The 57,671-nt window shown below is 60.3% G+C and carries 51 protein-coding genes, 2 tRNA genes and 1 riboswitch (2 of these 54 running past the window's edge); of the genes, 25 read left to right on the top strand and 28 right to left on the bottom strand.

The window, feature by feature from the left end; genetic code table 11:
* Together fumC and JZX88_RS05385 are read left to right on the top strand one after the other, a co-directional pair.
* On the top strand, nt 1–879 hold the 3' portion of the coding sequence (gene fumC, locus JZX88_RS05390) for a class II fumarate hydratase (protein WP_174029474.1). 513 nt of this gene lie to the left of the window's left edge; only the last 879 of its 1,392 coding nucleotides appear in the window; its start codon lies off the left edge, out of view; its stop codon occupies nt 877–879.
* 207 nt (nt 880–1,086) lie between these two features.
* Complete coding sequence (locus JZX88_RS05385) at nt 1,087–2,019, top strand: alpha/beta hydrolase (protein WP_206912824.1); 933 nt, start codon at nt 1,087–1,089, stop codon at nt 2,017–2,019.
* 99 nt (nt 2,020–2,118) lie between these two features.
* Here the strand turns inward: JZX88_RS05385 and JZX88_RS05380 are convergent, their stop codons facing one another.
* The 4 genes from JZX88_RS05380 to JZX88_RS05365 all read right to left on the bottom strand — a co-directional run bounded on the left by JZX88_RS05380 (nt 2,119) and on the right by JZX88_RS05365 (nt 6,351).
* On the bottom strand, nt 2,119–3,747 hold the full coding sequence (locus JZX88_RS05380; protein ID WP_181423919.1) for a CTP synthase: 1,629 nt from the start codon (nt 3,745–3,747) through the stop codon (nt 2,119–2,121).
* Between the two features lie 159 nt (nt 3,748–3,906).
* Nucleotides 3,907–4,371, bottom strand: a complete 465-nt coding sequence (gene secG, locus JZX88_RS05375) for a preprotein translocase subunit SecG (RefSeq protein WP_059760449.1) — start codon at nt 4,369–4,371, stop codon at nt 3,907–3,909.
* Nucleotides 4,372–4,486: 115 nt separating this feature from the next.
* On the bottom strand, nt 4,487–5,257 hold the full coding sequence (gene tpiA, locus JZX88_RS05370) for a triose-phosphate isomerase (protein WP_110757147.1): 771 nt from the start codon (nt 5,255–5,257) through the stop codon (nt 4,487–4,489).
* Nucleotides 5,258–5,469: 212 nt separating this feature from the next.
* Complete coding sequence (locus JZX88_RS05365) at nt 5,470–6,351, bottom strand: alpha/beta fold hydrolase (protein WP_206912822.1); 882 nt, start codon at nt 6,349–6,351, stop codon at nt 5,470–5,472.
* A 225-nt stretch (nt 6,352–6,576) separates the two neighbouring features.
* Between JZX88_RS05365 and parE the strand changes: the two genes are divergently transcribed.
* Both parE and JZX88_RS05355 read left to right on the top strand, forming a co-directional pair.
* Entirely contained in the window at nt 6,577–8,691 is a 2,115-nt protein-coding gene (parE, locus tag JZX88_RS05360; RefSeq protein WP_206912821.1) for a DNA topoisomerase IV subunit B, read from the top strand.
* A gap of 233 nt (nt 8,692–8,924) precedes the next feature.
* On the top strand, nt 8,925–9,815 hold the full coding sequence (locus JZX88_RS05355) for an NAD(P)-dependent oxidoreductase (RefSeq protein ID WP_206912820.1): 891 nt from the start codon (nt 8,925–8,927) through the stop codon (nt 9,813–9,815).
* A 10-nt stretch (nt 9,816–9,825) separates the two neighbouring features.
* On the opposite strand, the gene JZX88_RS05350 is transcribed toward JZX88_RS05355, so the two are convergent.
* Genes JZX88_RS05350 through JZX88_RS05340 form a run of 3 tightly spaced genes read right to left on the bottom strand, consistent with a single transcriptional unit; the run spans nt 9,826 to nt 11,140 of the window.
* Nucleotides 9,826–10,434: an ATP-dependent Clp protease proteolytic subunit gene (locus JZX88_RS05350; protein ID WP_065115786.1), complete on the bottom strand. Its 609-nt coding sequence runs from the start codon at nt 10,432–10,434 to the stop codon at nt 9,826–9,828.
* 41 nt (nt 10,435–10,475) lie between these two features.
* Nucleotides 10,476–10,829 carry an SRPBCC domain-containing protein gene (locus JZX88_RS05345; RefSeq protein WP_206912819.1) on the bottom strand — a complete coding sequence of 118 codons (354 nt, stop codon included), beginning with the start codon at nt 10,827–10,829 and terminating at the stop codon, nt 10,476–10,478.
* Nucleotides 10,826–11,140: a helix-turn-helix transcriptional regulator gene (locus JZX88_RS05340; protein ID WP_006697387.1), complete on the bottom strand. Its 315-nt coding sequence runs from the start codon at nt 11,138–11,140 to the stop codon at nt 10,826–10,828. The genes JZX88_RS05345 and JZX88_RS05340 overlap by 4 nt, the downstream gene beginning before the upstream one ends.
* A gap of 159 nt (nt 11,141–11,299) precedes the next feature.
* On the opposite strand from JZX88_RS05340, the gene JZX88_RS05335 reads away from it, so the two are divergent.
* Nucleotides 11,300–12,856 (top strand): phospholipase D-like domain-containing protein, encoded by a 1,557-nt coding sequence (locus JZX88_RS05335; RefSeq protein ID WP_206912818.1) that lies wholly within the window; start codon nt 11,300–11,302, stop codon nt 12,854–12,856.
* Between the two features lie 16 nt (nt 12,857–12,872).
* On the opposite strand, the gene JZX88_RS05330 is transcribed toward JZX88_RS05335, so the two are convergent.
* The 3 genes from JZX88_RS05330 to JZX88_RS05320 form a co-directional block, all read right to left on the bottom strand.
* Nucleotides 12,873–13,706: a response regulator gene (locus JZX88_RS05330; RefSeq protein WP_003524770.1), complete on the bottom strand. Its 834-nt coding sequence runs from the start codon at nt 13,704–13,706 to the stop codon at nt 12,873–12,875.
* Nucleotides 13,707–13,868: 162 nt separating this feature from the next.
* Nucleotides 13,869–16,382, bottom strand: coding sequence for an FAD-dependent oxidoreductase (locus tag JZX88_RS05325; protein WP_142779275.1), 2,514 nt, complete (start codon nt 16,380–16,382; stop codon nt 13,869–13,871).
* A 350-nt stretch (nt 16,383–16,732) separates the two neighbouring features.
* Nucleotides 16,733–19,345 carry a mechanosensitive ion channel family protein gene (locus JZX88_RS05320; RefSeq protein WP_110757139.1) on the bottom strand — a complete coding sequence of 871 codons (2,613 nt, stop codon included), beginning with the start codon at nt 19,343–19,345 and terminating at the stop codon, nt 16,733–16,735.
* Between the two features lie 147 nt (nt 19,346–19,492).
* Here JZX88_RS05320 and JZX88_RS05315 point away from each other — a divergent pair, with 147 nt between their 5' ends.
* The 5 genes from JZX88_RS05315 to JZX88_RS05295 all read left to right on the top strand — a co-directional run bounded on the left by JZX88_RS05315 (nt 19,493) and on the right by JZX88_RS05295 (nt 21,813).
* Entirely contained in the window at nt 19,493–19,747 is a 255-nt protein-coding gene (locus tag JZX88_RS05315) for a GlsB/YeaQ/YmgE family stress response membrane protein (protein WP_065115791.1), read from the top strand.
* A gap of 154 nt (nt 19,748–19,901) precedes the next feature.
* Nucleotides 19,902–19,977, top strand: a tRNA-Lys gene (locus JZX88_RS05310).
* Nucleotides 19,978–20,653: 676 nt separating this feature from the next.
* Nucleotides 20,654–20,896, top strand: coding sequence for a hypothetical protein (locus tag JZX88_RS26425; RefSeq protein WP_065115792.1), 243 nt, complete (start codon nt 20,654–20,656; stop codon nt 20,894–20,896).
* Between the two features lie 211 nt (nt 20,897–21,107).
* On the top strand, nt 21,108–21,332 hold the full coding sequence (locus JZX88_RS05300) for a hypothetical protein (protein WP_110757137.1): 225 nt from the start codon (nt 21,108–21,110) through the stop codon (nt 21,330–21,332).
* 292 nt (nt 21,333–21,624) lie between these two features.
* Nucleotides 21,625–21,813 (top strand): hypothetical protein, encoded by a 189-nt coding sequence (locus JZX88_RS05295; protein ID WP_110757135.1) that lies wholly within the window; start codon nt 21,625–21,627, stop codon nt 21,811–21,813.
* Nucleotides 21,814–21,998: 185 nt separating this feature from the next.
* Here JZX88_RS05295 and JZX88_RS05290 read toward each other — a convergent pair whose 3' ends face one another.
* A complete protein-coding gene (locus JZX88_RS05290) occupies nt 21,999–22,250 on the bottom strand; it encodes a hypothetical protein (RefSeq protein WP_206912817.1) in 252 nt (83 codons plus the stop codon).
* Between the two features lie 670 nt (nt 22,251–22,920).
* Between JZX88_RS05290 and JZX88_RS05285 the strand changes: the two genes are divergently transcribed.
* Nucleotides 22,921–23,355, top strand: a complete 435-nt coding sequence (locus JZX88_RS05285) for a PACE efflux transporter (protein ID WP_065115795.1) — start codon at nt 22,921–22,923, stop codon at nt 23,353–23,355.
* A gap of 30 nt (nt 23,356–23,385) precedes the next feature.
* Here JZX88_RS05285 and JZX88_RS05280 read toward each other — a convergent pair whose 3' ends face one another.
* From JZX88_RS05280 to JZX88_RS05260, 5 genes are all read right to left on the bottom strand, one after another.
* Entirely contained in the window at nt 23,386–24,354 is a 969-nt protein-coding gene (locus tag JZX88_RS05280; protein ID WP_206912816.1) for a dienelactone hydrolase family protein, read from the bottom strand.
* 104 nt (nt 24,355–24,458) lie between these two features.
* Nucleotides 24,459–25,052 (bottom strand): ABC-type transport auxiliary lipoprotein family protein, encoded by a 594-nt coding sequence (locus JZX88_RS05275; protein ID WP_206912815.1) that lies wholly within the window; start codon nt 25,050–25,052, stop codon nt 24,459–24,461.
* Nucleotides 25,053–25,079: 27 nt separating this feature from the next.
* Nucleotides 25,080–26,450 carry an MlaD family protein gene (locus JZX88_RS05270; protein WP_065115797.1) on the bottom strand — a complete coding sequence of 457 codons (1,371 nt, stop codon included), beginning with the start codon at nt 26,448–26,450 and terminating at the stop codon, nt 25,080–25,082.
* A gap of 7 nt (nt 26,451–26,457) precedes the next feature.
* Entirely contained in the window at nt 26,458–27,294 is an 837-nt protein-coding gene (locus tag JZX88_RS05265) for an ABC transporter ATP-binding protein (protein ID WP_110757131.1), read from the bottom strand.
* Between the two features lie 10 nt (nt 27,295–27,304).
* Nucleotides 27,305–28,465 (bottom strand): ABC transporter permease, encoded by a 1,161-nt coding sequence (locus JZX88_RS05260; protein WP_110757129.1) that lies wholly within the window; start codon nt 28,463–28,465, stop codon nt 27,305–27,307.
* 143 nt (nt 28,466–28,608) lie between these two features.
* Between JZX88_RS05260 and dgcA the strand changes: the two genes are divergently transcribed.
* Nucleotides 28,609–29,592 (top strand): N-acetyl-D-Glu racemase DgcA, encoded by a 984-nt coding sequence (gene dgcA / locus JZX88_RS05255; protein ID WP_206912813.1) that lies wholly within the window; start codon nt 28,609–28,611, stop codon nt 29,590–29,592.
* A gap of 298 nt (nt 29,593–29,890) precedes the next feature.
* Here the strand turns inward: dgcA and JZX88_RS05250 are convergent, their stop codons facing one another.
* Nucleotides 29,891–30,730 carry a UDP-2,3-diacylglucosamine diphosphatase gene (locus tag JZX88_RS05250; RefSeq protein WP_206912812.1) on the bottom strand — a complete coding sequence of 280 codons (840 nt, stop codon included), beginning with the start codon at nt 30,728–30,730 and terminating at the stop codon, nt 29,891–29,893.
* A 229-nt stretch (nt 30,731–30,959) separates the two neighbouring features.
* On the opposite strand from JZX88_RS05250, the gene JZX88_RS05245 reads away from it, so the two are divergent.
* Nucleotides 30,960–33,275, top strand: a complete 2,316-nt coding sequence (locus JZX88_RS05245) for an NADP-dependent malic enzyme (RefSeq protein ID WP_065116219.1) — start codon at nt 30,960–30,962, stop codon at nt 33,273–33,275.
* Nucleotides 33,276–33,411: 136 nt separating this feature from the next.
* The gene (locus JZX88_RS05240; protein ID WP_206912811.1) at nt 33,412–34,512 is read left to right on the top strand and encodes a DUF2865 domain-containing protein; all 1,101 of its coding nucleotides are present in this window, start codon (nt 33,412–33,414) and stop codon (nt 34,510–34,512) included.
* A gap of 248 nt (nt 34,513–34,760) precedes the next feature.
* Here JZX88_RS05240 and bluB read toward each other — a convergent pair whose 3' ends face one another.
* Both bluB and JZX88_RS05230 read right to left on the bottom strand, forming a co-directional pair.
* The gene (gene bluB / locus JZX88_RS05235) at nt 34,761–35,477 is read right to left on the bottom strand and encodes a 5,6-dimethylbenzimidazole synthase (RefSeq protein WP_206912810.1); all 717 of its coding nucleotides are present in this window, start codon (nt 35,475–35,477) and stop codon (nt 34,761–34,763) included.
* 96 nt (nt 35,478–35,573) lie between these two features.
* A riboswitch (cobalamin riboswitch) is annotated at nt 35,574–35,757 on the bottom strand.
* Between the two features lie 73 nt (nt 35,758–35,830).
* Nucleotides 35,831–36,661: a TolB family protein gene (locus tag JZX88_RS05230; RefSeq protein WP_206912809.1), complete on the bottom strand. Its 831-nt coding sequence runs from the start codon at nt 36,659–36,661 to the stop codon at nt 35,831–35,833.
* Nucleotides 36,662–36,853: 192 nt separating this feature from the next.
* Here JZX88_RS05230 and JZX88_RS05225 point away from each other — a divergent pair, with 192 nt between their 5' ends.
* Nucleotides 36,854–37,231 carry a glyoxalase superfamily protein gene (locus JZX88_RS05225; protein WP_206912808.1) on the top strand — a complete coding sequence of 126 codons (378 nt, stop codon included), beginning with the start codon at nt 36,854–36,856 and terminating at the stop codon, nt 37,229–37,231.
* A gap of 267 nt (nt 37,232–37,498) precedes the next feature.
* Here the strand turns inward: JZX88_RS05225 and JZX88_RS05220 are convergent, their stop codons facing one another.
* Nucleotides 37,499–39,178, bottom strand: coding sequence for an NAD+ synthase (locus JZX88_RS05220; RefSeq protein ID WP_206912807.1), 1,680 nt, complete (start codon nt 39,176–39,178; stop codon nt 37,499–37,501).
* 223 nt (nt 39,179–39,401) lie between these two features.
* Between JZX88_RS05220 and JZX88_RS05215 the strand changes: the two genes are divergently transcribed.
* From JZX88_RS05215 to sthA, 3 genes are all read left to right on the top strand, one after another.
* A complete protein-coding gene (locus JZX88_RS05215) occupies nt 39,402–41,342 on the top strand; it encodes an LTA synthase family protein (RefSeq protein ID WP_206912805.1) in 1,941 nt (646 codons plus the stop codon).
* Nucleotides 41,343–41,456: 114 nt separating this feature from the next.
* Nucleotides 41,457–41,990, top strand: coding sequence for a DUF1003 domain-containing protein (locus JZX88_RS05210; RefSeq protein ID WP_065116220.1), 534 nt, complete (start codon nt 41,457–41,459; stop codon nt 41,988–41,990).
* Nucleotides 41,991–42,750: 760 nt separating this feature from the next.
* Complete coding sequence (gene sthA / locus JZX88_RS05205) at nt 42,751–44,154, top strand: Si-specific NAD(P)(+) transhydrogenase (protein WP_059760458.1); 1,404 nt, start codon at nt 42,751–42,753, stop codon at nt 44,152–44,154.
* 230 nt (nt 44,155–44,384) lie between these two features.
* Here the strand turns inward: sthA and JZX88_RS05200 are convergent, their stop codons facing one another.
* From JZX88_RS05200 to JZX88_RS05185, 4 genes are all read right to left on the bottom strand, one after another.
* Entirely contained in the window at nt 44,385–45,035 is a 651-nt protein-coding gene (locus JZX88_RS05200; protein ID WP_206912804.1) for a hypothetical protein, read from the bottom strand.
* A 261-nt stretch (nt 45,036–45,296) separates the two neighbouring features.
* Nucleotides 45,297–45,824 (bottom strand): AAA family ATPase, encoded by a 528-nt coding sequence (locus JZX88_RS05195; protein WP_206912803.1) that lies wholly within the window; start codon nt 45,822–45,824, stop codon nt 45,297–45,299.
* Between the two features lie 215 nt (nt 45,825–46,039).
* Nucleotides 46,040–47,518 carry a trigger factor gene (gene tig / locus JZX88_RS05190; protein ID WP_004433050.1) on the bottom strand — a complete coding sequence of 493 codons (1,479 nt, stop codon included), beginning with the start codon at nt 47,516–47,518 and terminating at the stop codon, nt 46,040–46,042.
* Between the two features lie 239 nt (nt 47,519–47,757).
* Nucleotides 47,758–47,840, bottom strand: a tRNA-Leu gene (locus tag JZX88_RS05185).
* A gap of 662 nt (nt 47,841–48,502) precedes the next feature.
* On the opposite strand from JZX88_RS05185, the gene JZX88_RS05180 reads away from it, so the two are divergent.
* From JZX88_RS05180 to trmFO, 3 genes are all read left to right on the top strand, one after another.
* The gene (locus JZX88_RS05180) at nt 48,503–48,649 is read left to right on the top strand and encodes a DUF1127 domain-containing protein (protein ID WP_065115811.1); all 147 of its coding nucleotides are present in this window, start codon (nt 48,503–48,505) and stop codon (nt 48,647–48,649) included.
* Nucleotides 48,650–49,116: 467 nt separating this feature from the next.
* Entirely contained in the window at nt 49,117–49,260 is a 144-nt protein-coding gene (locus tag JZX88_RS05175; RefSeq protein WP_003495735.1) for a DUF1127 domain-containing protein, read from the top strand.
* A gap of 597 nt (nt 49,261–49,857) precedes the next feature.
* The gene (gene trmFO, locus JZX88_RS05170) at nt 49,858–51,315 is read left to right on the top strand and encodes a methylenetetrahydrofolate--tRNA-(uracil(54)-C(5))-methyltransferase (FADH(2)-oxidizing) TrmFO (RefSeq protein ID WP_206912802.1); all 1,458 of its coding nucleotides are present in this window, start codon (nt 49,858–49,860) and stop codon (nt 51,313–51,315) included.
* A gap of 46 nt (nt 51,316–51,361) precedes the next feature.
* On the opposite strand, the gene JZX88_RS05165 is transcribed toward trmFO, so the two are convergent.
* The 4 genes from JZX88_RS05165 to JZX88_RS05150 form a co-directional block, all read right to left on the bottom strand.
* Nucleotides 51,362–51,940: a TadE/TadG family type IV pilus assembly protein gene (locus JZX88_RS05165; RefSeq protein ID WP_206912801.1), complete on the bottom strand. Its 579-nt coding sequence runs from the start codon at nt 51,938–51,940 to the stop codon at nt 51,362–51,364.
* Entirely contained in the window at nt 51,937–52,476 is a 540-nt protein-coding gene (locus tag JZX88_RS05160; protein ID WP_142859334.1) for a TadE/TadG family type IV pilus assembly protein, read from the bottom strand. The genes JZX88_RS05165 and JZX88_RS05160 overlap by 4 nt, the downstream gene beginning before the upstream one ends.
* The gene (locus JZX88_RS05155; RefSeq protein WP_110757110.1) at nt 52,457–53,677 is read right to left on the bottom strand and encodes a TadE/TadG family type IV pilus assembly protein; all 1,221 of its coding nucleotides are present in this window, start codon (nt 53,675–53,677) and stop codon (nt 52,457–52,459) included. The genes JZX88_RS05160 and JZX88_RS05155 overlap by 20 nt, the downstream gene beginning before the upstream one ends.
* A gap of 319 nt (nt 53,678–53,996) precedes the next feature.
* Complete coding sequence (locus JZX88_RS05150; RefSeq protein ID WP_206912800.1) at nt 53,997–54,173, bottom strand: hypothetical protein; 177 nt, start codon at nt 54,171–54,173, stop codon at nt 53,997–53,999.
* 43 nt (nt 54,174–54,216) lie between these two features.
* Between JZX88_RS05150 and JZX88_RS05145 the strand changes: the two genes are divergently transcribed.
* From JZX88_RS05145 to JZX88_RS05130, 4 genes are all read left to right on the top strand, one after another.
* A complete protein-coding gene (locus JZX88_RS05145) occupies nt 54,217–55,344 on the top strand; it encodes an S-(hydroxymethyl)glutathione dehydrogenase/class III alcohol dehydrogenase (protein WP_142859331.1) in 1,128 nt (375 codons plus the stop codon).
* A gap of 283 nt (nt 55,345–55,627) precedes the next feature.
* Nucleotides 55,628–56,368: a hypothetical protein gene (locus JZX88_RS05140; protein WP_206913141.1), complete on the top strand. Its 741-nt coding sequence runs from the start codon at nt 55,628–55,630 to the stop codon at nt 56,366–56,368.
* 104 nt (nt 56,369–56,472) lie between these two features.
* Nucleotides 56,473–56,736 carry an acyl carrier protein gene (locus JZX88_RS05135; protein ID WP_020810249.1) on the top strand — a complete coding sequence of 88 codons (264 nt, stop codon included), beginning with the start codon at nt 56,473–56,475 and terminating at the stop codon, nt 56,734–56,736.
* Nucleotides 56,733–57,671: the 5' portion of an AMP-binding protein gene (locus tag JZX88_RS05130; protein ID WP_206912799.1), read on the top strand. 594 nt of this gene lie beyond the right edge of the window; the window shows 939 of its 1,533 coding nt (coding positions 1–939); its start codon is at nt 56,733–56,735; its stop codon lies off the right edge, out of view. The genes JZX88_RS05135 and JZX88_RS05130 overlap by 4 nt, the downstream gene beginning before the upstream one ends.

Here is a 57,671-nt window from a genome sequence, read left to right as displayed (position 1 = left end):
GAAGCCAAGGTCAAGCAGTTCGAAAAGATCATCAAGATCGGCCGCACCCACACGCAGGATGCAACGCCGCTGACACTCGGCCAGGAATTCTCCGGCTACGCCGCACAGGTGGCGTCTGCCATCGCCAACATTGAAACCACCCTGCCCGCGCTCTCCAAGCTCGCCCAGGGCGGCACGGCCGTCGGCACGGGCCTCAACGCCCCAATCGGCTTCGCCGAAAAGGTTGCCGAGGAAATCTCCAAGATCACCGGCCTCTCCTTCGTCACTGCGCCGAACAAGTTCGAGGCGCTCGCCTCGCACGATTCCATGGTCTTCTCGCATGGTGCGATCAATGCGGCAGCCGCAGCACTCTTCAAGATCGCCAACGACATCCGCTTCCTCGGCTCCGGCCCGCGCGCCGGCCTCGGCGAATTGTCGCTGCCGGAAAACGAACCCGGCTCGTCGATCATGCCGGGCAAGGTCAACCCGACCCAGTCGGAAGCGCTGACGCAGGTGTGCGCCCACATCTTCGGCAACAATGCGGCACTGTCCTTTGCCGGCTCGCAGGGCCACTTCGAGCTCAACGTCTATAACCCGATGATGGCCTACAACTTCCTGCAGTCGGTCCAGCTTCTGGGCGATGCGGCGGTCTCCTTCACCGACAATTGCGTCGTCGGCATCGAAGCCCGCGAAGACAACATCAAAAAGGGCGTCGAGAACTCGCTGATGCTGGTGACGGCGTTAAACAGCAAGCTCGGCTATGACATCTGCGCCAAGATCGCCAAGACCGCGCACAAGAACGGCACGACCCTGCGCGAAGAAACCGTCGGCGGCGGATACCTCACCAACGAGGAATTCGACCAGTATGTGCGCCCGGAAAACATGATCGGGCCGAAGTGAGCCAACCATATTCAACGGACATGGAAACGGGCCTTCGGGCCCGTTTTTGTTTGTTCGATTGACGCGGCGCGAGGAAGCCGTGACATGGGCGGCCCGGGCCGGAATATCGGGCTGCCCCCATATTGACCTGTTGGTTTTTTATATCGTCTTCATAAACTGCTCTTCTGGGATAATGCCGGAGCCAAATGCCCGATTGAGGATGACATCATGATCTGCCGCCGCAGCCTGCTTCTTGCCGGTGCATTCCTCGCCACGGCGATGAAAGTCCCAAATCTGCTTGCTGAGGACAATCGGCCTCGTATCGCTCTTTGGCCCGACCTGCCGCCCGGTGGCGGCGGTCCGGATGGTCCCGCGGATATCAGCGAAAAAGGCGCCGTCACCAATATCGCCATACCGAGCCTTGAGATATTTGCCCCCGGCAAGCCCAATGGGTCTGCAATGATCATTGCCGGTGGCGGCGGATATAAGCGCATCGAGGAAGGCAAGGAGTCCTATCCCGCCGCGCGCTGGCTCGCGGCCAGGGGCATTTATGCTTTTGTCCTCAGCTACCGCCTGCCGATCGAAGGATGGGCGGCCGGACCGCTGGCACCGCTTCAGGATGTGCAGCGCGCATTTCGTCTGGTACGTGCACGCGCCCCGGAATGGCAGATCGATCCGCACAGGATCGGCGCGCTTGGTTTTTCTGCAGGCGGGCACCTGATGGGGCTTGCCGCCGCCCGCTCGGCCTTCACATCTTACGAAGGCGTGGATGAGATCGACAGGCAATCAGCCCGGCCGGATGTTGCGGCTCTGATCTATCCGGTCATCACGCTTGCAGCACCCTATGACCGCACATCAACCCGCAGATCGCTGGTTGGCAGACACCCGGCAGACGAGGCAACGCGGGAATGGTCGGTGGAAAGCCATGTGAGCAAAGACTGCCCTCCGATCTTCCTCACACAGGCGGATGACGACCGGATTTCCAATCCCGCCAACAGCCGTATCATGCGGGAGGCCTGTGAAAAGGCTGGCGTGGATGTCGAGTTTCATCCGGTCGCATCCGGCGGCCACGGCTTCGGCATGGGCAAGGCCGGCACCCCAACAGAGGCATGGCCAAACTGGTATGAGGCGTGGTTGCGGAAGCAGAACTTTCTGGCATGAGGCCTCCCGGCAATCCATCGCACCGCGCGTCTTGAGACCTGTTGCCACCCCAATAAAAAAGGGCCGCAAAAGCGGCCCTCTTCGTAATCATTCAAACCGTCAAACCAGCCGGCTCTGCTCCACCGCTGCTTCGACGAAGCTCGCAAACAGCGGGTGCGGGTCGAGCGGGCGGCTCTTCAGTTCCGGGTGGTACTGAACGCCGATGAACCACGGGTGATCGGGATATTCCACGGTTTCCGGCAGGACACCATCCGGAGACATGCCCGAGAAGACCAGGCCGCATTCTTCCAGCCGGTCCTTGTAGTCCACATTCACCTCGTAGCGGTGACGGTGGCGCTCGGAAATATCCGTCGTGCCGTAGATATCGGCGATCTTCGTGTCTTTCTTCAGCGCCGCCTTGTAGGCGCCGAGACGCATCGTGCCGCCGAGATCGCCCTTGGAGGAGCGCTTCTCCAGCTCGTTGCCCTTCACCCATTCGGTCATCAGGCCAACAACCGGCTCGGACGTCGGACCAAATTCGGTCGAAGAGGCATTTTCAATGCCGGCGAGATGACGGGCCGCTTCCACGACCGCCATCTGCATGCCGAAGCAGATGCCGAAATAGGGCACGTTGCGCTCACGCGCGAACTGCGCCGCCATGATCTTGCCTTCCGAACCGCGCTCGCCAAAGCCGCCGGGCACCAGAATGCCGTTGACCTTTTCGAGATAGGGCGTCGGGTCTTCCTTTTCGAAGACCTCGGACTCGATCCATTCCAGCTTGACCTTGACGCGGTTGGCAAAACCGCCGTGATGCAGCGCCTCGATCAGCGACTTATAGGCATCCTTGAGGCCGGTATATTTGCCGACGATCGCAATCGTCACTTCGCCTTCCGGCGTGCGGATGCGGTTGCAGACCTCTTCCCAAGGCTCCAGGCGCGGCTTCGGCGCCGGCTCGATGCCGAAAGCGGCCAGCACTTCCGAATCGAGGCCTTCCTTGTGGTAGGCAATCGGAACGTCATAGATATTCGCCACATCCAGCGCCTGGATGACGGCGGACGGACGCACATTGCAGAACAGCGAAAGCTTGCGGCGTTCCGCTTCCGGAATTTCCCGGTCGGCACGCACCAGCAGAATGTCGGGGTGAATGCCGAGCGCCTGCAGTTCCTTGACGGAATGCTGGGTCGGCTTGGTCTTCAGCTCACCGGCTGCCGGAATGTAAGGCATCAGCGTCAGGTGAAGATAGATCGCCGTGCCGCGCGGCAGGTCGTTGCCGAGCTGACGGATCGCTTCCATGAACGGCATCGCCTCGATATCACCCACCGTGCCGCCGATCTCGCAGATGACGAAGTCGTAATCGTCATTACCTTCGATCACGAAATCCTTGATCTCGTTGGTGACATGCGGAATGACCTGAACCGTTGCGCCGAGATAGTCGCCGCGCCGTTCCTTGTCGATGATGTTCTTGTAAATGCGACCGGTGGTGATGTTGTCGGTCTTGGTGGCCGAACGCCCGGTAAAGCGCTCGTAGTGGCCAAGGTCGAGGTCCGTCTCGGCACCGTCGTCAGTCACGAACACTTCGCCGTGCTGTGTCGGGCTCATGGTGCCGGGATCAACGTTCAGATAGGGGTCGAGTTTGCGAAGCCGCACCCGATAACCACGGGATTGCAGCAAAGCTCCGAGTGCAGCAGCTGCGATGCCCTTACCGAGAGAGGAGACCACGCCGCCTGTGATGAATACATATCGCGCCATGGGATTCACCGGATACCTTTTTACCTCTGATTCCGCCAGCCCAAAATTCATGCTGTTGCAAATTCGCTGTTGACGAATTCACAATTCAACTGGCCGGAATGCGAACAAAAGAAAACCGGCAGGCTTTTGGCCTGCCGGAGCGTTAAATCAAAACCGGGCTTATTGACCGGTCGGAACTGCGTTCGGATCGGCGGGCTGCGCCGGGGCCGGAGCGGCCGTGCCGGATGCGGCCGGAGCCGGAGTGGTCTGCGCCGGAGCGGCAGCACCATTATTGGTCGGAACGCCATTTTCAGCCGGAGCCGGAGCGGGCGTCGAAGGCGTCGTCGCCGGGCCGAGCGTATCGAGAATGCCGTTACCCTGGCCCTGTGTGGCCGGAATACGGTTCAGAATGTCGGTCGGGCGCGATTCGTAGCGCGTCAGAAGGCCGAGGCCGAGCGAGGTCGCGAAGAACAGCGCGGCAAGGATCGCCGTGGTGCGCGTCAGCGCATTGGCCGTTCCGCGCGCGGACATGAAGCCCGAACCGCCGCCGATACCGAGGCCACCGCCTTCGGAACGCTGGATCAGGACCACGCCGACAAGCGCCAGCACGATCATGAGGTGAATAACAATCAAAACGGTCTGCATGACAATCCATTCCATGCCCCGCGCGGAGCACCATAAAGAAGGTTTTGCGGCTCTTTACATGAGGCGAAGGCTTATTCCAAGCCCCTTTCCCGCTCCACGCGCAGGAAAGCTCCGATCAAGCCGTCAGTTGCTCGTATGCCGCATAGATGGACAGGAAGTCCGAGGCTTTCAAGCTCGCGCCGCCGATCAGCGCACCATCCACGTTCTCGACGCCCATCAGTTCCAGCGCATTTGCGGGCTTTACCGAGCCGCCATAAAGGATGCGCATGGTCTTGCCGGCATCACCGAAGCGCTTGACGAGTTCGTCGCGCATGAAGGCATGGGCCTCGCGCACATCGTCCACAGTCGGCGTCAGGCCGGTGCCGATCGCCCAGACCGGCTCATAGGCGATGACGGTATTTTCGGCGGTCGCCTCATCCGGCAGGGAGCCGGCGAGCTGGCGCTTGAGGATGTCGAGCGTCTGGCCCGCCTTGCGCTCATCCGCCGTCTCGCCGATGCAGACGATGGCGATAAGGTCGGACTGATGGGCGGCAGATGCCTTGGCGCGCACCAGATGATCGGTCTCGGCATGGTCGGTGCGGCGCTCGGAATGGCCGACGATGACATGGGTGCCGAAGCAGTCGGCGATCATCTCGGCGGAAATATCGCCGGTATGGGCGCCCGATGCGTTCTGGTGGCAATCCTGCGCGCCGATCATCAGCGGGCTGTCATCGCACAGCGCCGTTGCCACGTAGAGCAATGTCGAGGGCGGGCAGATCAGCGCATCCACCTTTTCGGACAGCGCGCCCTTGACGCCCTCTGCCATGGCCTTGATCTGATCGAGCGAGGCACGGGTGCCGTTCATCTTCCAGTTTCCGGCAACAAGCGGTCGAACATTCGGCGTCATGCGTATCCCATTCCCTTTGTCTTGAGGCCGCCCTTGGCGGCACCCCTTCCCTCAGCCGTATCACGGCCCATAATCGCGACAGAAACACTGCCGGAAATCCCGGGTTATTCCTTTAACCTCAGCCGGCAGCAAATGGTACAAAAAAGCGGCCCAAAGGTTCAAAACGACGGGCAATTTCCAAAAAATTGCCGTTGCTGACCCAAATGACGGCCTCAGCGGCTCAAAATCCAGTTCAAAACCGCCCGCCAGTCAGTCATGCGCACCGGTGTGCCGTGGCTGCCGGTCTCATACCGCGTGAACCGCGCCGGCTCGCCGGCCTTCAGCAAGGAACGGAAGATCGTCGCCTGCTGGTCCGCCGAATAGACCTTGTCGGCGCTGCCATGGGTGAACCAGACCGGCTTCTTCGCCCTGGCAAAGACGCTTTTCGGAAAATCGGGATCGACCGCACCGCCGAGGATCGCCATGCCCTTGAGATTGGCGACGGCAGCCTTGTCGCGGCTGATGCCGTAGCAGATGAAACTGCCCATCGAGGCGCAGGTCAACACGACAGGCTTGCCGTCCGATTTTTTGGCCGCATCGGCAATCAGCGCTGCGATATCGGCAACGCCGTTCTCATCGAAGGAGCGCACGCTCGGCGCATAATAGGTGCCGCCATTGGCGACGGCCAGATTTTTCAGCCGGTTGAAATTGCCGCCGAAGGTGTAGTCGTTCATGCCGAGCCGCCGGTCACCGCCACGCCCATGGATGAAGATGACCGTGAAGGCCTGCCCGCTTGCCGGCCCGACGCGGCCGACATCAAGCGCCCTGCCCTCAACGGACACGGTTTCCAGCGCCTGCGCCTTTTTCGGTGTCATATCGACATATTGCCGTTTCACCCGCCGCTCCGGCACCTCATCGCGGCCGTTGATATCGCGCATTTCCTGATAGTCGATGACCTCGGACGCGCCGCCATCCCCGCTGGAAAGCACCGTCTGGGCGGAAAACAGCTCATCCTTGAAAGGGCGCAGCGGCCCGTCAGCGGCAAAGGCCGCAACCGGCATGGCCGCAACAGTCAGGCTGAAAAGAGTACAAAACGTGAAATGAGCTGTGGACATGCCTTGGCTAACCGTTCATTCGTGGCTGCGAGACTTGCCATCGCAACCTCGCCAGCGCAATCCTCCTGTTGCGAAACCCTGACACAATCGTGGCATAGGATGCGCCGCGTTTGCCAGACGGACCCACTTCAAATCGGACGGGAACCGCGTTTGGCGTTATGATTGACGCTACTGGCATAATGATTCGCATGGCGAAATTCTGACACACGACTTTGAACTTTGGACATGATGGACGATAGCAACGATCTCTTCTCCGGTCTTCCGGCGGCACGAAACAGCGAAACGGAAAGGGACGGGGATGCCGTGAAGACACCGGTGACCGCGGCGGCCAACGTGCCCGCTAACGTGAATGTGCAGCCGAAACCCGCAGCCGTTGCGGCCGTCATGCCGCCCGCCCCCGTATCACCGTCCGGTGACGGCTACGGCGCGTCCTCGATCCGCGTGCTCGAAGGGCTGGAGCCGGTGCGCATGCGCCCCGGCATGTATATTGGCGGCACCGATGAAAAGGCGCTGCACCACCTGTTCGCCGAAGTCATCGACAACTCCATGGACGAGGCCGTCGCCGGCCACGCCAATTTCATCGAAGTCCATCTCGATGCCGAAGGTTTCCTGACGGTCACCGATAACGGCCGCGGCATTCCGGTGGAAAACCACCCGCAGGTGCCCGGCAAGTCGACGCTCGAAGTCATCATGACCAAGCTGCATGCCGGCGGCAAGTTCGACGGCAAGGCCTATGAGACATCGGGCGGCCTGCACGGCGTCGGCGTTTCCGTGGTCAATGCGCTCTCCGATCTTCTTGAAGTGGAAGTGGCCCGTAACCGCAAACTTTACCGCCAGCGTTTCTCGCGCGGCCTGCCGATCGGTCCGCTGGAAGAACTGGGCGACGTGCACAACCGTCGCGGCACCCGCGTGCGTTTCCATCCCGATCCGCAAATCTTTGGCGACCACGCGAAGTTCGAACCAGCCCGCATCTTCCGCATGGCCCGGTCCAAGGCCTATCTCTTCGGCGGCGTCGAAATCCGCTGGAGCTGTGATCCCGGCATGGTGCCGGCCGATGGTGAAATCCCCGAAAAGGCGGTCTTCCATTTCCCCGGCGGCCTGAAGGACTATCTCGCCGCCACGCTCGGCAAGGAATTCACCGTCACCCGCGAGATTTTCTCGGGCCGCACGGAAAAGACCGGCGGCCACGGCGCGCTGGAATGGGCCGTCACCTGGTATGGCGGCGACACGCAGATTCATTCCTATTGCAACACCATTCCGACACCCGAAGGCGGCACGCATGAGGCCGGCCTGCGCATCGCGCTCACCAAGGGTCTGAAGAATTATGCGGATCTGACCCAGAACAAGCGCGCCAAGGACATCACCACCGATGACGTGATGATTTCGGCAGCCGGCATGCTCTCCGTCTTCATCCGCGAGCCGGAATTCGTCGGCCAGACCAAGGACAAGCTCGCCACCGTCGAAGCCCAGCGCATCGTCGAAAATGCGCTGCGCGATCCCTTTGACCATTATCTGGCCGGCAATCCGGGCGAAGCGGCCAAGTTGCTCGACTGGGTGATCGAGCGCGCCGAAGAGCGCCTGCGCCGCCGCAAGGAAAAGGAAGTCAACCGCAAGACGGCGGTGCGCAAGCTGCGCCTGCCCGGCAAGCTGGCGGATTGCGCCCAGAACACCGCCGAAAATGCGGAACTTTTCATCGTCGAAGGCGACTCGGCGGGCGGCTCGGCCAAGCAGGCGCGCAACCGCGCCAACCAGGCCATCCTGCCGCTGCGCGGTAAAATCCTCAACGTCGGCAGCGCCAGCCGCGAAAAACTCTCCGCCAACCAGCAGATCGCCGATCTCATCCAGGCGCTTGGCTGCGGCACGCGCACCAAATACCGCGAAGAGGATTTGCGGTATGAGCGCATCATCATCATGACCGATGCCGATGTCGACGGCGCCCATATCGCCTCGCTGCTCATCACCTTCTTTTATCAGGAAATGCCGGAACTCATTCGCGGCAACCATCTCTATCTCGCCGTGCCGCCGCTCTACGTCATCCGTCAGGGTGCCAAGAGCGCCTATGCCCGCGACGACGCCCACCGCGCCGAGCTGATGGAAACCGTCTTCAAGGGCAAGAAGGTCGAAATCGGCCGCTTCAAAGGCCTTGGCGAGATGATGGCCCAGCAGCTGAAGGAAACCACCATGGATCCTGAAAAGCGCACTCTGCTGCGCGTCGAGATCGACGATGTGGATTTCGAAGGCACCCGCGAGGCCGTCGACAATCTGATGGGCACCAAGGCCGATGCCCGCTTCCGTTTCATTCAGGAACGGGCGGCCTTCGCGGATAATCTGGATATCTGATCGTCCGGATGGGTTTTGGGACGGCTCGCCCAGCTGCCGTCAGATTGCGGAGAAAGTACCGAACGCTCTCTTCCCTCATGCTCGGGCCTGTCCCGAGCATCTGCAACGTCTCGATTTTACTGGACGTGATTAGATCCTTGGGACAAGCCCAAGGATGACGTCGCGTATGAGGGCAGGTTACGATCCCCCTCAATGGGCCTCGTATTAGCTATGTCGATGGGGAGCGGAACATCATGCGGATAGTGCTGACGGGCAGCTCCGGCCGGGTTGGCCGCGCGATTTTCCGCGCCTTGGCCGGCAGGCACGATGTCACCGGCATGGATCGCGCCCCCTTTTCCACCACCCATATCGTCGGCGATTTCGCGGACGCGGCGCTGTTGCGCTCCGCTTTCGAACAGGCGGATGCGGTGATCCATACGGCAGCGCTCCACGCTCCGCATGTCGGCATGGTTCCGGATGCGGAATTCCAGCGCATCAATGTCGAGGGAACCCGCATGGTGGCGCAAGCGGCGATGGCGGCGGGCGTGCCACGGCTGGTCTTCACCAGCACCACGGCGCTTTACGGACGCACGGTGTCCGCAGGGTCCTGCACCTTCATCGATGAAGAGACGCCGCCCCGGCCGAAAAGCATCTATCACCGCACCAAGCTCGAAGCCGAACGGATGCTGGAGGAAATGGCAGGCCCGCATCTCGCCGTGCGCGTGCTGCGCATGTCCAGAAGTTTCCCGGAGCCCGCCGACGTGATGGCGGCTTACCGGCTGCATCGCGGCGTCGATATGCGCGATGTCGCCGATGCCCATGTGCTGGCGCTGACCAATGCGGGAGGAGATTTCCAGCGCTATATCATATCGGCGACCACGCCGTTTTCCGCCGATGACTGCGACAGCCTCGCCAAGGATGCCGCTTCCGTTCTCCGGCAGCGGACGCCGGCCCTCGCCGAAGCTTTCGCGCAGCGGGGATGGACGTTGCCGGCAACGATTGACCGGATCTATTCGCCCGCCCGCGCCGCAGCGGGACTTGGCTGGATATCCCGCTTCAGCTTTGGGGAGGTACTTGCGCAACTGGACCGACGCAGTCTGGAGGTCCTGCCTGTGGGCGCCAATATCAGCAGGAAATCCGAATAAGCGTCCGGCCTTATGCCGCGACATCCTCACGAACGCCCAGAATGCGATCGATCAGGCCCCATTCCAGAGCTTGCTCCGCCGTCATGAAAAAATCCCGGTCCATGGCCGCTTCGAATTTTTCATAACTGCGTTTGCAATGTTCGGAATAAAGCCGCGTCATGCGGTGCTTCGTCTGCTTCATCTCTTCGGCATGGATCAGCATGTCCGACGCCTGCCCCTGGAAACCGCCCAGCGGTTGATGAATGTGGATGCTGGCATTGGGAAGGGCGCTCCGCTCCCCCGGTTCACCCGCCATCAGCAGAAACGATCCCATGGAACGGGCCGTTCCCATGCAGAGCGTATGAACCGGTGCGCGGATATAGTGCATGGTGTCATACATGGCGAGACCGCTGGTCACCACACCGCCCGGCGAATTGATGTAGAGATGGATCGGCTTCTTCGGGTTTTCCGCCTCGAGAAACAGCAATTGCGCGCAGACCAGCGCGGAAACCGTATCGTTCACCTCGCCGTTGAGGAAAATGATCCTTTCCCGCAGCAGGCGGGAATAAATGTCGAAAGACCTTTCTCCCCTCGACGATTGTTCGACTACCATGGGGACGAGTTGCATCGCTTCGCGCATCGGCGAACTCCTGTCGTTGAAATGTCGGGGAACGTTCCGGATCAGGCGGCGAGCTTGATCGGCGAACCGTTGTGGTTTGCAGCGGCCTTTATCATCCGGCCGATATTGACGGGCAGGTCATGAATGATGCGCAGGCTGGTGCCGCCTTGGGCATTCGCCGCGATCCTGAAGGTGACCGTACTTTCCAGAAATGGCGGACTATCCTCGCGCAGCCGGTAGCGCACCTCCTCACCGGGCTTGATATCGATCGCCTCCGGTTCCGCCAGTTCTTCTGCCGGCAACCATATGGCGCGGAACGCCGGAATACTGATCGCCCGCCACACCTTCTGCGGCGGTTCGTCCAGATCATATTCAAGCTCGATGGCATCAGGTGCTTCCGGCTTTTGCCTGTTCATTGATCCATATCCTTCAGCAGGAGCTTCAGAGCCTCAATGCGCTGCGGCCAGTAGGCGCGGTATTTGCCAAGCCATGCCGCAATGCGGGTCAACCCTTCCGGATCGACCTCGTAATTGACGAAACGGCCCTGACGCCGTTCAACCACCAGCCCTGCCCCGCGCAACACCGAAAGATGCTGCGACATGGCCGGCTGGCTGATCTCGATGCCTTCGCGCAGGGCGGAAGCATTCATGGCGCCATCCGCCAGCTTTTCGAAAATGGCGCGGCGCGTCGGATCGGCCAGCGCCCGGAAAATATCATTCTCTGTCATGACATCACATAAGCAAACACTTATGTGATTCGCAAGCCCTTTCGGCGCGTGGAAAACGCGCCTTTTTCACTCCGACGGCAGGAGATGCCGTGAACGCTTTATCCGCTCGCGCGTTTTCATCCCGCCTGATAATCTTCGGGCCGGGAGCGATCGAAACAAGTGACTGCATTTACGGTCTTCATCGTCATTCTTCTCATGGTCATCGGGCCGAGCCTGTTCGTCGTCATCGGCAAGCAGCGGGAAAAGGCCATTCCCAAGCGCCCTTCCGCCGCCCTGCCCCTTGCCGAAGACGCGACGACACTGGACCGGCACTGGCAATCGATCAGGAACGGCTGGAACGAGAAGAATGCGCTCTGCCTGCTGCATTCCAACCTCGATGCCTTCGCGGTGCGCGTGGCGGCGGCGCGTGCCGCCGGACGCAGCCTCGATCTGATGTATTACATGTGGAATGCCGACCTGACCGGACGGCTGATGATGCGCGAAGTCATCGCCGCCGCCGATCGCGGCGTGCGCGTGCGCCTGCTGCTCGACGATCTCGGCGTTTCCATCTCCGACCGCATCTTCCACGCCATCGACAGCCATCCCAATATCGAACTCCGACTGTTCAACCCCACCCGGGCGCGGGAAAACATCCTGCATCGCAGCCTCGAACTGGTGCTGCGCTTTCGCAGCGTCAACCGGCGCATGCACAACAAGGCCTGGATTGCCGATGGCCGGGCCGTGATCGTCGGCGGGCGCAACATTGGCGACGCCTATTTCGACGCCGCCGAGCGGGCGAATTTCCACGATTTCGATATTCTCGGTTTCGGCAGGATCGTCGCCGACGCCACGGAAATCTTCGACGATTACTGGAACAGCGCCGTTTCCGTGCCCGTGCGCTCGCTCCTGTCACGCAGGCCGAGCAAACTTGCCAGATTGCGGCGCGAACTCGATGCCCTGCCGAAAAGCGAAGCGGCAAAACCCTATCTGGAGCGCGTCGAAAGCCAGTATGGCCGCGACCATTTCCTGATGTCGGACCGTCTGCACTGGGTCGAGGCGGCGGATATCCTCGCCGACCCACCGGAAAAGGCGGCGGGCAAACGCCGCAAGGGTCATAACTTCCTGATGGAAAGCCTGCTGCCCCTGCTGCAGGCCGCGGATGAGAGCCTGCACATCACCTCGCCCTATTTCATCCCCGGTAGAGAGGGCATGGAGATTTTTCTCGATCTCGCCGAACGCGGCGTATCGCTCGCCATCCTCACCAATTCTCTGGCCGCAACGGATGTGGCGGCCGTTCACGCCGGTTATGCACGTTATCGCAAGCCGCTTCTGCTGGGTGGCGTGCGCCTGCATGAATTGCGCTCGCAGGCGGATCAGCCGAGTTTCACCCTGCGCGGTTCGGGACAGGCAAGCCTGCACACCAAGTCCTTCACCCGCGATGGCAGGACCGGTTATATCGGTTCACTGAATTTCGACCCGCGCTCCGCCTCGCTGAACACGGAAATGGGCGTGGTTTTCACCTCGCCACCGCTGGTGGCCCGCATGGACGAAATATTCGCCGAAGAAATTCGCCGCACGATGAGCTTCGAACTGGATGTCGACAGCGCCAACCGCATCATCTGGATGACGGAAGAACAGGGCCGGACAAGGACATACCGACGCGAGCCCGACGCCGCTCTCAGCCGCCGCATCGTTGCCGGCATCATGCGCTTCCTGCCGCTGGAATCGCAGCTTTAGCGGGGAAAGCTTGGGCTCAGGCCGCCGGCCTTACCCCCGCTTTCGCCAGCTGTATCTGCACCAGCGTATCGAGGTTCTGGTTGACCCGGCAATAAAACTCCTCGTCGATGAAGGGACGCAGCATGAAATCATTGCCGCCCGCCTTCAGGAACCGCGCGGAAAGCAGCCGGTTGGTGGAGGAAGACACGCCGATGATGCGCAGCTCATGCGACCCGCGCACGGTGCGGATGCGCCGCGTCAGTTCGAAACCGTCGATATCGGGCATGTTGTAATCGGTCACCACGAGGCCGATATCGGGATTGGCCTTCAGGATATCGAGCGCCTTCGCACCGCTATCCGCCAGGCTGACGCGGAAATTATAACGCTTGAGACGGCTCGAAAGCAGCGCCCGCGCCGTCGGGCTGTCATCGACGATCAGCACATGGTGACGGTGGTTGGTGAGAAAGCGGCAGACGGATTCCGTCAGCATATCCACGGCGAAAATATTGTCCTTCAGGATATAATCGACCACATCCTTGGCGATCAGCGTTTCGCGCGTCGCCTCATGAAAGGTGCTGGTGAAAACGATGGTCGGGATCGAAAGATCGATCAGATATTCCAGCGCCTCGCCCTTCTCCGCCCCCGGCAGGTTGATGTTGGAAATGGCAAGCGTCACAGGCTCCGGCGAATGTTCGTAACAGGCCTGCAATTCCTCGAAATTGCGGCATACTTCCACGGTAACGCCCAGCAGTTCCTTCAGGCGCATGCTCACCATCTGGGTGAACACATTGGTATCTTCCGCCAGCAAGATGCGGCTGTTGGTAAAAGGCACGCCAGAATATTGCATGCCCGTAATGCCGAGAAAATTCATTCTGCCCCGATCCCCCATCGTATGTCAGGGAAAGATAGCAGGCTCATTTTTCAGAATGATTAATAACACTTTTGCCGGAAAAGCAGTTGAGCACATGCTTACCTAAACGGAAATACGGCCCACGAGGGGCCGTATTCCGACTTTGGGAGGGGATATTCTGTCTCAGGCGCGCAGAAGCGCATTGTCCGTGTCGAACGGGCTTTCTTCCACCACTTCGGCATCATAGGAGGTGCCGAGAATGCGTATCTTGAGCTTGGTGCCCACGGCCGCATATTCCGGTTTGAGCATGGCGAGCGCGATTGATTTGCCGAGACGCCAGCCGAAACCGCCGCTCGTCGCGCGGCCCGCAAGCGCGCCGCTTTCATCGAAGATCGCTTCCGAACCGCGCGCATCGACATCCGTATTGCCAGACACGGTGAGCGTCGAGAACACCCATTTCACCCCGGCTTCCTTGTAGGCCACCAGCGCATCGCGGCCGATGAAGCTCTTTTCCGGGCGCAGGAAGCGGTCGAGACCGGATTCATAGGCGTTATATTCGACCGACAGTTCACGTCCCATGTTGCGATAGGATTTTTCGAGCGACATCGAGACCATGGCGCGGATACCGAAGGGCTTGATGCCGAATTCGGCGCCCGCTTCCATCAGCCGGTCGAAGATGTAGTTCTGCATCTCGATCGGGTGGTGCAGTTCCCAGCCAAGCTCACCCACGAAGTTGACGCGCAGCGCATGCGCCGTCGCCACGCCGACGGAAATCTGCCTGCCGGTGAGCCAGGGGAAATCCTTGTTCTCAAGGCTGGTGCGGGTCAGCTTCTTCAGGAGATCGCGCGACTTCGGACCGGCAAGAACCAGCACGCCGTATTTCTGCGTGATCGGCTGCAGCACCACGGAACCATCGGTGGGCGCAAGGCGGCGCAGCACGTCATGGTCATGCGCTTCGAGACCACCGGCCGAAACCATGTAGAAGCGGCCCGGCGCCCATTCATAGACCGTGAATTCCGCCTTCACGCCGCCATTCGGCGTCAGGAGATGGGTAAGCGCGATACGGCCGCGCTTCTTCGGCACCGCATTGGCGAGAATGCTGTCGAGCCATGCCCGCGCACCGGGGCCGGAAACCTCCATCTTGGCGAAGGCCGACATATCGAGCACGCCGACATTCTGGTGGACATTCTTCACCTCGTTGCCGACATGTTCGAAATAGTTCGAGCGACGGAACGACCATTTCTCGACGATACGGCCGTCATCCAAAGCCGGCGCATGGTTGTGGCTGGTGATGACATCGGCACCCACGCCGAGATCTTCCTCGCGCAGCGCATAACCTTCCGGCGCATACCAGTTGGCGCGCTCCCAGCCATAGACAGAGCCGAAGACGCCGCCGAGCTTCTTCAGACGGTCATAAACCGGTGTCGTCTTCAGCGGGCGGGCGGCGGAGCGCTCCTCATCCGGGTAATGCATGGTAAAGACGTTGGCATAGGCTTCCTCGTTCTTGGCGATGAGGTAACCTTCCGTTGCGTAAGGGCCGAAGCGGCGCGGATCGACACCCATCAGGTCGAGTGTCGGCTCGCCATCGACGATCCATTCGGCCAGCTGCCAGCCGGCGCCGCCGGCAGCGGTGATGCCGAAGGAATGGCCTTCGTTCAGCCAGAAATTCTTCAGGCCCGGTGCGGGGCCGACAATCGGGTTGCCATCAGGCGTATAGGCGATCGCGCCGTTATAGACCTTCTTGATGCCCACTTCGCCGAAGGCCGGAACGCGCACCATGGCGGTTTCGATATGCGGCATCAGGCGGTCAAGCTCTTCCTGGAACAGCTCATATTCGCTGTCATCGGAGGGACCGTCGACATAACAGACCGGCGCGCCGACTTCATAAGGGCCGAGGATCAGGCCACCCGCTTCCTCGCGCATATACCAGGCCGAGTCGGATTCGCGCAGCACGCCCATTTCCGGCAGACCCTGGCGGCGGCGCTCCTGAATGGCCGGGTGCGGCTCGGTGACGATATATTGATGCTCGACCGGAATGACCGGAATGTTGATGCCGACCATCTCGCCGGTTTTGCGGGCGAAGGAGCCCGTGCAGGAGATGATATGCTCGGCGACGATCTCGCCCTTGTCGGTCGTCACCTTCCAGTGACCGTCTTCCAGCTGCTCGATGGCGGTGACGGTGGTGTTGCGATAGATGGTCGCCCCGCGATCACGCGCCCCCTTGGCCAGCGCCTGCGTCAGATCGGCAGGCTGGATATAACCGTCATCGGGATGCTGGATGGCGCCGAGCAGGCCGTCCGTCTCACAGAGCGGCCAGATTTCCTTGACCTGCTCCGGCGTCAGCATGTTGACGCGCACGCCGATGGTCTCGGCAATGCCGGCATAATACATATATTCGTCCCAGCGGTCCTTGGTGCGGGCGAGACGGATATTCGAGACCTTGGAGAAGCCGACATTCATGCCGGTCTCTTCCTGAAGCTCCTCATAGAACTTCACGGAATATTTGTGAATCTGGCCGACCGAATAGCTCATGTTGAACAGCGGCAGAAGCCCGGCCGCATGCCAGGTGGAACCCGAGGTCAGCTCCTTGCGCTCGATGAGCACGCTGTCGCTCCAGCCCTTTTTGGCCAGATGATAAAGCGTCGAAACGCCGACGACGCCGCCACCGATCACCACCGCCCGTGCATGTGTCTTCATTTACAGAACCCCTGAAAAGCGCCGGCCTTGCCTTGTTCCGCCGACATTGGATGGGAGGAATATGAAGCGCTTGCGGGTTGTTCAGCCGCCTGATTGCGACATGGCCATAGGGTGCTGCGACAGGCGTGAAAATGCGGAGCATGCCGGACGAACGTTGCACAGCTCTGCCGCTCCTTGTCTTCTCCCCGAGGAGGAGAAGGTGGCCCGAAGGGCCGGATGAGGGGGTAACGTTGCCGGATTTCGCAGAGCTTTCCGCCTCAACCCGCTGCCGCGACCTTCTCCCCGGCGGGGGAGACGGCGACAAGCGGCGAGCCCCTGCCCGGAACTCAACGTCCACAAGCAACAGCGATCTACGCTTTCGCGCCGGGTTTCTCCTTCGGCTCAGTCGGCTTCTCGCTCTTCAAGGCCTCTTTCTCCGGCGCTGCGGCACCCGTATGGGCCACCACCGCCTTGTCACCTTCCTCCGAAAGCAGCGCCGCCAGCATCTGCGGGTTGGCGTCGCCTTCCACGTGGATGTTCAGGTTGCGTTGCGGAAACGGAATGGCGATCCCCTCGTCGCGGAAACGCTGCAGGATTGCGATCCTCAGCGCATTCTTCACGCCAAGCCCGTTCGACAGATCGGCGAGATGGAAACGCAGCTCGAAATCCAGCGAAAAATCGCCGAAGCGCAGGAATTCCACATGCGGCTCGGGGTTGCGCAGCACCGGCGGCTGGGCACGCACGAGTTCCAGAAGAATGTCCATGACCTGCTGCGGATCGGAATCGTAAGCCACGGAAACCGGGATTTCCGCGCGCATGATGCGATTGCGATGCGTCCAGTTGCCGACCGAGGAATTGACGAACTCCGAGTTCGGCACAATGATCGACTGGCCGCGAAAGGTCTCGATCTCGGTCGCGCGCACGGAAAGCCGCTTGACGGTGCCTTCCGTGGTGCCGGTCACCACCCAGTCACCCACCTTGAAGGGGCGCTCCACCAGCAGGATAAGGCCGGACACGAAGTTCGACACGATGTTCTGCAGGCCAAAACCGATACCGACCGAAAGGGCGGAGGCGACCAGCGCCAGGCTGGAGAGGTTGAGGCCGGCGGAGGAAACGCCGAAGATGGCGGCAACGGCGATGCCGAGATAACCGATGCCGGTCTTGACCGAGTTGCGCACGCCGGCATCCACCTGCCCGCGCGCCATGACGTTGTTGTCCAGCCACCTCTGGAACCAGCGGGTGATGATATAACCGATGGCGAAGACCAGGACACCACCGAACAGGCCGATCAGCGAGATGGAAGCATTGCCGACGGTGATGCCGGTCAGCAGGCGATAGGCCCAGCTTTCGATATCGCCCGGCTGGAAACCCCAGGAAAACAGGATGAGCGGCACGCCGAAGGCCAGTGCCACGGCATAGATGCCGAGCCCGGCGGCAAGGCCGGCCTGATCGAGCGCAACCACGCCGAGACCGAAACGCCGCGCGAAGTAACGGCCGGCGAGAGATTCCGCAAAGGCGCCCTGCCTCGAAATCGCCTTGCCGGAGAGAATGCCGATATACATCGTCGCCAGCACCGCGCCGGTGGCGACGATCTGCGTGGCAAGGAAACGCGCAAGACCGACATAACCCGTCAGGCACGCACCGATGAGAATGAGACCGCCGACACGCAGCAGAATGACCAGCCAGCGCGGCAGCCGCTGGTTGCCGGTATCGTAATCCTGCCCCTCCCCGATCACCGGCCGCAGGAACGATACGGTCAGCAGGATGATGCCGATGATGATCGAGGCAACGAAACTCTTGGCGACGGTGACGATCAGCGGCGAATAGAGCGTCTCGCTGATCGTGCCGAACAGATAATCGAGACCGTTGACGAGCGCCATCAGGAGCACCGCCGAGGACAGCGTATGCGCGCCCTTGTTGGAAACCTGCAGCAGACGCCACTCCGGTTGCGTCGGCGCAAAGATCGCATAGCTCAGTCGCGAGACGAAATAAACGAAGCCCGTGATCGCCATCGCCCCGAACAGGATCGGCGCTATGTCGGACCGCAGCACGTTGAAATTATCGAGGAAGAACGCCGAGGTGACCAGAAACAGCAGCAGCGACAGCGACTGCACCATGGTCGACCAGAAGGCCACCGAAAGCCTTCTGAGATAGGAAGGCTCCCCCGTAAAGGCGCGCCGGTCCATGCGGCTGCCGAAAAAGCGGTAACCGCCGACCAGAAACAGCAGCGCCGCCATGATCGACAGCGTCACGGCGCCGAACATCGGCAGCCGCTTGTAGTTCCACACGAAACCCGCCCAGCTGCTGAAGGCGTTGTTGAGATTGGTAAGCTCCGTGACAAAGGCGGAGGATGCGTCACCCAGCGTCTGCGCCGAAATTTCGGTGCGCTTGAACAGGGTGGCGGCAAAGAGCGCCCGGCGAATTGCGGTGATATTGTTGGAAATCTGCGCGGCATTGGTGGAAATGCTCTCCACCTCGCCGGCAATGGCATTCACTTCCGCGCGCTCCGCCGTCAGCCGGGCGCGCTCCTCCGTCACCATGCTCGCTTCCGGCGGCTGGCCTTCGGCCGGCGGTTCGCCAAGGGCTTCGAGGCGGGTCTTGATCTGGTCCAGCCGCGTGCGCAGCTTGGTGTTGCTCGCCGCCGCATCGGCGGCGATGCCGTCGGCCCGGCCTTTCAGGTCGACCAGCTGGACGTCATCGCTGCCGCCCGCCTCCACCTGCCCGGCAATGGCCGCGACATCGGACTTCCATTTGTCGAGATCCGTCCTCGCCTGCTCGACGGTGGAGGCCTGGATAACCACCGGAGCGGGGTTCGCGCCATCCTGCGCCGAGACCGGCATCGTGGACAGCAGGAAGGCGCAAAGAAGGGAAAATCCCGCCAGCAGCACCGCAGCCACGGCGCCGTCTCGCCGCCATGCACCCCGCCGCTCGCCGAGCACCCGCCCGCCATACATCAATCCGCCGAACATCAACCGCACATCCATGCCTTTCGTCTCTTCACGCCGTCTCAGGCTATTTAGCGCCTGCCGCGCGGAAAACCACCCGCAGAAAGCGAGGTTTTCGGGAGTTTACCTTGCTTTTCACCACGAGAATCATCACCTTTGATAGTGCAGCAAACATGGGAGGAAATCATGGAATCTGCTGGTATTGGCTGGATCGCAGCTATCATCATCGGTGGTGTCGCCGGGTGGCTCGCCGAACAATTCATGAAAAGCAATATGGGTGTTTTCATGAACATCCTTCTTGGAATCGTCGGCGCGATCGTCGCCAACGCCATCCTGTCGGTGTTCGGAATCGTTTTGACGGGCTGGCTCGGTTACCTCATCGCCGGCTTCATCGGCGCCTGCATCCTCATCGCCATCGGCAGAGCTTTCAGACGTGGCTGAACAAAAGGAAAATCCGTAAAACCCCGGATTTCCAACCTTTTCCAGCGCGACTGAAATTTTTTCGTCACAAAAATCGAAGAAATTTCATTTCCGCGCTGGACAAGCCCAAACTTCCCCTTTATACGCCCCCTCACACCGCCACACGGTGCCGGTCGGGTGATTAGCTCAGTTGGTAGAGCAGCTGACTCTTAATCAGCGGGTCGTAGGTTCGAGCCCTACATCACCCACCAATCTTTCTTTTGATGACAATATGTTGCAATGCTTACTTAAAGCATTGCCTTGGCGCTCGGGCCTATACGATAGCCCATCGCCGGCAGCACCTGCACAACAACAAACAGCATTTGTCGCCCACAATACCGCATCACGCAACCGCGCCGGTGGCACAACTCGCCGCAACGTCTACAACTTCGTTTCCGGTGCGCATCTTGCCCCAATGAAGCGCGGCTCCAATGGCCGACCGGCAATACGGCTCTCGAATTCCTCCGTGAAAGGAACGGGCGCGGCCTGCTTTACCGCGTCGATGGCGGAACAGATAAAAGCCTGCCGTCACGAGCTCTCTTCCTGAGGGCGTGCGGCGATGACGACCACCTTGCCCCGGATCTGCCCGTCCTTGTGCAGAATGAACCGCAGCGTCTGCAAATACGACATGCGTTTCGAATTCCAGGGCAATGCGCTGGAGGACCTCGAGGACACGCAGGACCTCTGCGAACTCGGCGAATATACCATTACCGAATAAATGGGAGGCAATGCGGCCCTGCCCGATAAAAAGGCGAGGCTGGCAGCAGCGGACGGCCCTGACACGACCGCCGTCCCTCAGCGGCAATGAAGCCACGGAAAACCACGGGGAACGATGATTATAGGCGCTACCGCGCCGCCCTCGTCCGCAAAGCTGTCTCAATCATCCCTATGATTGGCGCCATGAGATTGATCGTCAACATATTGCTGTTCGTCCTCGGCGCGCTCGGGAGCGGGATATGTGCGTTTCTATTGTCGGGAGCGCTTGCCGATTCCGGGCTGCTCGGTTCCTGTTTCGAGGGAAACTGCGCTTATGCGGCGCTTTTTATGGTGTTTCCTGTCACATGGTTCGTGGTCTTTGCCCTTTATGTCATGGCCCTGTTGATATGGCGGCGTAAACCCTTCCGTAATTGACGGCTTTGAAAAAAGCACGGGGCGGCCTCATCGCCACCGCACGTTCGTTGACAGCGATCAGCACTTGCCGTTAACTCCGCCTGCTGGGGATTCGCTGCCAGTGATATGCGGGCCTGCAGGGCATAACCCGATATCACCGGCCTCTGAATGTGCATGTTCCGATTTGCGTTTCGCGTTTGCTGGGCATGACGGAAAACAGGGAGACCAAAGGATGCGGGCCGCAATCAATTCCCCGTCGCTGTCGATCGACACCATGAACTACCAGGCGGAATGCCAGTTCGCGCTGGAACCCTCCATCCAGGGCCTTATTGAAAAAGCCGAAGATGCCGGCTGGAACCGCCAGCAGGCCGCACTCGCCATCGTCGCGCTTGCCAGCGAACATGTCACCGACATGCTGTCGGCCCTCGCCGCACCGGATCAACGCCCCCTGTCCTGATAGCCCTCCTCCCGCCGGAGCGGATCAGCGCCCGGCACCGTCAGCATTATTCCAAAAATCGATCGAGCCGGCCGGAGCGTCCCACGTCGCATCCGCTGAAACCCTCATGGCTGCGCGGCATCCGCGATGCAAGCCGGGTTCACCGCTGGGCGTCTCCAGCTTCTCTCCCGCCCGCCGCATTCCTGAACGGCCCCGGCTTCAGGGCCATCGACGATCCGTCGACACCCCTGCCACACTGTTGACACAAGCACCCAATAATGAGAACATATAGTGAACATTATGGAGGTCAGCGATGAACACAGCAGACGCAGCCATAGAAAACGCCCTCTCCGTGGTCGCCCGTTCCCGTGACATGCGGGAGCGCGCGCTGGAGCGGCGCCGCGAATTGCAGCGGCGGACGGAAGTCATCATTACCCGTCCGCTTTATGTGCTGAAAAAGAACGAGGGACCGCGTCAGCTGTCGCTGAAACTCGACAGCTAGCCATATCCTCCCAAAGGGCAGCATCACCTGCGGTGAAACCGGCGCCGGCAGAATGGCCCGGACCGGAACGGACCGGAAACCGCGCGACGACAGATCGTTCGCCGTGTCATGTTGCCCATAGATAAAATCCCGTGCGGATGACATCGCGCACGGGATTTTCAGAATGAAGAGGTCATTGCCTTGTCTTATTGCATGCGTTGCATTGCGGCTTCGGGTTCACCGGTCGTCGCAACCGTTGCCGCAGGAAGGCGGTCGGTCTTTTTCAGGATAACGACTGGCTTGTCCACCGGTTCCGTCGGCGGAACGATGCTTGCAGTTTTGAATTCATGGTCGACGGCAGGAACGGAAGCGTTGATCTTTTCATGACCCGCGCATTCCGCAAGCGCTGCACTGGCGGAAAAACCAAAGACAGCGGCGATAATGAGAACTGATTTCATGTCATTCTCCCTTCGCTTTTATGGCAATCTCCAGTCTATGTGGAGACGAACCGGATTGAAAATCACACTTTAGAGACATCTAAAGCACTCGATCATTTCGGCAGTCGTCGTCATTGATGTGCAAGTAAACGGCTGGACGGTATCCTCGCCCTTATTTTTTCCGCACATCCAGCGGATTTCGGCAAAGCGGCCTGCGAAATATCATCGCCACGTAACTTCCCTTGAGGGAGATGAGGCTTGGCTTGTAAATCGAGACCTTTGCCGTGTTGGCGGCCTTTATCGTTCTTCCATCAGAGGAATTCTGCTGCATGGCACGCCTCCTTACATGAGCGATAACGAAAAAACGCCGGTCTTGTTCCGCGCTGCGGTTTCGTTGCGAACGGGAAAGGGCAAGACGTCACTGCCCGTTTCTTCTCCCCGCCGGAAAGAAGATGACCCGAAGGGTCAGATGAGGGGCAATCTTGCCGGATTTCGGAGAGCTCGCCCCCTCATCCCGCTGCCGCGACCTTCTCCCCGGCGGGGAGAAGAAACAGGCGGCGCACTCCCAATCCCATCCATCCCCCACGCTTGAAAATTCCGCCCAAAACCTCTATATGCCTCATCGCGAGGACGACCTCGGCCATCATGGCGACAGCATGCGGGACGGCCCGGTCACATACCGGAGAATAAATTGCGTTCCCTGCCCGATCGTATCCGCCATGCGCTCAGCTTCGAAATCATCGGCCTTCTGCTCATCGTGCCGCTTGGCGCGCTTGTGTTCCATATGCCGATGGAAGATATCGGCATTGTCGGCCTCGTCAGCGCCACCCTCGCCACCGCCTGGAACTATCTTTACAATCTGGGCTTCGACCACGCCATGCAGCGCCTGAAGGGCACGACGTTGAAAACGCCCGCCATCCGCGTCGCCCATGCCATTCTGTTCGAACTCGGCCTGCTGATCGTGCTCATGCCCTTCATCGCCTGGTATCTCGGCATCAGCCTCGCCCATGCTCTGGTGATGGATATCTCGTTTGCGCTGTTTTACGTGGTCTACGCTTTTGTCTTCAACTGGAGCTACGACCGGATTTTCCCGCTGCCGGAATGGCAGTCGCAGGATGCCGTCTGATCGACGGGCACGGCTGAAAACGGCAGGGCTTCAGCGCAGCGAGGCCCTGAAAAAGCTGACGACATCGGCGTTGAAACCGCGATGAAACTCTGCCCGGTCGAAACCGGGCGCATCGTTGCAAACCTGCGGCAAAGCTTTTGCCATTTCTGCCGGGCAAGGCGCGATAAACGAGAAATGCCCTGCCCCCTTCACCATCCGGTAGTCCGGTTTCTTCGGCAGTTCATCGCGCAATCTCGCAACATCCTGCGGCACAATGCCATCACCGCCCTGTTCCGAACGCCACAGCTGGACAGGAATACCGATATCTCTCAGATTTTCAGCGCCGGGAAAGGCATTGAGCGGGTCCGCAACAACCGCGGCCCTTACCCGCTTATCGTGAACCCAGTCTTTCGCAACAGTGCTTTTGTCCCGCATCTGCGCGCATATCGGCGCCTGCTCGTCCGGGCATGGCAATCTGCTGTTTAAAAAATCCGGCACGCCGCCGGCGAGCACCAGCGCCGTGTAACCGCCGCGCGAAAATCCGAAGACACCGATCCGCCCGACATTGATGACGCCGGCCTCTTTCCAGCCCGCCAGCATATGATCAAGCAGGCGCACAATATCCGCCGGCCGGTCGGTCAGCGCGGAAAGCTCGCCTGCCCGCTTCATATCGATCGCATTATCGCCGGAATGATTAAGCGCCGCGACGATGAAACCGGCATCCGCCAGCGCCGCCGCCGTATCGCGATGGCTGAAATATGTGCCGGCGAAACCATGGGAAATGACGATAAGCGGATATTGCCCGTCAATGATCGGGCAATCGCGCACCGCAGGCAGTACGAAGGGACCGATGCGGGTTTCCACCGGTGCTGTCGCACAGGGCGACCAGACCGCCGCCCTGATGGGAGCTTTGCCATCAGTGGATGGAACCTCGATCAACCGCAGGCCGGCGGCCGCGGCAGCGCCCGTCCCGGAAAGAACGGAAATCAGAAGAAGGCAAAAAACCACCAGGAATCGCATCAGAAACTCGCGGATCGGAAGCATTGAGTGCAAGGCCGGTCATCAACCAGCCCTGCCCGAAACATAAGGCAATTTCTTATAGCGCTGATGACCGCCGCCAAGGCTTAAAGCGACTTCAGCGTCCAGGCCACGATCTCCCGCGTCGCCACGGCAAAGGCCTGATCCAGCGCCTTCACGAAATTGGCGTTGCCGGAGCCGCTGACACGGGCGCTGGCGCGGAACACTTCCTGCGCCTTCACCGTGCCGTTGCGGTCGTTCAGAAGCTTCACCGACATTTCGATATTGGCCGTGTTTTTCGCCGTATCCACCTCGAAGGCGCGAATATCGGTCACGACCTGGTAGTCGATCGCCAGCCCCTGCCCCGGCCGGCCGACGCCGCCGAGCTTGCCGGTATCTTCGAACGCTTCCACGAGCTTGGACTGCACCATGCGCGGCAGGCGGTCACTCCATTGCGAATTACCGAGATATTGCACTTCCGAACCGGAAAGGCGCACGACGATATTTTCGCTGTCCAGTGCCTTCAGCGCGGTCGGATCGGCGATCAGCAGCTGCCGGCTCTTGAGCGAAGGTCCCTGCGCAACCGCCGTAGACGACACGGAAAGATCGAACGTATCGTTCTTCGGCGCACCCGCGCAGCCCGTCATCAGGGCGGCAAGCAGCGGCACTGCAAGAAGGGCACGGCGCTTCTGGTCGGTCATCGATCGTATCATTGGCCCATACCCCTCTTAACGCCTTGTTCTGCCGTCATATTGTTTCACGGTTTCGCCGCCGAAAATCAACCGCTGCGGATCGCGGTCGATATTGGTGATAGCATTGTTGAGATTGTCGACCGTCTGCCGCGTGCTGCCAATCAGCGCCTGGAAATCCTTGAGGCCAGAGCTGGAGAAGCGGGTCAGATTGTCGGCAATCGGCCCGATACGGGCATTGAGATTGTCGGCCACGGCCTTGAACGAGGTCAGCGTCTCGCGCGCCTTGGCAAACAGCGAATTGGCGTCATCGGTGCCCAGCATGCCGTCTACCTTGGCGAGAATGCCGTCAACGCGGCTGGAGGCGAGGTTCAGCTTACGACCCATGTCGGTGAAGTCGGAAACCGCCTGATCGATATCGGCGCGGCGGGCACCGACATCATCGGCGATCCGCTTGAAGTTCGCCACGGCATCACGCGCATCGGCGGTGGCGGCGGAAACATCGCCGACCACGGTGCTGACCTTGGCGGGATCGACGGAGGCCAGAAGCTCATCCGCGCGCTTCACCACGGTCTGCACTTCCGTGCTCGCCGCCTCGAAATTGCGCGCCGTGCTCTGCACCGTCTCCATGATACCCTGAATATCGCTGGAAGCCGACGCAACATCCTTCGTCACCTTGTCGACATTCGACAGGATGGAATCGATCTTGCCGGCATCCACCGCCTTCACCAGATCCTCGATAGCGGTCAGCGTGCCGTCGAGACGCACCGAGACTGACTGCACCGTGGTGGAAAGCGAGCTGAGGCTTGCAATGAAATTCTTGATGCCGTCGGAATTGGCCGCAAGCGCATCGGAGAACTTCTCGGCATTACGCACAGTCTGCGTCAGCGGACCACGGGCGTCCTGCACGAAACCCTGCAATTCGCCGATGGCGCCATCGGCGCGCTTCAAAATCTTGTCGGCGGTGGCAAGCAGATTGGTGACGCTGGAAAGATCGGCCGTCAGTTCCGCCGGAACGCCGGTCTCGGCGGATTTCTGCAGAATACGCTCGCCATCCTTGTTGCCGCCGGAAAGCTCGATATAGGCAGCACCCGTCAGGCCCTGAATTTCAAGCACGGCGCGGGTCGAAGGGAAAACCGGCGCATCCGCCTGCACCTCGGTAAAGGCGATGGAATAGGCCGGGTCATCGCGGTCGATGGCGAGCCCGCGCACGGTGCCGACAGGAATGCCGTTAAAGCGCACCGGCGAGCCGACAGAAAGGCCGTTGGCGGAGCCGGGAATACGCACGACGAGCTGCGCCGTCGGGCCGCCACGGCCGAATTCCGCCATCCAGTACACGAAGCCGAATGCGGCGGCGATCACGATCAGCGTGAAAATTCCGACTATGGTGTAGTTCGCCTTGGTTTCCATGCTTCTGTTACTCCACCGGATTTTCGTGTTTGCCGTCCGGAAGAACGACAGAGCGTGCCCGTTTGCCGCGGAAATAGGACTGCACCCACGGGTCGTCGCAGGCGAACATGTCCTGCAATGTCCCTTCCACCAGCACCTTCTTCTGGCCGAGAACCGCAATACGGTCACAGACGGAGAACAGGCTGTCGAGGTCGTGCGTCACCATATAGACGGTCAGGCCGAGCGAATCACGCAAGCGTGCGATGAGCATATCAAATTCCGCCGCCCCGATGGGATCGAGGCCGGATGTCGGCTCATCGAGGAAGACGAGGTCGGGATCGAGCGACAGCGCCCGGGCAAGGGCTGCGCGCTTGATCATGCCGCCGGAAAGCTCGGAAGGATACTTGTCGCCCGCATCGGGCTTCAGCCCCACCATCTCGATCTTCAGATAGGCGAGCTCGTCCATCAGCTTCTTCGGCAGATCGAGATATTCCCGCATCGGCAGCTGGATGTTTTCCTTCACCGTCAGGCCGGAAAACAGCGCGCCCTGCTGGAACAGCACACCGAGCCGCTGGTCAAGCATCATGCGGTCGTCTTCGCTCGCCTTGTCGTAATCGGTGCCGAGAATGCGGATCGCACCCGCCTGCCGTGGCAGGAGCCGCAAGATCGCCCGCATCAACACGGATTTGCCCGCGCCGGAGGGACCGATGAAGCCGAGGATTTCGCCGCGATAGACATCGAGATCGAGATTTTCGAGCACGTTGCGGCCGTTGAAACCAACGGTCACGCCCTCGACGGAAAGCACCACCTCGCGGCCGTCTTTCCCGGTCCTGATCTGTTGCTGTGTCTGGTCTTGCTGCTCCAACGCGCCCTCCCTAAAAATCGATGGCTGCGTAGAAGATGGCGAAAAGACCATCGACCAGAATGACGACGAAGATCGACTTCACCACCGACGAGGTGACGTGCTGGCCGAGCGATTCCGCCGAACCGCCCACCTTCATGCCCTCCACCGCCGCGACGATGCCGATGATGAGCGCCATGAACGGCGCCTTGATCATGCCGGCGGCAATGGTCGATTCCTCGACCGCGCCATGCAGGCGTGACAGGAACACCTCGAAAGTGATGCCGGAATAGGCAAAGGCCACGATGGCAGCACCAAAAAGCGCTGCAAAATTGGCGAGAATGGTCAAAAGCGGCAGTGCGATGGTGAGCGCCACCAGCCGTGGAAACACCAGCACGCCCACCGGGTTGAGGCCGATCACCTTCAGCGCGTCGATTTCCTCGCGCATCTTCATCGAGCCGATTTCCGCCGTGATCGCGCTGCCGGAACGGCCGGCGATCATGATCGCGGTCAGAAGCACACCGATTTCGCGCAATTGCAGAATGCCGACGAGATCGACGACAAAGACTTCCGCACCGAAATATCTGAGCTGGAACGCGCCCTGCTGGGCGATGATCGCACCGATCAGGAACGACATCAGCATGATGATCGGCACGGCGCGCACGCCCATATGGTCGATCTGGTTGACGATCGCCGCGGGCGATACGCCGCGCCCGCGCCCGAGCTTCATCTGCGCGCCGCGCACGGCGGAGCCGAGAATATACATGCCCGCCAGGAAATCCGCGCCGTTCTGGATGACGGCCTGACCGATCGGCGCAAAAATACGCTCTACCAGCCCTGGCCTGGCGACGGGCTCGGCCTGCATCTCCGCCTTGTCAGGCAGTTGGCCGATGACGTCCTCGATCCGGTCGTTGCCGGTGAGCGTGACAGTCGCGCCGTTCGCCTCCAGATCCTTGCGCAGGCGCTGGATGATCCAGGCACCCGTCGTGTCGATGGCTTCGACAGCGGAAAGATCGATTTCGACGGAACCGCCGGATTTGCTTTTTTCAATCCTGTCGAGGCTCTCGAAAATGCCGGAGAGATTGCTGTTGCGCCAGGAGCCGCTCATGACATAACGCAAGCCGCCGCCGGAGACGGAACCGTCTTCGGTGATTGCGGCCGGGTTCGCCTGTTGCCGTGTGTCCTGTTCTTGCATAATGCTCCGAGCGAGTGCAGCCGTCACGAGATTCTTAAAGGTTTCATAACGTTTTGGCCTCCGGCAAGCCACAGTGACGGCTGACAATTCGTGATAAATTTGGCGTCATGTGTCTTTTGCCGCCCAATCGGAAGTGAAAAAATATGCCCCGTTACCTGCAAGCCACAACAGAACGCTTCCCCGTCGCCGGCAGTTTCACCATCTCACGCGGCACCCGCACGCATGCGGATGTCGTAACGTGCATCATCCGCGAAGGTTCCTTCACCGGCAGAGGCGAATGTGTGCCCTATCCGCGTTACGGGGAGAGCATCGAAGGCGTTCTGGCCGATATCGAAGCGATGGCCGAACGGGTCGCCGCCGGCCTGACGCGGCAGGAACTGCAGCAGGCGATGAAGCCGGGTGCGGCCCGCAATGCGGTGGATTGCGCGCTCTGGGACCTCGAGGCCAAGATCAGCGGCAGGAGCACTGCCGAGCAGGTTCTCGGACAGGCGGCAAAACCGCTTGTCACAGCCTATACGATCTCGCTTGCCGCCCCCGAAACCATGGCCGCGAAGACCGCGGAGAATGCAGGCCGCCCACTTCTCAAGATCAAGACCGGCACCACTGACGACGAAGCCCGCCTGCGCGCCGTGCGCGCCGCAGCACCCGAAGCGCGCATCATCATCGATGCCAACGAAGGCTGGAACGATGATAATATCGAATATTATCTTGGACTTGCGGCGGAACTGAAGATATCGCTGATCGAGCAGCCGCTGCCCGCCGGCAAGGATACGATCCTTTCCCGCATCGATCACCCGGTACTGATCTGCGCCGACGAAAGCGTGCATTCGACCAAGGATCTAGCCGGCCTGCGCGACCGTTACGATGCGATCAACATCAAGCTCGACAAGACCGGCGGCCTCACCGAAGCGCTTGTCATGAAAACGGAGGCCGAACGGCTCGGTTTCACCATCATGGTCGGCTGCATGCTCGGCACCTCACTCGGCATGGCCCCTGCGGTGCTGGCAGCCCAAGGCACAGCCTTTGCCGATCTCGATGGGCCGCTGTTGTTGGCGCAGGATCGGGAGCCTGGGCTGGTTTATGAGGGTTCGCTGGTTTATCCGGCGCCGCCGGAATTGTGGGGGTAGAACTCTCGCTAAGGGTCCGCACTGGGTTGGTGTCGAGAGGCTACATTCGCACCATCTCTCCGGTGCCTCACCGGAAGGTTACTGAGAAGGCTCTAGAGCCTCACCTCCGTCATGCCGGACCTGATCCGGCATCCAGCCACGGCGCGTCTGCGCCGTGAGAAATAGGTCTTACGCGATCAAAGACTTGATCGCACTGGATCCCGGCTCAGGGCCGGGATGACGGTATGCGGATGCTACAATTTTTGCCCAACACTTCGTTTACAGGTGAGCCTACCATCCGCCCAACCAAACGCCCCAATCAGGCCGCATGCTTGCCGATCAGCCCCGGAATATCCACCGGCTCCATCTCGTCCGATGCCTGACCGGCGGTGGCATCGCTGGTCTGCATCCAGGTGATCAGCTCGAAGCTGCCATCGGCGTTTTCGGCGATCGCCGTGCAGCTTTCCACCCAGTCACCGGTATTGATGTAGCGGATGTCGTCCATGTCTTCCATGACAGCATGGTGAATATGGCCACAGATCACGCCATCGACATTGTTGCGCCGCGCCTCTTCGGCCACCACGCGCTGGAATTCGCCGATGAAGTTGACGGCGTGCTTGACCTGCAGCTTGGCCCAGGCCGAAAACGACCAGTAAGGCAGGCCGATGCGGCGACGCACGGCGGCAATGGCGATGTTGATGGCGATCGCCGCGTCATAGGCCCAGTCGCCGAGATAGGCGAGCAGGCGGGCATTGCGCACCACCACGTCGAACTCGTCGCCATGGATGATGAGGTATTTCTTGCCGTCGGCCGCCTCGTGGATCATGCGCTCGGCCACTTCGATGCCGCCGAAATGCATGCCGGGGAATTCCCGCAGGAATTCATCGTGGTTGCCGGGAATATAGACGATGCGCGTTCCCTTGCGGGCCTTGCGCAGGAGTTTCTGCACCACGTCGTTGCAGCCCTGCGGCCAGTACCAGCTGCGGCGCAGGCGCCAGCCGTCGACGATGTCGCCGACAAGGATGATCGTCTCGGCCTCGTGATACTTCAGGAAGTCGAGCAGGAAATCCGTCTTGGCCGCCTTGGAGCCAAGATGAATATCCGAAATGAAAAGCGTTCTGAACTGTCTGGTTTCGATTTGACCGGCCACGGATTTCATCCCCCTGTTCGGTTGCGTCCCTGCGGCTTTCTCACCTCTCAGAACCAGACTCGTGTTTCAGCAACATGACAGAGACGGTTTTTTGTATGGAATATGACGAAGCGCTTCACGAAAACGCGAATAAGCCATGCGCGCATTTGCATGAGCACGGGGCAAATAACGGCTGTACCGCGGGGAAGTTTGTTGTATTCAGGGGGCCGGAATTGAACCAGACATGACGGTGGAAGACATGACCTCTCACGATAAGAACAACACGCCCGCCAACGCGGCCAAGGCCGACATCGAGGAACAGGCGCTCTTTTTCCACCGCTATCCCCGCCCCGGCAAGCTGGAAATCCAGGCGACCAAGCCGCTCGGCAACCAGCGCGATCTGGCGCTGGCCTATTCGCCGGGTGTCGCCGCACCCTGCCTCGCCATCCATGAGAACCCTGAAATGGCGGCGGATTATACCGCCCGCGCCAATCTCGTCGCCGTTATCTCCAACGGCACGGCGGTGCTTGGCCTTGGCAATATCGGCCCGCTCGCCTCCAAGCCCGTGATGGAAGGCAAGGCCGTCCTCTTCAAGAAATTCGCCGGCATCGACGTTTTCGATATCGAAATCGACGCACCCGGCATCAACGACATGGTCTCCACCATCGCGGCGCTGGAGCCCACCTTCGGCGGCATCAACCTTGAGGACATCAAGGCGCCGGAATGTTTCGAGGTGGAACGCCAGCTGCGCGAGAAGATGAATATCCCCGTCTTCCACGATGACCAGCACGGCACCGCGATCATCGTCGCCGCCGCCGTCACCAACGCGCTGGAACTCGCCGGCAAGTCGCTCTCCAGCGTCAAGATCGTCGCGTCGGGCGCCGGTGCTGCGGCGCTTGCCTGCCTCAACCTGCTTGTCTCCATGGGCGCGAAAAAGGAAAACATCTGGGTCCACGACATCGAAGGCCTCGTTTATGACGGCCGCAACACGCTGATGGATGAGTGGAAGGAAGTTTACGCCCAGAAGACCGACAAGCGCGTGCTGGCCGAAACCATCGACGGCGCGGACGTTTTCCTCGGCCTTTCCGCCGCCGGCGTCTTGAAGCCGGAACTGCTGGAGCGCATGGCGGAAAACCCGCTCATTCTCGCGCTTGCCAACCCCAAGCCCGAAATCATGCCGGAAGAGGCGCGCGCCGCCCGCCCGGACGCGATGATCTGCACCGGCCGTTCGGATTTCCCGAACCAGGTCAACAACGTGCTCTGCTTCCCCTATATCTTCCGCGGCGCGCTGGATTGCGGCGCGACGACGATCAACGAGGAAATGAAGATGGCCGCCGTGCAGGCCATCGCCGAGTTGGCGCGCGAGGAAGTCTCCGAAGTCGCGGCAAAAGCCTATAGCGGCGAAACCCCGGTCTTCGGCCCGAACTACCTCATCCCCTCGCCCTTCGATCCGCGCCTTATCCTGCGCATCGCGCCCGCCGTTGCCCGCGCTGCCGCCGCAAGCGGCGTCGCCGCCCGGCCGATCACCGATTTCGAAGCCTATCTCGACCAGCTGAACCGTTTCGTCTGGCGCTCGGGCTTCATCATGAAGCCGGTCTTCAATGCCGCGAAAGCCGCCGAAAAGAAGCGCATCATCTTTGCCGAAGGCGAAGACGAACGCGTGCTGCGCGCCGCCCAGGTGCTCCTGGAAGAAGGCACGGGCATTCCGATCCTCATCGGCCGCCCGCAGATCATCGAAACGCGCCTGAAGCGCTTCGGCCTGCGCATCCGTCCGCATACGGATTTTGCCGTGGTCAATCCGGAAGACGATCCGCGCTACCGCGATTACGTCGATGACTATTTCGCCCTCGTCGGCCGCGTCGGCATCAACCCGGAAGCCGCACGCACCATCGTGCGCACCAACACCACGGTCATCGGCGCGTTGTCGGTGAAGCGCGGCGAAGCGGATGCGCTGATCTGCGGTCTCGAAGGCCGTTACGACCGCCACCTGCGCGACGTGAACCAGATCATCGGCAAGCAGGAAGGCGTGCGCTCCTTCGCCGGCCTCAGCCTGCTCATCACCCAGCAGGGCGCGCTGTTCCTCACCGATACTTTCGTGAACTACGACCCGACCTCCGAGGAAGTGGCGGAAATGGCCATTCTCGCGGCCAAGGAAATCCGCCGCTTCGGCATCACGCCGAAGATCGCGCTCGCCAGCCACTCCAATTTCGGCTCGCGCGATTCCGAAAGCGCCCGCAAGATGCGCCGCGCCCTGAAGATCGTGCAGGAAGCCGCACCGGAACTGGAAGTGGACGGCGAAATGCAAGGCGGCTCGGCACTGTCCGAAGCGCTGCGCAAGCGCGCCATGCCCAATAGCGTGCTGACCGGCGAGGCGAACCTGCTGGTCTTCCCGAACCTCGATGCCGCCAACATCACGCTCGGCGTCACCCGCACGCTGACGGAGGGCCTGCATGTCGGCCCGATCCTGCTCGGCACGGCCCTGCCCGCCCATATCCTGTCGCCCAGCGTCACCTCGCGCGGCGTCGTCAACATGGCAGCGTTTGCCGTAGTGCAGGCCTCGCATCCTTCGGTGTGATAGAGGCCGCATTAACGCAATTTTGAACAGGCTGTTGCCGCCTTGCGGCAACAGCTTATGTTATCTTCCTGAAACACGGATTTCGTGAAGTATAACACCCCTGCCACCGGCCGGGGACATCGAACGGATCGCACAATTGACCCGGCGCAGCCGCATCATCGGCCTCCTGCTTCCCCTTGTTTTCCTCGCCCCGGCCGCCGCTTTCGCGGATCAGGTCTGCGACACGCTTTATGCGCAATTGCGCGAACCACCACGTGTCATCGGCAACACGGCCGAGGTTCGGCGTTACGCCAATGCGCTCGCCCGCCAGAACATCGTCATCCGCAAGATCAGGAACGACCTGCGCAGCTATGGCTGCTCATCCGGCAGCGTCGTTGTCTATGGCAACCCCAATGCCGGCCTCTGCACCGAGATCGGCGATGCGCTGACGGATGCCGAAGCCGAACGCGACGCCATCATCCGCGACCGCGACGATGCCATGGCGGCCGCGCGCAGTGACGACGGCGACATCAGGCGCCAGCGCATTCTCGCGGCCCTCGATGCCAATGGCTGCAGCCCCGCAGAAGATATCAACCCGCAAGTGTCGCCTGCGCCCGATGTGACGCGTTATCCCGATGCCTTCCGGCAGAACGGTGGTGAGCCGGGACAGGCAGGGCTATCGCCCTACCCCAACGCCGCCACCGAGGGCGGGCTTCGCACACTCTGCGTGCGCACCTGCGACGGCTCGTTTTTCCCGATCGCCTCCAACGCTTCGCCGCTCGATTTCCGCGCCCAGGCGGAGCAGTGCCAGAAAATGTGCCCGGGCACACAGACCGAGCTTTATTTTCACTCCATGACGGATCAGGAAACCGCCGACATGGTCTCCGCCGAAACCGGCAAACCCTACAAGGACCTGCCAACCGCCTTTGCCTACAGGAACGCCTCGGCAAAAGCGCCGGGCTGCGCCTGCAACATGGCCGCCTATCACGAGGACATGCAGAAGCAGGAAGAGGCCGCCCGGCCGGAATCCGAAAAGCCCTATTCCGGCATCACCAGAATTCCGTCACCGCAAGGTGACAAGCCCCGAAAACCCGCTGAACAACAGGCCGCAAAGCCGCCGGAGCAACCCGTTCCTGAACGCGACTATGATCCGAACGACACCAGGGTGCGCGTCATCGGCCCGAAATTCCTGCCGGATCAGACGGGCCGGATCGACCTGAAGAACCCGGCTCTGAAGGGCATTCAGCCACAGCAGTGAAATCTCTTCCGCCCGCGTAACGGGGCGAGCGTACACCCCTTGTTTCTTCTCCCCGAGGGGGAGAAGTCCGCGGCAGCGATATTCGGTGAGCTAGCCCCCTCATCCGACCCTTCGGGCTACCTTCTCCCCGGCCGGGGAGAAGAAACGCGCGGCCGCCGCTGCGCCAAAAAGCAGCGTTTCCTCTCCTCCGCCATCATGCCCAAACATGCGTTGTGAAACGAGAGGCGACGCTATGCGCATCACATTCCTTACCGCCCACCCCAGCGGTTGCGAAACACCAGTTCCTCCAGCGGCACACGCTGGCGCCAGCCCTTCACCGCCAGTTCCGGTTCGGTGTAAAGTTCGTTGACCCGGCCAAGGCACAGCCAGGCGACAATTTCGATATGCTCGGGAATATCGAGAATGGCGCGAATATCGCTGTCGTGGAAAATACTGACCCAGCCGACGCCGACGCCTTCGGCGCGGGCGGCAAGCCAGAGGTTCTGGATGGCGCAGACGGTGGAATAGACATCCGTGCGCGGATTGTGGGTGCGCCCCAGCACCACTTTACCGCCACGTGTGGGATCGCAGGTGACGCAGATGCTGAGCGGCGCCTTGCGGATGCCTTCGAGCTTGAGACTGCGATAAAGCGCCTGCCGCTCTCCCGCAAACATCGCCGCCGCCTCCTCATTGGCCCGGCTGAAGGCCACAAAGGCGGCCTGGCGCACGGCACCATCGGTGACGAGCGTGAAATTCCACGGTTGCATGAAACCGACAGAGGGAGCCGAATGCGCCGCCTTCAGGAGACGCTCGACAAGCTCATCCGGCAGCGGATCAGGCAGGAACTGGTCGCGCACATCGCGGCGCGTCTCGATGGCGCGGTAGATCGCCTCGCGCTCCGCACCGGAAAACGGGCGGGCGGGCGAAAGCGCATGGTCGAATGGATCGGTTTGCAATGGATTGCCAGCGGACGGATCGGTCGGCATCGTTTAACCCCAACAATGCGGGCGCGCGGATGCCGAAACCATACCGGTTTTCGCATGCACAACACGCCTCTTCAGCAACCTGCCGCCGTCCGCGCGGTTCGGTCTATCCTGCCAGGCCGGTCTTCTGACTCGGCTTCATCCGCCCTCTTCGCCTTCCCGAATGACTTCAGTGGCTTTTTGAAAAGGGCATCCGCCTCACAGCGCTGGGCACGTTCCGGTTTCTCACCGGATTCCCGATTCTCCCGCCACAAGGGCGGGCACCTGACTGAGGAAGCTATGAGCAAGAAGGCTTGCGAATGCAAGTATCGCAAGGCCGGTGCGGCAATGTGACCTCAACGAAACCCAAAATCGCATTACGCCACAGGGAAATAACGCACATAAGCGAATTCATCCCCGTCCGGCGACCAGTTGGGCGAGTTCATCGTACCCTGCCCGCCGAAAAGCTCAAACAGCGTTTCGACATTGCCGCCATCCATATCCATCAGCCGCACGCGCACATCGAGATCACGCGGATGGTCGAAAACATCGGCATCGTAGGAGACGAACACCACCTTGTCCCCTTTGGGAGACGGGTGCGGAAACCAGTCACCATAGGAACTCTCGGTAATGCGCTCCACAGCGGAGCCATCCACCCGCACCCGCCAGATCTGCATCAGCCCGGTGCGGCTGGAATTGAAATAGACCCACGCACCGTCAGGCGAATAATCCGGCCCGTCATTGCGGCCCTCGCCATGGGTCAGGCGTGTCTCGATGCCACTCTCTATATCCATGGAATAGATGTCGAAGACCTGATCGCGAATGCCGCAATAGGCGAAGCTCTTCCCGTCCGGCGCCCAGCCATGCCAGTAGGAAGGGAGGTTCTTCGTCATCAGCCTTGGCGCACCGCCCACCGATGGCAGAAGATAAATGGCGCTCTTGCCGAATTCCACCTTGTCGGAAATGGCATAAAGCGAACCATCAGGCGAAATGCCGTGGTCGTTGTTGCATTGCGTCGCAAAGCCGGTATCGACCTTCTCCGGTGAAGCATCACCGGATGGAGACAGGCGATAGAGCAACCCCTCGCTGTTCAACAGCAGATATTTGCCATCCGGCGACCAGTTCGGCGCTTCGAACAGCTCCGGCGTCTGCCACACCACCCGCATCTGCCGGGTGCGGATGTTGAAGATTTCGATGGAACTGCGCATGCTGCCTCCCGGGGCTGTCGATAGTCTGGCTCTGATCTTTGGCGGACGCAGACATTCCGTTTGCTTTCGCCGCCATGGTGATTATGATCCTATGGCCGCAGGCACCGTCCTGCAAATTCAAATCGGAAAAAACGCCAGCGTTCCGGCACCGCCCGTAACCCTTGCCGTTTCTCCCAGATCCGAGGTTCCGCGATGAATACCATCGCCGATCACGGCATCCGCTTCGGGCGGATCGCCGCAATGCTTCCTGTCAAAAATATCGAAAAGGCCCATGACTTTTATGTCGGTGTGCTGGGCTTCACAAAAACCTTCGAAAACGGCACTCCCGTCGGCTTCATGATCCTCAAACAGGGCAATGCCGAATTGCACCTGACATTGCAGTCCACCCATAAGGCAGCGCCCTTCAACGTGGCGCATATGCTGGTCAGCGATGTCGATGCGTTGCATGCGATTTGCAAAAGCCATGGGCTGCGCATCATCAAGGCTCTACAGGACAAGGATTATGGCCTCAGGGCCTTTGTCTTTGAAGACCCTGACGGCAACCGTATCGATGTGGGGCAGGTTATTTAAGGTGAGCGGCGCGGGGTTTTCTCCGCGCCAATCAAGACGCTCCTCTGTGAACCGAGCGCGTGCCACTTGTTTCTTCTCCCCGAGGGGGAGAAGTCAGCAGCAGCGGGATGAGAGGGCAAGCTTCGTGATATACGGAGGGGTTGCCCCCTCATCCGACCCTTCGGGCCACCTTCTCCCCGGCGGGGAGAAGAAACATGCCGCACCGCCTTACAGGCAATCACCGTCGACGATGAAGAAGAGGCGTCAAACGCGCCTTCCTAAAACGCCCTACCGATCCCGGAACCGGTTGGTGATCGGATAACGCCGGTCACGGCCAAAGTTCTTCTTGGTGATCTTCACGCCCGGCGCCGATTGCCGGCGCTTGTATTCGGCGAGATAGAGCAGATGCTCCACCCGGTGCACGGTCGCCACATCATGGCCGCGCGCCAGAATTTCCTCGACCGACATTTCCTTCTCGACGAGGCATTCGAGAATATCGTCCAGCACCGGATAAGGCGGCAGCGAATCCTGGTCGGTCTGGTTGGGGCGCAATTCGGCCGATGGGGCCTTGGCGATGATATTGGCGGGGATGACCTCGCCGGAAGGTCCGAGCGCGCCCGGCGGCACATGGGCGTTGCGCCAGCTGGAAATGGCATAGACCTGCATCTTGTAGAGGTCCTTGATGGGGTTGAAACCACCATTCATGTCGCCATAAAGCGTGGCGTAACCCACCGACATTTCCGACTTGTTGCCCGTCGTCACCACCATCGAGCCGAACTTGTTCGAGACGGCCATCAAAATGGTGCCGCGCGTGCGGCTTTGCAGGTTTTCCTCGGTAATGCCCTCTTCCGTACCCTCGAAGAGATCGGAAAGCGCCGAAAGGAAACCCTCCACCGGCTCGACGATCGGCACGATATCGTAGCGGCAGCCCAGCGCTTTCGCGCAATCGGCGGCGTCCTTCAGCGATTCTTCCGATGTATAACGATAGGGCAGCATGATGCAGCGCACCCGCTCCTCGCCCAGCGCGTCAACGGCAAGTGCGGCGCAAATCGCCGAATCGATGCCGCCGGAAAGGCCGAGAACCACGCTCTTGAAGCCATTCTTGTTGACGTAGTCGCGAAAGCCCAGCATGCAGGCACGGTAATCCGCCTCCTCGCCTTCGGGAATTTTCGAGAAAGGTCCGCTTTCGCAGCGCCAGCCTTCTTCCGTGCGCTTCCAGTCGGTAACGGCAAGCGTGGCCTCGAACTGGCTCATCTGGAAGGCAAGCGTCCTGTCGGCATTAAAGGCGAAGCTTGCGCCGTCAAACACCAGCTCGTCCTGCCCGCCCAGCTGGTTGGCGAAAACCAGCGGCAGGCCGCTCTCGATCACCTGCCGCAGCGCCACCTGATGGCGCACATCCAGCTTGCCGCGATAATAGGGCGAACCGTTCGGCACCAGCAGGATTTCCGCTCCGCTTTCGGCCAGCGTCTCGCACACGCCCATGTCATTCCAGATTTCCTCGCAGATCGGAATGCCGATCCGCACACCGCGGAAATTATAGGGGCCGGAAATCGAACCTTCGGCGAAAACCCGCTTCTCGTCGAACTCGCCGTAATTGGGCAGGTCGATCTTGTCGCGCAGCGCAATGATCTTGCCGCCATCCAGAAGCGCCACCGAATTGTGCCGGCCCGTCTCGCCCTGGCGTGGAAAACCGATGACGACACCCGGCCCGCCATCGGCGGTGTCTGCCGCCAGTTCTTCCACCGCTTTCAGGCAGGCTTTCAGGAAAGCCGGCTTCAGCACCAGATCCTCAGGCGGATAGCCTGAAATGAACAGCTCGGTCAGAAGCAGAAGATCGGCGCCCTGCGTTGCCGCATCGGCCCTTGCCTCACGCGCCCTGGCGAGATTGCCCGCCACGTCGCCGACTGTGGGATTGAACTGCCCGACGGCAATCCGGAGATGGTTCTGGATATCGTGTCTGTCGCTCATGGTTTTTCAATACCGCGCCCGTGGCCGCTCCGCAACGCGACAATTGCATGGCGACGCCCGTTACGCATCGCCAGCGGGCGTTCACGCTAAGGTTATCGCCGCACCGGTCAGGTTGCGCAAAGTTCATGTCGCGTTCATCGCGCTTATGTGACAGTTACATGACACTTTTGCGACACACCGATTCACCTCCCCGGATCGGTCGTGCCGCCTGCAATACCGGAGTATGGGTTTGAGACATTCGGCGCCAAAAACAACGGCTTCCGAAAAGGCTGGTTTTGTCTTTTCGCCTGCATGGACAAGGAGCCTTTCGAAGCTTTCGGGCACGGCCTATACGCTTGCCAATCTGACGGTCGCATCCATCGTGCTCGTCGTGGCTCTGGAATGGATCGCCCGCGGTTCGCTCCATGATATCGGTGCTTTCCTTACCTCCGCCGCCCGCCCCGGCATGACCACCATCGCCGCCGTGCTTGCCCTTCTCGTGGCGCTGGATGCACTTCTTGGCAGGCGTTACCTGTCCCTGATCCTGATTACGCCACTCTGCGCGCTGACGGGACTGATTTCCGCGCAGAAACAGACCTATCTCTCCGATCCGCTTTATCCCTCCGACCTGCTGTTCGGCCGCCAGATTCTCGAGCTTTTGCCCACGATGCTCAAGGCGCAGCCGCTGACGGCAGTGCTGGTGGCCCTCGGCATCTGCGCCACCATCGCGGCACTTGTGGCGCTGTGGCTGCTGGCACGCCGCCATTCGCCCGTCCTGCGCTGGCGCGAGCGCGTCGCGGGACTGGCGCTGGCACTGCCGCTTCTTGCCGGCCTCGCCTCGCTGATGGATTATTCGCATTATTCCTGGGTGCGCGATCGCCTCAACATCATTCCGATGATGTGGGACCAGCAGGAAAACTACCGTCACAACGGCTTCCTGATGGCCTTCGCCTTCAATATTCCCATGGCCAATGTCTCGGCACCGCAGGGTTACGGTGAAAACAGCATTGCCGATCTCACATCCAAACCCGCCTCTTTCGCCGCCAACAAGGGCGATTACCCTGACGTCATCATGCTGATGAGCGAATCGCTGTGGGACCCGACGCGGCTTGAAAACGTGAAGCTCTCGGCAGACCCAATGCCGACCATCCGCGCCAAGCAGTCCGGCAACGTGTTTTCGCCCGAGTTCGGCGGCATGACGGCGAATGTGGAATTCGAGGCGCTGACCGGCTTTTCCAACGCCTTCCTGCCCTATGGCAGCATTCCCTATCAGCAATATATCCGCCGCCCCGTGCCCTCGCTCGCCAGCTTCTTCCGCGGTGAAGGTTATTCGGCCATCGCCATGCACCCGTTCCAGGAATGGTTCTGGAACCGCAAGCAGGTCTACAAAAATTTCGGCTTCGAGGAATTCCGCTCCGAAGAGACGCTGCCGGAGATGGAAAAACGCGGCAACTTCGCCTCTGACGACGCGCTGATGGACGAGATCATGGCGACGGCCGACAAGGCGCAGAACCCGCTCTTCCTCTTCGCCGTCACCCTGCAGGGACATGGCCCCTACGAGGCGACCCGTTACGCCGAGAACACCATCGGCATCGAAGGCGGTCTCTCCGCCTCGGCCTCGCAGGCGCTTTCCACCTATTCGCAAGGCGTCGTGGAAGCCGATGACGCGCTTTTGAAAATGATGCGCTGGGCAAAGAAGCGCGACCGCGAAACCATTATCGTCCTCTTCGGCGATCACCTGCCGCCGCTTGGCCAGGCCTTCGTGGAAAGCGGCTATATGCCGGGCATGGTGGCCAGCCGCCGTGCGCCGCTTGACGTGATGAAGAAGGAGCATGAGACGCCGCTCGTCGTCTGGTCTTCGAAAAAGGGCGTGCGCAAGAATATCGGCACCATCAGCCCGGCGCTTTTGCCCTATCACGTGCTGAAGACCGCTGGCTTCTCCGATCCCTTCTATACCGGCACGCTGGGCGAGGTGCAGCAGGCCTTTTCCGTCATCGACCGGCATATGCTGGTAGCAACCGATGGCAAGGCCCTGCCCGACTGGTCTATCGCCCCGAACGCCGTTCCCGACGTGGTGCGCGATTACCGCCTGCTGCAGTTCGACATGATGTTCGGCCAGCAATATGGGCGCGAGCGTTTCTTCCCCGGCTTCAACTGGCTGCACGAGGGCACACCGGCCGTCTGACGGTTTTTGGCGGGCACGCCTGAACCGCATGGTGGCGGAAATCGTTTGAATTCCGCCACCATGCGGGTTTATCTCGCAAAACGTGCAGGCACCCACCAGAACCGGAGACACACCGTGTCAGATATCTCCGACTATATCGTTTCGCATTTCAAGCGCTCTTCCCGCGAAATCGGCGAGGTGGAGCGGCGCATTCTGGAGCTGTCACACCAGAAGAAGCTGGTTTCGAGCGACATCAATGCGGAATTTTCCGCCGGCGCCAGTGTCGGCGACAGGCTGGCGGACAATATCGCCAAGGTCGGCGGCTCCTGGGGGTTCATCCTCGGCTTCTGCTTTTTCCTGATCTTCTGGGCGATCATCAACACCATCATCCTGACAACTGGCGCCTTCGACCCCTACCCCTTCATCTTCCTCAACCTGCTGCTTTCCATGCTGGCCGCCATTCAGGCGCCGATCATCATGATGTCGCAGAACCGCCAGGCCGCCCGCGACCGTTTCGAGGCCGCCAAGGATTATGAGGTGAACCTGAAGGCCGAGCTGGAAGTGCTGTCGCTGCATGAAAAGATCGATGTGAAGGTGCTGGCCGAACTGGCGGCGCTGAGACAGGATCTCGCCGCGCTGCACCACCACGTCACCCGCAGGGACGGCTGACGCTCCCGGCAGGATCATCCCCGCTTTTCCCCGCCCCGTCCTGCCCTGCTATAGTGACCGCAGTCCCGCCGGGTGGACGCCAGACGTGGCGAAAGCCGAGGGACGGTCCTGATGATGGGAACGCTGACAACGTTCGTGGTGGCAGGACCATTTCGCAGCAGGCGGTGCACCGCCCTTGCGGAATACGGCATTCTGGAAAGGCCCGGCTGCGCAACGCATCCGACCCACACCAGCCTCAACCAAAGCGCAGCCGGGCAATCGCCCGACACAACCATCCCCCGTTCGGCAGTGCCGTGCGGGATGAAGCTGTTGGTTTTTTTGGGGCATGTTCAGGGAAAGTGAGCGGAGGTGCGTGTGGCTTTACCCCCCTCTGCCCTGCCGGGCATCTCCCCCTCAAGGGGGGAGATCGGCAAGAGGCCCTCTTCTCGCTTCATTCTCAAGCTTCAAGATGGACGAGACATCGCCGCAGATCGATCTCCCCCCTTGAGGGGGAGATGCCCGGCAGGGCAGAGGGGGGTAAGCCCCACGCACCTCCGCCCCTCCATGAATCGCACAACCACCTGAAACCTCACCCCCAGTTACGAATCCGTCAGAATCTTGCGCTACAGATTGACGCAGGCGTTTGTTGCATTGCACTCTTGCGGGCAAGGCTGACGGGGAATCACTCCCCATCGTCAAAATGGCATCACGACCATTTCGCGGCGACGCCATGCCGGATGCGACATCCGGTCATCGCAATAATTCTGTTCCGGGGTTTTTCATGCACCAGTTCGATCTGATTGTTGTCGGCAGCGGTCCGGCGGGAAGACGGGCCGCCATTCAGGCCGCCAAGCTCGAAAAGAAGGTTCTGGTCATCGAGAAAGGCAGCCGTGTCGGCGGCGTTTCGGTGCATACCGGCACCATCCCATCAAAAACCCTGCGCGAAACGGCGCTCAACCTCACCGGCTGGCGCGAGCGCGGTTTTTATGGCCGCGCCTATCGCGTCAAGCAGGAGATCGACGCCGAGGATCTGCGCCGCCGCCTGCTCATCACGCTGGATCACGAGGTCGAAGTGCTGGAACACCAGTTCGCCCGCAACCGCGTGCAGCATATTCGCGGCACGGCAAGCTTCATCGACGCCAACACCATGAAAGTGGTGAAGAGTGACGGTGAGATCATGACCGTGACGGGCACCTCCATCCTGCTCACCATCGGCACCCGGCCCTACCGGCCGCCGCATATTCCCTTCGATGGCGAAGCGGTGCTCGATTCGGACGAGATTCTCGAGATCAAGGAATTGCCGCGCTCCATGGTCGTGGTCGGCGCCGGCGTCATCGGCATCGAATATGCGACGATCTTCAGCGCGCTCGACACGCAGGTGACGGTGGTGGAGCCGCGCGAGACCATGCTCGAATTCATCGACAAGGAAATCGTCGAGGATTTCACCTATCAGCTGCGCGACCGCAACATGAAGCTGATCTTCGGCCAGAAGGCGGAAAAGGTGGAGCGCGACGAGAGCGGCAAATGCCTCGTCTCTCTCGGCAATGGCCGCGTGCTGAAGGCCGAGACGGTGCTGTTTGCCGCCGGCCGCGTCGGCGCCACCGATACGCTCAACCTTTCGGCCTGCGGGCTGGAAGCCGACAGCCGTGGCCGCCTGAAGGTCGATCCCGAAACCTTCCAGACCTCGGTGCCGAACATCTATGCCGCCGGCGACATCATCGGTTTCCCCAGCCTTGCCTCCACCTCCATGGAACAGGGCCGCATCGCCGCCCGCCACGCCGTCGGCGCACCGGCCGGCGAACCGCCGCAATTCTTCCCCTATGGCATCTATGCCGTGCCGGAAATCTCCACCTGCGGCCTGACGGAAGAGGAAGTCATCGAACGCGGCATTCCCTATGAATGCGGCATCGCCCATTTTCGCGAGACCTCGCGCGGCCATATCATGGGTCTCGACAGCGGGCTCTTGAAGATGATCTTCTCGCTAAAGACCCGCCGCCTGCTCGGCGTCCACATCGTCGGCGAAGGCGCGACCGAACTGGTGCATATCGGCCAGGCGGTACTGAACCTGAAGGGCACCGTGGAATATTTCGTCGAGAATACGTTCAACTATCCGACCCTTGCCGAAGCCTACAAGATTGCCGGGCTGGATGCGTGGAACCGCATGGGTGAGATCAAGAAGGATTGAGCGGAGTATTCGGCAGAACTGCCAAATGCCATGCGGCCGCTCGTGGTAAGGTCGTAGCCTCCTCTCCCCGTCACCCCGGACTTGATCCGGGGTCCAGCCAGCCCAAGTCCTTGGGCTGAAAAGACGCGCCGTGGCTGGATGCCGGATCAGGTCCGGCATGACGGAAGAGAGACATTCATCTGCACCTTCCCACTTATCTGGGGACGGTCCCGGCGCAGGCACTTCGCCCCTCACCAACGAATACTGTACCGCGCACTTACCCCCGGCCTAAAGTGATCCGCATAACCCTGATCGAGCGTCCCGCGCACGGTCAGGTGATCGCCCAGTTTCTGCTCCACCGCCACGCCGCTGCTGAACTCGCTGAAGCTGTTGCGGCTCGCCCCCGTCAGCACGAAGGCGGTGCCGGTTTCCGAGCGGGAAAGGCGCAGTGACTGCGACACATCCAGCCCGTTCCATTGCTGCGCCGTGCCATCATAACGAACCGTGAAATTGCGGTTCGCCTCGATATCCAGTTCCGGCGTGACGATGCGCTTCTGCTGCGAAGTCACGGAAACGCTGCTCGAGCCCGTCAGCGCATTGAACATGACGCCGACATCGCGTGCGAGCGAGACACCGGGCAGCTGCTCGGCAAGCAGCGTGACATTGCCCCACAAACGCACCGGCGTATCCACCACCTGCCCGGTCTTCGAGGCATTCATGCCCATTTCCAGCCCCGCCCGGATCGGCGTATCGACCGGCAATTTCGCACCGATGCGCGCCGTATAGGAACGGTCGGAATTCTTGACCGGTTTCCAGATCAGCCCGGCCTCATCCGCATGGGCGGCAGTTCCCGTCAGGGCATAAAGCGCGATGAAAAGGGCGGAACCCGTTCGGAGTGACATATCTTGTCCCCTGACAGATTAAGGGCGCACCGGGAGAACCCGGCAGGCACGGTAAAAGCGGAGGCCAATGGTTTGGCAGCGTCTAGGCCACATAAAGCAGCCCACAATGCCCGAACGACCGCATGCAGCGGCCGGGGCAAATCATATTGCGCAGGGTGCCAGATGAACGGGAGATGAACAAGAGCAGATGCAGCAAAAAATCATGCTGCACCGCATTGTGATCGAAGCGAAGGCACAAAAGCCCCCACGCTGCTGGTTTCCTCAGGCCGGTCCAACGCAGCGGGCCAGAATATCATCAACCACCACTTCTAAAGACCTCGATGAATCAATGACCGTTGCATTGGTGGGAAGGTCTTCTTTCGTCGCATGGAGTTGCAGGACAAATTCGCGTTCGGCCGGTTTTCCGCCGAACTCGTTCTCCGGCCTCTCCGTCAACCGTCTTCGCAGGGTCGCGACATCGACATCCAGAACGAAGACCTGATCGAAGCGGTCTATAAAACGCTGAAAGTTCCTTGAGCCGCCGCAGAAGAACGTGATTGCGTGACACCGATCCGTCACCAGCGCCTGAACTCTTTCGACATCCCAAATATGATGCCGGTGACGGTAGACCATATCTCCATCGCCCTGAAACAGGGAGAGATCGACCGGTTCGCCGGTTCCCGGGTCGCCCTTGTAGGCAAGTTCACGGTCACCGTGGATGACGTGATAGCCACGCCGCTGGAGTTCCGTTGCCACCGAGGTTTTACCCGTGCCGGAAACACCCTCGATCAAATAGTTTCTGACACCCACGGCACGACCCTTCAACCTTCCCAGGCATTGTGGCGATGGTGCCGATACCTTCCGATCCGGCGGCCACGGTTTCTGACGATAGCGATCCAGAATAACGCAACGATGTCAAAAGTCTGAAACCGCGCAAACAGCACCGCCAGGAAACCAGACGCCCAAACAAAAAGGCCGCAGCTTTCGCCACGGCCCCTTGTTCAATCAGCTTCCAGTGAAGAAGATTATTCGGCGTCGCCTTCAGCGGCCTTCTTCTTGGCCGGAGCCTTCTTCTTCGGAGCGGCTTCTTCGCCTTCAGCGGCGTCGTCAGCCTTGGCGGCAGCCTTTTTCTTGGCCGGGGCCTTCTTCTTGGTTTCCGTTGCTTCTTCGGCGTCGTCAGCCAGCAGCTCTTCCTTGGAAACGGTCTTGTCCGTTACCGAGATTTCGGAGAGCAGCTTGTCGATGACCTTTTCTTCGAAGATCGGAGCGCGCAGCGAAGCGGAAGCGCCGGGCGTGTTGCGGAAGAAATCGAGGATTTCCTTCTGCTGGCCGGGGAACTGCTGCAGCTGCTGGAACAGCGCGCGCTGCATTTCTTCTTCGGTCACTTCAACGCCGGCCTTTTCGCCGATTTCGGAGAGAACGAGGCCGAGACGGACGCGGCGCTCAGCAAGCTTGCGATATTCTTCGCGGGCTTCTTCTTCGGTCGTGTCTTCGTCAGCGAAGGTCTTGCCGGACTGGGCGAGATCGGTGTTGATCTGGCGCCAGATGTTGTCGAACTCGGCGTCAACCAGGCCAGCCGGCGTGTCGAACTTGTACATTTCGTCCAGCTGGTCGAGGATCTGACGCTTGACCTTCTGGCGGGTGATGTTGCCGTACTGGCTTTCGATCTGTCCCTTGACGATTTCCTTCAGCTTTTCAGCCGATTCGAGACCGAGCTTGGTGGCCAGTTCGTCGTTGATTTCAACGGCAGCAGCGGCGGCAACTTCCTTGACGGTGATGTCGAAGTTGGCGTCCTTGCCGGCAAGGTTAGCAGCCGGGTAATCGGCCGGGAAGGTCACGGTGATGGTCTTTTCATCGCCAGCCTTGACGCCGACCAGCTGGTCTTCGAAGCCGGGGATGAAGCGGCCCGAACCGAGAACCAGTTCAGCGTCTTCAGCCGCGCCGCCGTCGAAGGCAACGCCGTCAACCTTGCCGAGATAGTTCATGGTGACGCGGTCGCCGTCAGCGGCCTTGCCCTTCTTGGTCTCGTAGGTGCGGGCGCTTTCGGCGATCTTGAGGATCTGCTCGTTGATTTCGTCTTCGGAGACTTCAACAACTTCGCGGGTAACCTTGATGCCGTCATTGGCCTTCAGTTCGATGGCCGGAATGATTTCGTAGGCAACGGTGAATTCGAAATCGGATTCGGCCGACAGGATCTTTTCGGCTTCCTGCTCGTCTTCGGTCATGGAGATGGCCGGCTGCGTCGCAGACTTTTCGCCGCGGCTGGAGAGGATTTCAGTCGGCTTTTCACGAACCAGCTCGTTGACGAGGTCAGCCATGATGGACTTGCCATACATCTTCTTCAGGTGGCCCATCGGCACCTTGCCGGGACGGAAGCCGTTGATGCGAACCTTGTCCTTGGCGTCAACCAGGCGCTCGTCCAGACGGGCCTTCATGTCGGCGGCCGGAATAACGACCTTGAGTTCGCGCTTCAGCCCTTCAGCGAGCGTTTCGATAACCTGCATTTTCCTAACCTTCACATCATGGCGGCGGTGCTCAGACAGCCGTTGGTTTACTTTCGAGCACTGCGCCGGAAACATCGTTCCCCGGCCGTGGCTTCCCTTATTTCTTTACACAAGCGCCTGCCGGACACCATTGCGCCTGCACCGGAGAAAAGACCAATGGGGAGAAATAAACCCCGAAGCTCCCCGCATCTGATAAAGATGCACTCTGGCGCAAGCGTGGCGCAGCCATGCCTTGCTTGTGGTGCGGGTAGAGAGACTCGAACTCCCACGCCGAAGCGTTGGTACCTAAAACCAATGCGTCTACCAATTCCGCCATACCCGCACGTTGGGCGGCGGTATGTCACAATGTTCAGAAAGGGTCAAGCACGCCGTTTCCCTGCCTTTCGTTTCGCCCGGACTTTTCTTGGCCCCCGCTCGGGCGGCGAAAGACGGCGGCCCCTCTTTCGCTGTTTGGCAGGGAGCGCGAGGAGAAATGACATAAAGGTGAAGGCGGCGGCGATCCCGGACCGGAGACCGCCACGGCCACGCTCGCGTCACCGCCTCACCCGGCCTGTCTGGCCTTCGCATCGGCGAGAAATACCGGCAGCCGGAGCCCGCGATATTTATGCGGCTACATTGACATTATATATAGCATGGCCTGCGGCCTGAAAAACCGGATTGCCGCCAGCCCTCTCCGTCCGATATGCCGGCTTCCACCCTCTCCCCGCCACCATCACCCGGCCCCGCCGCACGGCTTCGCAATGCACAACCCGCTGGCGTCACCAAAAGCACATAAATTGGTCACAAATTATGCATGAAACGCCGCAATCAGGCTGATTTACCGGCTTGCCGTGCATTCCATGCATAGGTGACATCTTGCTTTGTCTGTTTTTGTTTTGATTAAACCGATTATATTCATGGTCATACAGAGATCGAGTTCAGCCCCGGACCAAAGCCTCCCAAGACTGGCCGCAGAGACTGAACAGCACGAAGAGGAAGATGAAAATGAACATTGCACGCTCGCTGACCAACTGGCGCAAGTATCGTCAGACCGTAACCGAACTCGGCCGCATGACCGACCGCGAACTGAGCGACCTCGGCATTGGCCGTCAGGACATTCGCCGCGTCGCCCGCACCGCCGTCGGCATCTAATAGATACGCCCGCCGCTGATTGCGGCGGATGCGAGAATACCCTCCCAAAAAGGCCTGAGGCTCCCGCCTCTGGCCTTTTTTTTCGTTTTGGCCGACCGGAAGCCGGCACACGCGCTGTTGCCCATGCATGGCGCGGCAGCGGCAAAATGCATCGCTCGAGCCCCTGCCCCTGGGCACGCGGCGGCATTTCAGGTCCCTTTCGCCTCCTTCAGCCCCCCATCCAAGCCGTGCAGCAGCGCCAAACCCGTCAAAAACGCCCGAAATGCAGGCATTTCCGCTCATATTTTGCTCAAGTGATATCCAAAGCCGCAAATTTAGCCGACATAGTGCACAAATGCATGGCAGTAGCCTAAATTCTGCACTGCACAACATGGCTTAATGTCTATATATAAACCTCAACAGCCGAGAGCACAGGGAAACGCTGAGCCGGCAGACGAAATCAACAGAGATAGATTGAGGAAACGACCATGAACCCTATCCGCATTGCAAAGAACTGGATCTCCTACCGCCGCACGATCAACGAACTCGGCAGCCTCTCCAACCAGGCTCTGAGCGACATCGGCCTGACCCGTTACGACATCCGTAACGTAGCAGCCCGTTCGTTCCGCTAAGGCGTAAACGATCGTCCCGCTGCCCGACCTCCAGGGCGCGACGATCGAGCGACAGGTAAAAAAAGCGGCGCCTCTGGCGCCGTTTTTGATTCTGGTGGAATCTACTGGAAATTCTCTCCAGTTGGCGATTGACAAACATCGGTCCGGCACACAGCGCATACGGCATCGCCCCCTTCTTGCCTGCTGCTGTTTCGCTACGCTTTTCTCCCGTCATGCCGGACTTGATCCGGCATCCAGTCACGGCGCGTCTGTGCCGTGGGAAGGACTCCTTTCAGCCCAAAAACTTGGGCTGGCTGGATTCCGGCTCGAGGCCGGAATAACGGAAGAGATGGCCTCTTACGAAAAAACGCTGCCGACCATCACAGCGAATTACACATCGAAAACGGAAACGAGGTCGCTACCCGCATTCGGGCGACTTGTGGGCGTAAAGCCACATCCTCCCTCATATCCCTCGCCCACCCCACCCGCAAAAACATTTGGCTGCTCCGGCCATGCATGCTAGTGCATCCCGCAACAATGCCGCGTCCTCTGGGACCCGCGCGGAACAATCACTCAAGAGACAGCCGCCGGACGGGAGCCTTTGCCCCGCGGCCGCCCATGGACAGCAGCATGCAAGACAAGACCACTTCTCCCATTCACGTCGTGGGCGGCGGACTGGCCGGTTCGGAAGCCGCGTGGCAGATCGCGCAAAGCGGTGTGCCCGTCATCCTGCATGAAATGCGCGGCGTGCGCGGCACGGATGCGCATAAGGGCGATACGCTGGCGGAACTGGTCTGCTCCAACTCCTTCCGCTCCGACGACGCGACGGCCAATGCGGTCGGCGTCATCCATGCCGAAATGCGGCTTGCCGGCTCGCTGATCATGGCCTGCGCCGACAGGCACCAGGTGCCGGCCGGCGGTGCACTTGCCGTGGACCGCGACGGGTTTTCCGAGGCCGTAACGAAAGAGCTGGAAAGTCACCCGTTGGTGACGATTGTGCGCGAAGAGGTGAACGGCCTGCCGCCGAAGGAATGGGGCAACTCGATCATCGCCACCGGCCCGCTGACCTCGCCGGATCTTGCCGCCGCCATTCAGGCCGAGACGGGTGAGGATGCGCTCGCCTTTTTCGACGCCATCGCCCCCATCGTGCACCGCGACAGCATCAATATGGATATATGCTGGTACCAGTCGCGTTACGACAAGGTCGGCCCCGGCGGCACGGGCAAGGATTACATCAACTGCCCGCTGAACGAGGAACAATATAACGCCTTCATCGACGCGCTGATCGCCGGCGACACCGTGGGCTTCAAGGAATGGGAAGGCACGCCCTATTTCGACGGCTGCCTGCCGATTGAGATCATGGCCGAACGCGGCCGCGAGACGCTGCGCCACGGCCCGATGAAGCCGATGGGCCTGACCAACGCCCATAACCCCACCGTCAAGGCCTATGCCGTCGTCCAGCTGCGCCAGGACAATGCGCTTGGCACGCTCTACAACATGGTCGGTTTCCAGACCAAGCTGAAATACGGCGTGCAGGCGGATGTGTTCCGCATGATACCGGGTCTGGAAAATGCGGAGTTCGCGCGCCTCGGCGGCCTGCACCGCAACACCTATATCGATTCCCCCATCCTGCTCGACCATTCGCTGAAGCTGAAATCCCGGCCCGACCTGCGTTTCGCCGGCCAGATCACCGGCTGCGAAGGTTATGTGGAAAGCGCCTCCGTCGGCCTCCTCGCCGGCCGTTTCGCCGCCGCCGAACAGAAGGGCGAGGCCCCGAGCCTGCCACCGGCCACCACCGCGCTCGGCTCGCTCCTCAACCACATCACCGGCGGCCACCTCTCTTCCGATGATGAGCCGGGCAAACGCTCCTTCCAGCCGATGAACATCAATTTCGGCCTGTTCCCGGAACTGGCCCCGGGCGCAATCGTCAAACCGGAAGGCGTCAAACGTTTTCGCGGCAAGGACAAGACGATCATGAAACGCCAGCTGATTGCGGCGCGGGCGTTGAGGGATTGTGCGCAGTGGCTGGGGACGGTCGAGACCGCTCCGATTTCCGGCACCGTTCGGGATCATTGAACGGCGAAACATCGGCCACGGAACACTCCGGCCGTGGCCGCTGCCGTCAGCGAACGTTCCAGAAGGCCCAGTCCGACTTGCCCTTCTGATATTTGTAGTGCCGCGAAAAATACGGATTGACCGTCGCCACATATTCGAACTCGAAGGTGGTCGCGCTGAGGAACGAAAACAGGGGGCTGTATTTATACCGCCCCGAAATCACGATGACGGCCTCTTCCTCCTTGAAGTTCCCTGCCTTCAGCATCTTGTCCCAGACGACGTTTTCAGCCGAGCCGAAGAAATTATAGGGCGCGAACTCGGTGACGGCGACGCCACCCACCAGTTTGGCGCTCCGCAGGGTCAGGTCGAGCTTGTCGGGGTCGAGCGGCTGGCCGGCGTCGATGACGAAGGTTTTCACACCCGTCCTTACCCGCTCCTCAAATTCGGGGAAACGGGCAGACCAGCGGGCGGTATTGTCGACGACCGTGACAAAACGGTCGTAACTCAACCAGCCACGACCGGTCTCGATCATCACCGCCAGAAAGATGATCAGCATCGGCAACAGCAGGGAAAACTCCACCGCAGCCACGCCGGAACGCGACCGCATCATGGCGCCGAGGGCAGATTTCAGCCGAAAGACCATCATTCCGTCACCCGAACGGCGGTGATCGCCAAAGATACGTTCTGCAATTGCGGCTGCTTGCCGCCACCGGGAATCAACAGACGCGTGGTGGGCAGAATGAATCGCCAGTTGAAACCGAGCGCCAGAAGATATTGCCCGGCGCTTCTGTCCGGCGTCTGAAACTTGTTCTCAACCGGGAATGTCAACGGCACGGCGGTGAAATCCGCATCCGGGATCGGGACAAGCGTGATCTTCATATCCTCGTCCGTCGTACCAAGCAGGAAGTTCGAGGCGATGACCCGCCTGAATTCAGCTTCGGTAACCGTCGTCTGGCTTGCCGCCGCCTTGCGCAGAAATTCTCCCCCGGCATTGGCCGCCATTGCCAGATTGAGACTGAACAGCAGCGCCAGACCAACTTCGAAAATACCGAACACCAGCAGAAAATACACCGGCAGGAGCAGGCCGAACTCGACCGCCGTCGCCGCCCGGATATCGGCAGCGTAGGAGCTGAGCCGGATGCGGCAACGGCGAAGGAACAGATTACTTCGGCGCGTCGACATACTTCACCTCGAACGCCGTGATGATGCCACCGAGACTGTCGCTTTTTCCACCGGCGGCAATCGTCAGCTTGTAGACGGAGTAGGTATCGACCGTGATCGAATAGCTGCGGCGCTCCCAGTAGACCTTGCCCTTCTGGGCCATTTCAATGATCTTCTTTTCCGAACCCAGCTTCGGGCGCAGAACCTGCAGGAAGATATCGATGTCGTTGGTGCCGCCATAGGCATCGTTACGGCCATTGTACCAGACCGAAACCTCATATGTGCCGGGATGCAGTTCCACATATTTGAAGATCGAACTGTTGGCATCCCGTCTGCCTGTCCCTTGCCAGTCGCTGTCCAGTTCCACCACATATTTGGTCGGCGGTATCCGGGCGTTTTCGGCACTCCACTGGGGAGATTTTGCCGGGTCGTCCGGTTGCGGCGAACACGGATTGGCCGCCGGGGATTGTGACGCATCCTTGCCGGGTTCTTTATCCGTCGGGGAAGTGTCCTGCTGCGAAACGCTGGCGCAGGCAGACCCGGCATCCTTCTGCGGCTCCTCATAGCCCTGCCAGCCGAATTTCTTGCGACATTCGGCACTGCTCCAGTCCTGAAGCTCGATACCGGGGCCAGTGCCGCCGTCCCATCCAAGTTCCTCATAGCTGTAGACACCCCAGCAGCCGTTCTTTGTGTTGGGGCTTTTGCCGAATTTGAGAACCCGCTCCTTGCCATTCAGTATCTCGAACGTGTTGTTGACGATCACCTCGCCATCATGCGGATAGGGAGGAATGCCGTCGCAACGGTAAGTCAGCGCGTAATCCATCTGTTCGACATTGAACATGCTGCCCAGCACCGTCCTGTAAGTGAATTTCGCTTCGATATCGGTGGTCAGCCAGTCGATCTTCACTTCGCGGCTCACCACCTTCTGCTTGGTGGAGCCGATGAGCGCATCGAACGTATCGAGCACATTTTTGCGGCGCACTTCATCGAGAGGCACATTCGTGCGGGTCGGTTTCGTCGAGCGCTCGCAGGCCTGCGCGATCACCCGCTTTGACTGGCTGTAATAAGCCAGCGCCCGGCCGCCTTCGAAAAGCAGCCCGAAGGTGAAAAGAAAGACCGGCATCATCAATGCCGTGATAATCGCGAAATTTGCCCGCCGGTCCTGAAGAAGCGAGCGGAAATGGCGCGTCGACGCCTTCAATATTCTTTCAACATACAACATCTGCAACTATCGCTTTCGTCCAATCCAACGGATCGTGCCGCCCCCTCCCCAGCCGGACACGCAAAGGCTGCCGCCGGGCAAGATGCCGGGCCGCAGAAAACAAATTCAGCAAAACCGCTGATGCCGCGATCATGGCGGCGTGACGCGAATGGCGTGGTTCAATCGCATTCGCGAGACAAAGATATTTCCCAAGCCGCCAATCAAAGGCAGCCCAATTCCATTCGTCATTCTATATGGCGAATTAAACACCAGATTCGTAAATTAAAGGTCACCCGAATACCAAAAATAGTAAGTAAAATCATGTAGTTAAATAAGGTATTCATAATTTATTATAGTCGAAATACTCGATGGAATAGACCGGCTGGATATTCGATGGCGAATATGATTTTCCCGCCACATCTTTTTCCGGCAAGAGCTGAAACGGCCACATTTTTTTGAGCGTCATGGACGGGCGCCAGCCCCTTTGCCCCTTGTCCCTGCCGCCAAGCTCGGGCAAAACAGCCCTATCCAATCATGAGACAAACGCCAGGAGATCGAAAATGGACGTACGCGCCGCTGTTGCCATTCAGGCAGGAAAACCGCTTGAGGTCATGACCGTTCAGCTTGAAGGTCCGCGCGCCGGCGAAGTGCTGATCGAGGTCAAGGCGACCGGCATCTGCCACACGGATGATTTCACCCTGTCGGGCGCCGATCCGGAAGGCCTGTTTCCGGCGATCCTCGGCCATGAAGGTGCTGGCGTCGTGGTTGATGTCGGCCCCGGCGTCACCTCGGTCAAGAAGGGCGACCATGTCATTCCGCTCTATACGCCGGAATGCCGCGAGTGTTACTCCTGCACGTCGCGCAAGACCAATCTCTGCACCTCCATCCGCGCCACCCAGGGCCAGGGCGTGATGCCTGACGGTACCTCGCGCTTCTCCATCGGCAAGGACAAGATCCACCACTATATGGGCTGCTCGACCTTCTCGAACTACACGGTCCTGCCGGAAATCGCACTGGCCAAGATCAATCCCGACGCGCCCTTCGACAAGGTCTGCTACATCGGTTGCGGCGTGACAACAGGCATCGGCGCGGTCATCAACACCGCCAAGGTCGAGATTGGCTCAACGGCCATCGTCTTCGGTCTCGGCGGCATCGGCCTCAACGTGCTGCAGGGCCTGCGCCTTGCCGGCGCCGACATGATCATCGGCGTCGACATCAACCCCGATCGCAAGGCCTGGGGCGAGAAGTTCGGCATGACCCACTTCGTCAACCCGAAGGAAGTCGGCGAGGATATCGTGCCCTATCTCGTCAACATGACGAAGCGCAACGGCGACCTGATCGGCGGCGCGGATTATACCTTCGACTGCACCGGCAACACGAAGGTCATGCGCCAGGCGCTGGAAGCCTCGCATCGCGGCTGGGGCAAGTCGGTCATCATCGGCGTTGCCGGTGCCGGCCAGGAAATCTCCACGCGCCCCTTCCAGCTCGTCACCGGCCGCAACTGGATGGGCACGGCCTTCGGCGGCGCGCGCGGCCGCACCGATGTGCCGAAGATCGTCGACTGGTATATGGAAGGCAAGATCCAGATCGATCCGATGATCACCCACACCATGCCGCTCGAAGACATCAACAAGGGCTTCGAGCTGATGCACAAGGGTGAGAGCATCCGCGGCGTGGTCGTTTATTGATCGACAACAGATGAAGGGCAGCGCCTTTTGCGCCTGCCCTTCATGCAAATGTGATCGCCCCGGCCGCCCTGCAGCCGGCGCGATTAACGGGACGGTAAATCTATCGTCGTAAGCCGATATTACGCGGCGAAGTTGAAAAATCTCTTTCCCCGGCCAAATCATGCCAGACAGCGGAGAGTGACCCCTGAAAATCGTACCGATCGACAACGGAAACCGCGCCGCCGCTGTTACCCTTTTGGCGAAAGGTTTCCCCGAAAAAAGCGAGGCCTTCTGGTCGCGTGGGCTGGCGCTCATCAATGAACACCACCAGCGCCGGGAACTCGGCCCAATCGGGCAATTGCTGCTGAAGGGCGAGGATGCGGCAGGTGTCCTGCTGACGATCCGCAACCGCCTGCCGGATAGCGGCAGGATCGTCGTCAACCTGTCCAGCTGGTATGTCGAACCCTCCTGCCGGTGGTTTGCGCCGCGCATGTTGCAGATGGCCTCCTCCGCCGAGGAGGAACTGTTCACCGACCTCACTCCCTCTCCCGAAGCCTGCAGGCTGAATGAGCGGCTGGGTTTCCACACGGTGACGGATTGCACGCTGTTTTATCCCCTGCCGCTCACCGCACTCCGTCCGGCAGGCGCGCGGCTCAGCCCGCTTGCCGCCATGCCTGCGGATACCCTGCCGGATGCAATGCGCGACATGCTTGAAGATCATGCGCGACTGGGCTGCATCGTCGCCGTTATGCAGGCGGATGGCCGTCAGCATCCGCTGGTGTTTCTAAAGACCACAACCAGAAAGCTGCCCTCCGCCCGCCTGATCTATTGCGAGGACCGGGAGATCGCCCAGAGGCACATATCCGCGATCGCCCGCCATCTTCTTGGCCAGGGCAGGCTTGCCCTCACCATGGCCGCACTGGAGGGTGAACGAAACGCCGGGGGATTTGCCGCACATAAATCAGCGCCGATACAAGTAAAAGGCGTATGGAACCCACGATTTATTAACGAAACATACTCAGAGTTGGTGTTATTGCCACCCTAGGTATTTTAGTGGTGCCTACAGGACCTGTTGGAATCTTGGCCTTTACAGAAAAAAGCGCCTTTCCGGGCAGGTTTATGGGAAACACGGGAAATCGGAGAACAAGCATGCTTGCGGCGAAAAAGAGCGAAATCGACGTTGCTGATACCATCTATTCCTATCTCTCCAACCGCTTCCCCGCCTATGCGCCCTTTTCCGCCGACACACTGCTTCTCGAAGGCGGCGTGATCGATTCGCTTGGCTTTCTGGAGCTGATGATCTTTCTCGGCGAGGGTTTCGGCATCATTCTCGATGACGAGCATTTCACGCCGGAAAATCTCGGCACGCCCGCAGACCTCATCGCATTCGTCCTCAGGGAACGGAGGAGATGACACCCCATTTCCTGCTGCACCATCTTCTTGCCGCGCGCGCGGCAAGCGACGATCAGGCCCTCGTTCATAAAGAACAATCGCTGAGTTATCGCGAATTCACCACAGCGGCGGCGCGATGCGCGGCGGCTCTGCAGCAGGCCGGCGCGGAACGCGGCGACCGCGTCGTCATCTATCTGCCACGCGGCATCGAGGAATGCTGGTCGATCTTCGGTGTCAGCATGGCGTCCGGTGTTTTCGTTCCGGTCAATGCGCTGCTGAAATCGCAGCAGATCCGCCATATCGTCGCGGATAGCGGCGCGAAAATCGTCATCAGCAACAGGGCAATGCAGGCGGAACTGGATGCTGCGCTGCAAGGGCTGACCGATGTGACCCTGTTGCTGGCGGAAGATATCGAAGGCCACACAAGCCTGCCTGCCCGCCCTTCGGCGGCAATCGGCGAAGACCTCGCCGCCATCCTCTATACATCGGGCTCCACCGGCTCACCCAAGGGCGTGATGCTGTCGCACCGCAATCTTCTGGCCGGCGCCCGCATCGTGCGCACCTATCTGGAGATCACGGCCAGAGACCGCATTCTTTCCCTCCTGCCCTTCAGCTTCGATTACGGTCTGAACCAGCTGCTGACGGCTGTGGAACAGGGCGCGACCACGATCATCTCCACCTTCCGGCTGGGCGACGATATCGTCCGCGATCTGCGCGACCATGCCGTCACAGGTCTCGCCGGCGTGCCGACCGTCTGGGCAATCCTGACCAGAGCTGCCCCGTCGCTGGCAAAGACGCCGCTGCCGCATCTGCGCTACATCACCAATTCCGGCGGGCGTGTGCCGCAGGAAACCGTAAAAGCGCTGCGCGAAAAGCTGCCGGACACGAAAATCTACCTGATGTATGGTCTGACCGAGGCTTTCCGTTCCACCTTCCTGCCACCGGAAGAAATCGAC

The organism is Agrobacterium sp. OT33, assembly GCF_017313365.1.
In the GTDB taxonomy this organism is placed as follows: domain Bacteria; phylum Pseudomonadota; class Alphaproteobacteria; order Rhizobiales; family Rhizobiaceae; genus Agrobacterium; species Agrobacterium rhizogenes_A.
This window is presented reverse-complemented; position numbering and strand designations above follow the sequence as displayed.

Coding starts and splice junctions, on each gene's coding strand:
- JZX88_RS05385 (WP_206912824.1), top strand. CDS start 1,087: ATGATCTGCCGCCGCAGCCTGCTTCTTGCCGGTGCATTCCTCGCCACG.
- JZX88_RS05380 (WP_181423919.1), bottom strand. CDS start 3,747: ATGGCGCGATATGTATTCATCACAGGCGGCGTGGTCTCCTCTCTCGGT.
- secG (WP_059760449.1), bottom strand. CDS start 4,371: ATGCAGACCGTTTTGATTGTTATTCACCTCATGATCGTGCTGGCGCTT.
- tpiA (WP_110757147.1), bottom strand. CDS start 5,257: ATGACGCCGAATGTTCGACCGCTTGTTGCCGGAAACTGGAAGATGAAC.
- JZX88_RS05365 (WP_206912822.1), bottom strand. CDS start 6,351: ATGTCCACAGCTCATTTCACGTTTTGTACTCTTTTCAGCCTGACTGTT.
- parE (WP_206912821.1), top strand. CDS start 6,577: ATGATGGACGATAGCAACGATCTCTTCTCCGGTCTTCCGGCGGCACGA.
- JZX88_RS05355 (WP_206912820.1), top strand. CDS start 8,925: ATGCGGATAGTGCTGACGGGCAGCTCCGGCCGGGTTGGCCGCGCGATT.
- JZX88_RS05350 (WP_065115786.1), bottom strand. CDS start 10,434: ATGCGCGAAGCGATGCAACTCGTCCCCATGGTAGTCGAACAATCGTCG.
- JZX88_RS05345 (WP_206912819.1), bottom strand. CDS start 10,829: ATGAACAGGCAAAAGCCGGAAGCACCTGATGCCATCGAGCTTGAATAT.
- JZX88_RS05340 (WP_006697387.1), bottom strand. CDS start 11,140: ATGACAGAGAATGATATTTTCCGGGCGCTGGCCGATCCGACGCGCCGC.
- JZX88_RS05330 (WP_003524770.1), bottom strand. CDS start 13,706: ATGAATTTTCTCGGCATTACGGGCATGCAATATTCTGGCGTGCCTTTT.
- JZX88_RS05325 (WP_142779275.1), bottom strand. CDS start 16,382: ATGAAGACACATGCACGGGCGGTGGTGATCGGTGGCGGCGTCGTCGGC.
- JZX88_RS05320 (WP_110757139.1), bottom strand. CDS start 19,345: ATGGATGTGCGGTTGATGTTCGGCGGATTGATGTATGGCGGGCGGGTG.
- JZX88_RS05315 (WP_065115791.1), top strand. CDS start 19,493: ATGGAATCTGCTGGTATTGGCTGGATCGCAGCTATCATCATCGGTGGT.
- JZX88_RS26425 (WP_065115792.1), top strand. CDS start 20,654: ATGATTGGCGCCATGAGATTGATCGTCAACATATTGCTGTTCGTCCTC.
- JZX88_RS05300 (WP_110757137.1), top strand. CDS start 21,108: ATGCGGGCCGCAATCAATTCCCCGTCGCTGTCGATCGACACCATGAAC.
- JZX88_RS05295 (WP_110757135.1), top strand. CDS start 21,625: ATGAACACAGCAGACGCAGCCATAGAAAACGCCCTCTCCGTGGTCGCC.
- JZX88_RS05290 (WP_206912817.1), bottom strand. CDS start 22,250: ATGAAATCAGTTCTCATTATCGCCGCTGTCTTTGGTTTTTCCGCCAGT.
- JZX88_RS05280 (WP_206912816.1), bottom strand. CDS start 24,354: ATGCGATTCCTGGTGGTTTTTTGCCTTCTTCTGATTTCCGTTCTTTCC.
- JZX88_RS05275 (WP_206912815.1), bottom strand. CDS start 25,052: ATGACCGACCAGAAGCGCCGTGCCCTTCTTGCAGTGCCGCTGCTTGCC.
- JZX88_RS05270 (WP_065115797.1), bottom strand. CDS start 26,450: ATGGAAACCAAGGCGAACTACACCATAGTCGGAATTTTCACGCTGATC.
- JZX88_RS05260 (WP_110757129.1), bottom strand. CDS start 28,465: ATGCAAGAACAGGACACACGGCAACAGGCGAACCCGGCCGCAATCACC.
- dgcA (WP_206912813.1), top strand. CDS start 28,609: ATGCCCCGTTACCTGCAAGCCACAACAGAACGCTTCCCCGTCGCCGGC.
- JZX88_RS05250 (WP_206912812.1), bottom strand. CDS start 30,730: ATGAAATCCGTGGCCGGTCAAATCGAAACCAGACAGTTCAGAACGCTT.
- JZX88_RS05245 (WP_065116219.1), top strand. CDS start 30,960: ATGACCTCTCACGATAAGAACAACACGCCCGCCAACGCGGCCAAGGCC.
- bluB (WP_206912810.1), bottom strand. CDS start 35,477: ATGCCGACCGATCCGTCCGCTGGCAATCCATTGCAAACCGATCCATTC.
- JZX88_RS05230 (WP_206912809.1), bottom strand. CDS start 36,661: ATGCGCAGTTCCATCGAAATCTTCAACATCCGCACCCGGCAGATGCGG.
- JZX88_RS05225 (WP_206912808.1), top strand. CDS start 36,854: ATGAATACCATCGCCGATCACGGCATCCGCTTCGGGCGGATCGCCGCA.
- JZX88_RS05220 (WP_206912807.1), bottom strand. CDS start 39,178: ATGAGCGACAGACACGATATCCAGAACCATCTCCGGATTGCCGTCGGG.
- JZX88_RS05215 (WP_206912805.1), top strand. CDS start 39,402: ATGGGTTTGAGACATTCGGCGCCAAAAACAACGGCTTCCGAAAAGGCT.
- sthA (WP_059760458.1), top strand. CDS start 42,751: ATGCACCAGTTCGATCTGATTGTTGTCGGCAGCGGTCCGGCGGGAAGA.
- JZX88_RS05200 (WP_206912804.1), bottom strand. CDS start 45,035: ATGTCACTCCGAACGGGTTCCGCCCTTTTCATCGCGCTTTATGCCCTG.
- tig (WP_004433050.1), bottom strand. CDS start 47,518: ATGCAGGTTATCGAAACGCTCGCTGAAGGGCTGAAGCGCGAACTCAAG.
- JZX88_RS05180 (WP_065115811.1), top strand. CDS start 48,503: ATGAACATTGCACGCTCGCTGACCAACTGGCGCAAGTATCGTCAGACC.
- JZX88_RS05175 (WP_003495735.1), top strand. CDS start 49,117: ATGAACCCTATCCGCATTGCAAAGAACTGGATCTCCTACCGCCGCACG.
- trmFO (WP_206912802.1), top strand. CDS start 49,858: ATGGACAGCAGCATGCAAGACAAGACCACTTCTCCCATTCACGTCGTG.
- JZX88_RS05165 (WP_206912801.1), bottom strand. CDS start 51,940: ATGATGGTCTTTCGGCTGAAATCTGCCCTCGGCGCCATGATGCGGTCG.
- JZX88_RS05160 (WP_142859334.1), bottom strand. CDS start 52,476: ATGTCGACGCGCCGAAGTAATCTGTTCCTTCGCCGTTGCCGCATCCGG.
- JZX88_RS05155 (WP_110757110.1), bottom strand. CDS start 53,677: ATGTTGTATGTTGAAAGAATATTGAAGGCGTCGACGCGCCATTTCCGC.
- JZX88_RS05145 (WP_142859331.1), top strand. CDS start 54,217: ATGGACGTACGCGCCGCTGTTGCCATTCAGGCAGGAAAACCGCTTGAG.
- JZX88_RS05135 (WP_020810249.1), top strand. CDS start 56,473: ATGCTTGCGGCGAAAAAGAGCGAAATCGACGTTGCTGATACCATCTAT.